This window comes from Paenibacillus sp. FSL P4-0127 (genome assembly GCF_038007325.1).
Taxonomy (GTDB): Bacteria; Bacillota; Bacilli; order Paenibacillales; family Paenibacillaceae; genus Fontibacillus; species Fontibacillus macerans.
In genome coordinates, this window is record NZ_JBBOWY010000001.1 from 5,507,731 (window position 1) to 5,564,520 (window position 56,790).

Annotated in this window: 56 protein-coding genes and 4 pseudogenes (1 of these 60 only partly in view); 12 read left to right on the forward strand and 48 right to left on the reverse strand. The window is 48.8% G+C overall.

The genetic code is table 11. The annotated features are described in order from the left end of the window. Positions 1-621 precede the first annotated feature (621 nt). From NYE74_RS24605 to NYE74_RS24635, 7 genes are all read right to left on the reverse strand, one after another. On the reverse strand, positions 622-822 hold the full coding sequence (locus NYE74_RS24605; RefSeq protein WP_036624096.1) for an S-layer homology domain-containing protein: 201 nt from the start codon (positions 820-822) through the stop codon (positions 622-624). A 235-nt stretch (positions 823-1,057) separates the two neighbouring features. Then, positions 1,058-2,026 carry a helix-turn-helix transcriptional regulator gene (locus tag NYE74_RS24610; protein WP_036624097.1) on the reverse strand — a complete coding sequence of 323 codons (969 nt, stop codon included), beginning with the start codon at positions 2,024-2,026 and terminating at the stop codon, positions 1,058-1,060. A gap of 491 nt (positions 2,027-2,517) precedes the next feature. Continuing rightward, on the reverse strand, positions 2,518-7,104 hold the full coding sequence (locus tag NYE74_RS24615) for a polysaccharide lyase family 8 super-sandwich domain-containing protein (protein WP_341005219.1): 4,587 nt from the start codon (positions 7,102-7,104) through the stop codon (positions 2,518-2,520). A gap of 234 nt (positions 7,105-7,338) precedes the next feature. Then, positions 7,339-8,385 (reverse strand): glycoside hydrolase family 130 protein, encoded by a 1,047-nt coding sequence (locus tag NYE74_RS24620; protein ID WP_124331566.1) that lies wholly within the window; start codon positions 8,383-8,385, stop codon positions 7,339-7,341. 32 nt (positions 8,386-8,417) lie between these two features. Beyond that, positions 8,418-9,950: an ABC transporter substrate-binding protein gene (locus NYE74_RS24625; protein ID WP_036624099.1), complete on the reverse strand. Its 1,533-nt coding sequence runs from the start codon at positions 9,948-9,950 to the stop codon at positions 8,418-8,420. Between the two features lie 83 nt (positions 9,951-10,033). Then, positions 10,034-10,918: a carbohydrate ABC transporter permease gene (locus NYE74_RS24630; protein WP_036624100.1), complete on the reverse strand. Its 885-nt coding sequence runs from the start codon at positions 10,916-10,918 to the stop codon at positions 10,034-10,036. A 9-nt stretch (positions 10,919-10,927) separates the two neighbouring features. Then, positions 10,928-11,866, reverse strand: a complete 939-nt coding sequence (locus tag NYE74_RS24635) for an ABC transporter permease (RefSeq protein WP_051985553.1) — start codon at positions 11,864-11,866, stop codon at positions 10,928-10,930. Between the two features lie 259 nt (positions 11,867-12,125). On the opposite strand from NYE74_RS24635, the gene NYE74_RS24640 reads away from it, so the two are divergent. Next, positions 12,126-14,444, forward strand: coding sequence for an AraC family transcriptional regulator (locus NYE74_RS24640; RefSeq protein ID WP_036624101.1), 2,319 nt, complete (start codon positions 12,126-12,128; stop codon positions 14,442-14,444). Between the two features lie 96 nt (positions 14,445-14,540). Here NYE74_RS24640 and NYE74_RS24645 read toward each other — a convergent pair whose 3' ends face one another. Continuing rightward, complete coding sequence (locus tag NYE74_RS24645) at positions 14,541-15,863, reverse strand: 6-phospho-beta-glucosidase (protein WP_341005220.1); 1,323 nt, start codon at positions 15,861-15,863, stop codon at positions 14,541-14,543. A 147-nt stretch (positions 15,864-16,010) separates the two neighbouring features. Between NYE74_RS24645 and NYE74_RS24650 the strand changes: the two genes are divergently transcribed. After that, positions 16,011-16,976, forward strand: a complete 966-nt coding sequence (locus NYE74_RS24650) for a LacI family DNA-binding transcriptional regulator (protein WP_341005221.1) — start codon at positions 16,011-16,013, stop codon at positions 16,974-16,976. A 2-nt stretch (positions 16,977-16,978) separates the two neighbouring features. On the opposite strand, the gene NYE74_RS24655 is transcribed toward NYE74_RS24650, so the two are convergent. From NYE74_RS24655 to NYE74_RS24675, 5 genes are read right to left on the reverse strand one after another with little or no spacing between them, the layout of a single operon-like run. Next, positions 16,979-17,767, reverse strand: a complete 789-nt coding sequence (locus tag NYE74_RS24655; protein WP_051985554.1) for an ABC transporter ATP-binding protein — start codon at positions 17,765-17,767, stop codon at positions 16,979-16,981. Continuing rightward, positions 17,712-18,566 (reverse strand): ABC transporter ATP-binding protein, encoded by an 855-nt coding sequence (locus NYE74_RS24660; protein ID WP_051985555.1) that lies wholly within the window; start codon positions 18,564-18,566, stop codon positions 17,712-17,714. Before NYE74_RS24660 ends, NYE74_RS24655 begins: the two co-directional genes overlap by 56 nt. Continuing rightward, positions 18,566-19,366: an ABC transporter permease gene (locus tag NYE74_RS24665; RefSeq protein ID WP_036624104.1), complete on the reverse strand. Its 801-nt coding sequence runs from the start codon at positions 19,364-19,366 to the stop codon at positions 18,566-18,568. Before NYE74_RS24665 ends, NYE74_RS24660 begins: the two co-directional genes overlap by 1 nt. After that, complete coding sequence (locus NYE74_RS24670) at positions 19,366-20,313, reverse strand: ABC transporter permease (protein ID WP_036624105.1); 948 nt, start codon at positions 20,311-20,313, stop codon at positions 19,366-19,368. The genes NYE74_RS24665 and NYE74_RS24670 overlap by 1 nt, the downstream gene beginning before the upstream one ends. Next, positions 20,313-21,914 carry an ABC transporter substrate-binding protein gene (locus NYE74_RS24675; RefSeq protein ID WP_036624106.1) on the reverse strand — a complete coding sequence of 534 codons (1,602 nt, stop codon included), beginning with the start codon at positions 21,912-21,914 and terminating at the stop codon, positions 20,313-20,315. The genes NYE74_RS24670 and NYE74_RS24675 overlap by 1 nt, the downstream gene beginning before the upstream one ends. Positions 21,915-22,063: 149 nt before the next feature. Here NYE74_RS24675 and NYE74_RS24680 point away from each other — a divergent pair, with 149 nt between their 5' ends. The 4 genes from NYE74_RS24680 (at position 22,064) to NYE74_RS24695 (ending at position 24,386) form a co-directional block, all read left to right on the forward strand. Further along, positions 22,064-22,819, forward strand: a complete 756-nt coding sequence (locus tag NYE74_RS24680) for a class I SAM-dependent methyltransferase (protein ID WP_036624107.1) — start codon at positions 22,064-22,066, stop codon at positions 22,817-22,819. Positions 22,820-23,029: 210 nt separating this feature from the next. Next, complete coding sequence (locus tag NYE74_RS24685) at positions 23,030-23,614, forward strand: TetR family transcriptional regulator (protein ID WP_036624119.1); 585 nt, start codon at positions 23,030-23,032, stop codon at positions 23,612-23,614. A gap of 108 nt (positions 23,615-23,722) precedes the next feature. Beyond that, on the forward strand, positions 23,723-24,070 hold the full coding sequence (locus NYE74_RS24690; protein WP_036624120.1) for a DMT family transporter: 348 nt from the start codon (positions 23,723-23,725) through the stop codon (positions 24,068-24,070). 1 nt (position 24,071) lies between these two features. After that, entirely contained in the window at positions 24,072-24,386 is a 315-nt protein-coding gene (locus NYE74_RS24695; protein ID WP_036624121.1) for a DMT family transporter, read from the forward strand. A 69-nt stretch (positions 24,387-24,455) separates the two neighbouring features. On the opposite strand, the gene NYE74_RS24700 is transcribed toward NYE74_RS24695, so the two are convergent. Further along, positions 24,456-25,094: a bifunctional 2-keto-4-hydroxyglutarate aldolase/2-keto-3-deoxy-6-phosphogluconate aldolase gene (locus NYE74_RS24700; RefSeq protein WP_316560976.1), complete on the reverse strand. Its 639-nt coding sequence runs from the start codon at positions 25,092-25,094 to the stop codon at positions 24,456-24,458. A 301-nt stretch (positions 25,095-25,395) separates the two neighbouring features. Between NYE74_RS24700 and NYE74_RS24705 the strand changes: the two genes are divergently transcribed. Then, positions 25,396-26,355: a sugar kinase gene (locus NYE74_RS24705; RefSeq protein ID WP_316560977.1), complete on the forward strand. Its 960-nt coding sequence runs from the start codon at positions 25,396-25,398 to the stop codon at positions 26,353-26,355. Positions 26,356-26,427: 72 nt separating this feature from the next. Here NYE74_RS24705 and NYE74_RS24710 read toward each other — a convergent pair whose 3' ends face one another. The 3 genes from NYE74_RS24710 to uxuA all read right to left on the reverse strand — a co-directional run bounded on the left by NYE74_RS24710 (position 26,428) and on the right by uxuA (position 30,359). Beyond that, positions 26,428-27,450, reverse strand: coding sequence for a LacI family DNA-binding transcriptional regulator (locus NYE74_RS24710; RefSeq protein ID WP_036624124.1), 1,023 nt, complete (start codon positions 27,448-27,450; stop codon positions 26,428-26,430). Positions 27,451-27,672: 222 nt separating this feature from the next. Further along, entirely contained in the window at positions 27,673-29,283 is a 1,611-nt protein-coding gene (locus tag NYE74_RS24715) for a mannitol dehydrogenase family protein (protein WP_316560978.1), read from the reverse strand. Continuing rightward, positions 29,283-30,359 (reverse strand): mannonate dehydratase, encoded by a 1,077-nt coding sequence (gene uxuA / locus NYE74_RS24720; RefSeq protein ID WP_316560979.1) that lies wholly within the window; start codon positions 30,357-30,359, stop codon positions 29,283-29,285. Before uxuA ends, NYE74_RS24715 begins: the two co-directional genes overlap by 1 nt. Positions 30,360-30,511: 152 nt before the next feature. Between uxuA and NYE74_RS24725 the strand changes: the two genes are divergently transcribed. Continuing rightward, entirely contained in the window at positions 30,512-31,165 is a 654-nt protein-coding gene (locus tag NYE74_RS24725; protein WP_316560980.1) for a GntR family transcriptional regulator, read from the forward strand. Between the two features lie 179 nt (positions 31,166-31,344). Here NYE74_RS24725 and NYE74_RS24730 read toward each other — a convergent pair whose 3' ends face one another. Next, positions 31,345-31,500, reverse strand: a complete 156-nt coding sequence (locus tag NYE74_RS24730) for an NAD(P)H-dependent oxidoreductase (RefSeq protein WP_213510683.1) — start codon at positions 31,498-31,500, stop codon at positions 31,345-31,347. Between the two features lie 321 nt (positions 31,501-31,821). Here NYE74_RS24730 and NYE74_RS24735 point away from each other — a divergent pair. Next, a pseudogene (locus tag NYE74_RS24735) lies at positions 31,822-32,060 on the forward strand (transposase); the annotation flags it as partial. Positions 32,061-32,472: 412 nt separating this feature from the next. On the opposite strand, the gene NYE74_RS24740 reads toward NYE74_RS24735, so the two are convergent. Genes NYE74_RS24740 through NYE74_RS24750 form a run of 3 tightly spaced genes read right to left on the reverse strand, consistent with a single transcriptional unit; the run spans position 32,473 to position 35,608 of the window. Beyond that, entirely contained in the window at positions 32,473-32,628 is a 156-nt protein-coding gene (locus tag NYE74_RS24740) for a PTS glucose transporter subunit IIA (RefSeq protein ID WP_144245273.1), read from the reverse strand. 15 nt (positions 32,629-32,643) lie between these two features. Continuing rightward, positions 32,644-34,179, reverse strand: a complete 1,536-nt coding sequence (locus NYE74_RS24745) for a sulfatase-like hydrolase/transferase (RefSeq protein WP_316560981.1) — start codon at positions 34,177-34,179, stop codon at positions 32,644-32,646. After that, a complete protein-coding gene (locus tag NYE74_RS24750; protein ID WP_316560982.1) occupies positions 34,166-35,608 on the reverse strand; it encodes a PTS transporter subunit EIIC in 1,443 nt (480 codons plus the stop codon). Before NYE74_RS24750 ends, NYE74_RS24745 begins: the two co-directional genes overlap by 14 nt. A 180-nt stretch (positions 35,609-35,788) precedes the next feature. Here NYE74_RS24750 and NYE74_RS24755 point away from each other — a divergent pair, with 180 nt between their 5' ends. Then, on the forward strand, positions 35,789-36,556 hold the full coding sequence (locus NYE74_RS24755; protein ID WP_036624130.1) for a MurR/RpiR family transcriptional regulator: 768 nt from the start codon (positions 35,789-35,791) through the stop codon (positions 36,554-36,556). An 81-nt stretch (positions 36,557-36,637) separates the two neighbouring features. On the opposite strand, the gene NYE74_RS24760 is transcribed toward NYE74_RS24755, so the two are convergent. From NYE74_RS24760 to NYE74_RS24795, 8 genes are all read right to left on the reverse strand, one after another. Further along, the gene (locus tag NYE74_RS24760; RefSeq protein ID WP_036624131.1) at positions 36,638-37,018 is read right to left on the reverse strand and encodes a hypothetical protein; all 381 of its coding nucleotides are present in this window, start codon (positions 37,016-37,018) and stop codon (positions 36,638-36,640) included. A gap of 73 nt (positions 37,019-37,091) precedes the next feature. Further along, the gene (locus NYE74_RS24765; RefSeq protein WP_124331581.1) at positions 37,092-38,171 is read right to left on the reverse strand and encodes a HAMP domain-containing sensor histidine kinase; all 1,080 of its coding nucleotides are present in this window, start codon (positions 38,169-38,171) and stop codon (positions 37,092-37,094) included. Continuing rightward, positions 38,168-38,395 (reverse strand): winged helix-turn-helix domain-containing protein, encoded by a 228-nt coding sequence (locus NYE74_RS24770; RefSeq protein WP_341005325.1) that lies wholly within the window; start codon positions 38,393-38,395, stop codon positions 38,168-38,170. The genes NYE74_RS24765 and NYE74_RS24770 overlap by 4 nt, the downstream gene beginning before the upstream one ends. Further along, entirely contained in the window at positions 38,396-38,839 is a 444-nt protein-coding gene (locus tag NYE74_RS24775; protein ID WP_341005233.1) for a response regulator transcription factor, read from the reverse strand. A gap of 240 nt (positions 38,840-39,079) precedes the next feature. Next, complete coding sequence (locus tag NYE74_RS24780; RefSeq protein WP_036624133.1) at positions 39,080-39,706, reverse strand: hypothetical protein; 627 nt, start codon at positions 39,704-39,706, stop codon at positions 39,080-39,082. A gap of 18 nt (positions 39,707-39,724) precedes the next feature. Beyond that, the gene (locus NYE74_RS24785; RefSeq protein WP_170179960.1) at positions 39,725-40,759 is read right to left on the reverse strand and encodes an amidohydrolase family protein; all 1,035 of its coding nucleotides are present in this window, start codon (positions 40,757-40,759) and stop codon (positions 39,725-39,727) included. A gap of 614 nt (positions 40,760-41,373) precedes the next feature. Continuing rightward, positions 41,374-42,048 carry a DUF554 domain-containing protein gene (locus tag NYE74_RS24790; RefSeq protein WP_124331583.1) on the reverse strand — a complete coding sequence of 225 codons (675 nt, stop codon included), beginning with the start codon at positions 42,046-42,048 and terminating at the stop codon, positions 41,374-41,376. Positions 42,049-42,098: 50 nt separating this feature from the next. Beyond that, complete coding sequence (locus tag NYE74_RS24795) at positions 42,099-42,917, reverse strand: MerR family transcriptional regulator (protein ID WP_036624136.1); 819 nt, start codon at positions 42,915-42,917, stop codon at positions 42,099-42,101. Between the two features lie 206 nt (positions 42,918-43,123). Here NYE74_RS24795 and NYE74_RS24800 point away from each other — a divergent pair, with 206 nt between their 5' ends. Next, a complete protein-coding gene (locus NYE74_RS24800) occupies positions 43,124-44,122 on the forward strand; it encodes a CobW family GTP-binding protein (RefSeq protein ID WP_124331584.1) in 999 nt (332 codons plus the stop codon). Positions 44,123-44,187: 65 nt separating this feature from the next. On the opposite strand, the gene NYE74_RS24805 is transcribed toward NYE74_RS24800, so the two are convergent. The 7 genes and pseudogenes from NYE74_RS24805 to NYE74_RS24835 all read right to left on the reverse strand — a co-directional run bounded on the left by NYE74_RS24805 (position 44,188) and on the right by NYE74_RS24835 (position 50,120). Beyond that, positions 44,188-45,255 (reverse strand): CobW family GTP-binding protein, encoded by a 1,068-nt coding sequence (locus NYE74_RS24805; protein WP_341005235.1) that lies wholly within the window; start codon positions 45,253-45,255, stop codon positions 44,188-44,190. Between the two features lie 43 nt (positions 45,256-45,298). Further along, positions 45,299-45,649 (reverse strand): annotated as a pseudogene (locus NYE74_RS24810) ((2Fe-2S) ferredoxin domain-containing protein); the annotation flags it as partial. 73 nt (positions 45,650-45,722) lie between these two features. Next, positions 45,723-46,736, reverse strand: a complete 1,014-nt coding sequence (locus tag NYE74_RS24815) for an ABC transporter substrate-binding protein (protein ID WP_341005236.1) — start codon at positions 46,734-46,736, stop codon at positions 45,723-45,725. A gap of 81 nt (positions 46,737-46,817) precedes the next feature. Next, a pseudogene (locus NYE74_RS24820) lies at positions 46,818-47,599 on the reverse strand (ABC transporter ATP-binding protein). After that, positions 47,596-48,636, reverse strand: coding sequence for a FecCD family ABC transporter permease (locus NYE74_RS24825; RefSeq protein WP_036624141.1), 1,041 nt, complete (start codon positions 48,634-48,636; stop codon positions 47,596-47,598). The pseudogene NYE74_RS24820 and the gene NYE74_RS24825 overlap by 4 nt, the downstream one beginning before the upstream one ends. Before the next feature lie 38 nt (positions 48,637-48,674). Beyond that, positions 48,675-49,436: a class I SAM-dependent methyltransferase gene (locus tag NYE74_RS24830; protein WP_036624142.1), complete on the reverse strand. Its 762-nt coding sequence runs from the start codon at positions 49,434-49,436 to the stop codon at positions 48,675-48,677. 234 nt (positions 49,437-49,670) lie between these two features. Next, positions 49,671-50,120 carry a Fur family transcriptional regulator gene (locus tag NYE74_RS24835; protein ID WP_036624143.1) on the reverse strand — a complete coding sequence of 150 codons (450 nt, stop codon included), beginning with the start codon at positions 50,118-50,120 and terminating at the stop codon, positions 49,671-49,673. A 278-nt stretch (positions 50,121-50,398) separates the two neighbouring features. On the opposite strand from NYE74_RS24835, the gene folE2 reads away from it, so the two are divergent. Next, positions 50,399-51,328, forward strand: a complete 930-nt coding sequence (folE2, locus tag NYE74_RS24840; protein WP_082207854.1) for a GTP cyclohydrolase FolE2 — start codon at positions 50,399-50,401, stop codon at positions 51,326-51,328. A 74-nt stretch (positions 51,329-51,402) separates the two neighbouring features. Here folE2 and NYE74_RS24845 read toward each other — a convergent pair whose 3' ends face one another. The 12 genes and pseudogenes from NYE74_RS24845 to NYE74_RS24900 form a co-directional block, all read right to left on the reverse strand. Continuing rightward, positions 51,403-51,894, reverse strand: coding sequence for a hypothetical protein (locus NYE74_RS24845; RefSeq protein ID WP_036624144.1), 492 nt, complete (start codon positions 51,892-51,894; stop codon positions 51,403-51,405). A gap of 17 nt (positions 51,895-51,911) precedes the next feature. Then, positions 51,912-52,079 (reverse strand): NAD(P)-binding domain-containing protein, encoded by a 168-nt coding sequence (locus tag NYE74_RS24850; protein ID WP_082207855.1) that lies wholly within the window; start codon positions 52,077-52,079, stop codon positions 51,912-51,914. Between the two features lie 52 nt (positions 52,080-52,131). Continuing rightward, a complete protein-coding gene (locus NYE74_RS24855; RefSeq protein ID WP_036624145.1) occupies positions 52,132-52,941 on the reverse strand; it encodes an AAA family ATPase in 810 nt (269 codons plus the stop codon). 43 nt (positions 52,942-52,984) lie between these two features. Next, a complete protein-coding gene (locus NYE74_RS24860) occupies positions 52,985-53,191 on the reverse strand; it encodes a DUF3024 domain-containing protein (RefSeq protein ID WP_082207856.1) in 207 nt (68 codons plus the stop codon). Positions 53,192-53,408: 217 nt separating this feature from the next. Continuing rightward, positions 53,409-53,678, reverse strand: coding sequence for a 30S ribosomal protein S14 (rpsN, locus tag NYE74_RS24865; protein WP_036624146.1), 270 nt, complete (start codon positions 53,676-53,678; stop codon positions 53,409-53,411). A 17-nt stretch (positions 53,679-53,695) separates the two neighbouring features. Continuing rightward, positions 53,696-54,118, reverse strand: a complete 423-nt coding sequence (locus tag NYE74_RS24870; protein WP_036624147.1) for a Fur family transcriptional regulator — start codon at positions 54,116-54,118, stop codon at positions 53,696-53,698. Between the two features lie 51 nt (positions 54,119-54,169). Beyond that, positions 54,170-54,565 (reverse strand): annotated as a pseudogene (locus tag NYE74_RS24875) (metal ABC transporter solute-binding protein, Zn/Mn family); the annotation flags it as partial. Beyond that, on the reverse strand, positions 54,534-54,752 hold the full coding sequence (locus tag NYE74_RS24880) for a hypothetical protein (RefSeq protein ID WP_227872655.1): 219 nt from the start codon (positions 54,750-54,752) through the stop codon (positions 54,534-54,536). The pseudogene NYE74_RS24875 and the gene NYE74_RS24880, both read right to left, overlap by 32 nt. Further along, positions 54,739-54,876, reverse strand: a complete 138-nt coding sequence (locus NYE74_RS24885) for an ATP-binding cassette domain-containing protein (protein WP_227872656.1) — start codon at positions 54,874-54,876, stop codon at positions 54,739-54,741. Before NYE74_RS24885 ends, NYE74_RS24880 begins: the two co-directional genes overlap by 14 nt. 109 nt (positions 54,877-54,985) lie before the next feature. Further along, positions 54,986-56,191: a GTP-binding protein gene (locus NYE74_RS24890; RefSeq protein ID WP_036624148.1), complete on the reverse strand. Its 1,206-nt coding sequence runs from the start codon at positions 56,189-56,191 to the stop codon at positions 54,986-54,988. Positions 56,192-56,212: 21 nt separating this feature from the next. After that, positions 56,213-56,362, reverse strand: a complete 150-nt coding sequence (gene rpmG, locus NYE74_RS24895; RefSeq protein ID WP_036624149.1) for a 50S ribosomal protein L33 — start codon at positions 56,360-56,362, stop codon at positions 56,213-56,215. A 140-nt stretch (positions 56,363-56,502) separates the two neighbouring features. Continuing rightward, positions 56,503-56,790, reverse strand: partial view of an ABC transporter ATP-binding protein gene (locus tag NYE74_RS24900; RefSeq protein WP_036624150.1) — the 3' end only. The gene runs 516 nt beyond the window's last position; 288 of the gene's 804 nt are visible here — the last part of the coding sequence; the start codon falls outside the window, past its right edge; it ends in the stop codon at positions 56,503-56,505.

Below are 56,790 nucleotides of genomic sequence, written 5' to 3' on the forward strand. Positions count from 1 at the left end.
CCGAGTACGAAAAAAAACATGCCTCTCCGACAAAGAGCGCATGCTTACGGAAAAAATCCGATATTTTGAAATGATCTGACCGCCAAAAGCATGATGATTCCCGAGGATACAAAAGAGGACACCATCTGCTTACCCGCCAGCGAGGAAGCAAAGGATTACCCGGAAATCTAACGGTTGCAACAGCGGCTATTCTCCGAAAAAAGACCTTTTCTAAATTCTAACGGTTGCGAGAGCCGTTATTTGCCTGAATCTAAGCAAAAATAGCCGGATTTCAGCGAAATAAGCGCCATGGCAACCGTTACAATTTGAACTCAACGTACTTGGAACAAATAGCGCTTGTGACAACCGTTAGAATATTTGTGGCTAGATTCACTCTTAATATGGCGCGGTCGAGAGGGCTCGATGATCCAAGGGGAGTTAGCCCACTGGATCATTTTCCATCACCTTCGCATTTTTAACCTCTCATCGTTCCGGTTCCCCATCGTCCGCGGATGGCGTGCGGTGCGTCATATACCTCGCCGATCGCCGAAATGGCACTCGTCGCTTCGTCAAGCTCGATTTCCGCAACCAGGACGTTTTTGTTTCAGCACATATTTTTTGTTCCAAGCATCCGCCATATTTTCAACTCCTCTTACCTTGTACCTCCGCCTCAATCGCGCCTTTCGCCCACTTCGGGATGTCCTTATCGTCCGCGAAGCCGGTCGTGGCGCCTGCTTCATCAGACTGTTTAAGCGCTCTAGCGATCAGCGACGCCATTTCCGCGCGGGTAATGGCGTCATTCGGCTTGAACGTTCCATCCGGATAGCCGCTGACAAGCTTCATGCATTTTATTATTTTTCTTCAGGACGACATACGAAGCAACAGCGGGCGACAAAAGATTTCTTCACCTCCACGTTTTGAGTATCCGTTAAATTTAACGGATGGACGCTACGACTTTCATCACCGGTTTTGTTCATATTTTCACTTTCTATATTTAAATCAATCTGTGAGGAGCGGTGTCAGGACTTAATCATATGTAGTAAAGCACCTATCGCATGGGACAGGTGCCGTTTATTAATTATGACTTCCGCACTGGTCTGATATACTTAAAAAACCGTTCCGGATTAAAATAAAAGTAAATTATTCTACCGGAGGAAGTATCAAAGCAGTAACCAGTGCCCACAAAATCAAAAGTTGCCATTGCCTTTTCAATCTTTTCCTCCACACTGCGATTTTCCTGCTCATAATCAAACGGTCCATGTTCAAAAACAATATACTCGGCTTCGGGAACATCGATCATAAGCATTTGTGGTGGTACTTCGCCTTTATAATCAAAAGGAAGTCGTACACCATAACACTCTGTACGTGGAATACCCCAATCGCAGAGTCTGCCGTCCGGGTCATTAATGTACGCCATAATCTGACCGCTGCCGCCGTTAGATTCGCTCCCACCTTCGTCATCTAGTTTGCCCTTGATACTATCAAGTAAGCCGCAAATTGTTTCGCAGTCCTGTCCCGGAATAAAACTTTGCTTTTGCCAAAAATCCCAATACCCATTACTCTCATAGTTTTTAATGTGCAAAAATTTGTGTGCGGGAATGGTTACAAAATAAATTTTAACATCATCTGTAGATTTCATCATACCAATCTCCCCCAATCCCAAAAAGTAGCGGTCGAAAGGGTTTATTTTTGTGCGAAGAACGACAGGCTTAGGCTTTTTTCGGTATTCACTTGGAGTTACACCATATGTTCCTTTGAAAGCTCTGGTAAAAGCTTCATGTGATGAAAAACCATACTCAAAAGCAATATCCAAAATGCTTTTTTCACAATCCCGAAGCTCTTTTAGCGCAAAGGCTAATTTTCTATGCCGCAGATAATCCCTAAATTGCATACCCGATATTTCCTTAAATTTTCTCGTAGTATAAAATTCGGAATAACCCAACTTGCGAGAAAGAAACCTTAGCGTTATAGCTTCACCGTTACGGTGTTTAATACATTCGTCAATTTCATCAACAATTACTTGAATTTGCTTATGCCACTCGTACATTCGTCAGTTCACCTCGTTTCAACCACCCTATAGTCATTATAGAGTAATGGAAATCGCACTACTTGATTTTACTTGCGGAAAAGAGAGAATCTGTTTTGTTTTGTCCTAACCAAACAACAGTCCAACTTATCGTAATAGCGCAACGGTTACGTGCATTCATCATACATTCGCCTTATCCTTTTGAGGCCACTGCATGAAGCAACCGATTTGCGTTATCCAATAATATCCAATCCAGCGCATCTGCCAATTCCGCCACAACCGCGATTTTTTTGTTGTGCGATGTTTTGCAGCAACGAAATATATGATATCTTGCATCACCAAGTGAGTCGACAAGCAAATAAGAAAACTGTCTTAAAGAAACCCTGCACCAAAACGGCAGGCCCCTTATGAAAACACAAAAAAAGCGGGTTCTGCGCAGATCACGCATACCCGCCCGCAGTTGTCCGTGGAAGACCGCTTACAAAGACAATTCCAAACGTAATTTCTAGGTTTTATTGTTCTGTACCAAGCTCCAATATTCTCACCAATAAGGTCACCGCTTCCGCTCGGGTAATACGCGCATTCGGCCGGATGCTGCCGTCCGCGTACCCGCTCACAATGCCTGCTTCAACAGCGTTCGCGATCGCTTGCTTCGCCCATCCGCCGATTTTGGCCTCGTCCGTAAACGCAGCCGCTGAACCTGCTCCTTCCAGCTTAAGCGCATTGGCCAGCATGACCGTAAATTCAGCGCGGGTAATGGCGGCATTCGGCTTGAACGTTCCATCGGGATAGCCGCTGACAAACTTCATGCCCGCCACGCTCAGGATGGCGCTCTTCGCCCAATGTTTCTCAATGTCTATGAACGATGGCGCCGGCTCGTTCGATTCGCCGCTATCGTCCTTCTTCTCGCCAACAGCCATGACCGCAAACTTGGTGAAGTGATCCACCTCGGCCGTAATTCGATCGCCTTTCACGACGCTGCCTATTTCAATCCATACTTTCTTTGCTTCGTCATAATAGAAAATAGCGACTCTTTGATTGTCTCCTATGAGAGACGGATCGAACTTCATCGAGATGACGATCGGCTTCTTGAAGTTTCCAGCCATATTTTTCGTCAATTCAAAGACGTTGCTGACCAGCGTTTCCTTATCGAATACGAGGTTTGCCGTACTGAGCAGCTTCTCGATCTCGATGCGCAGCTCTTGCTCCGCCGCTCCTGCGCCGATCGTAAGGATAACTTCGTTATCGAGACTAACCTCACCGGTCCTGCCGCTCGGAATAAGGATGGTGCCGTTGGCCGATTTGATAACGGAAGTATTATTGCCATTATCATGATCATTGTCATTGCCTGTGCCGCTGCCCGGCGTCTCCGGTTGCGGAGCCTTCGGTGTCGCCGTCACGGCATTGGAGAACTTGCTCTCGCCCCCCGCTCCCACGGCTTTCACTGAGAACGCGTATCGCGTGCCGTTCGTCAGACCGGTTACGGTGTGTGCGGTTTCTGTGACGTTCGCTTGCACTTGCTCCCAATCGGCTGGATCAACCGGAGCCGCAGACCCTGCATACTTGTAAACGACATAGCGACCCGCTCCAGCCACGGCATCCCAACTCAGCGAAACTTTCCGGTCGTCCGCCAAAGCGGCAAGAAGAACCGGCGCTGCCGGAACCTGCGACAATGTCGAATTGGGCGTCGCCGTCACGGCCATGGAGAAATCACTCTCACCACTCGCATCTACGGCTTTCACCGTGAACGCATAGCTCGTTCCGTTCGTCAATCCGGTTACCGTATACGTAGCTTCCGTTACGCTGGCTTGAGTCAACTGCCAGTTGCCCGGATCGGCCGGCGCCGCCATGCCTTCATATTGGTACACGGAATAGGTGACGTTTTCCGCTGAAGCGTCCCATCTTAAGGTTACGGCTCGGTCGCCGGGCGCCGCCGTCAAATTCGCAGGCGAAGCCGGAACAGATGCTTCATCCGGCGATGGGATCACTTCGTTCGACGGCGCGGACGAGGCCGATTCCCATGTGGCGTTCCTTGCGATCACCGTAAAGGTATACGCCGTACCGTTCGTCAGACCGGTGACGGTGATTGGGCTGTCCGAACCTTCCGCCGTCGCAACAGCTTCTCCGTTTGCCCACGCGGTGACCTTATAGCCTGTAATTTCGCTTCCGCCGTTATGGATCGGCGCGGCAAAGCTTACCTCAGCGGACCCGTCATGACCGACGGCATGCACATCGGCAGGTGCGTCCGGGGCGGTAGCAAGAGCCGAATACACTTTAAATTCCCAGAGTGAGTAGCCGTATTTGGTTCCTCTTTTCGTACCATACATCTGAACGTATCTTGCTTTCACGGGTTCGAAGGAGATTCTATCGATTCCGCCGTCTCCGGTTGTGGTGCTGTAAACGGTGGTCCAATTCGTCGCGTCGTCGGAAACCTGAATTTGGTACGCTTCGCCATACGCGTCTTCCCAATGTAGAGCTACCTCCTGGATGGACCTGCTAGAGCCAAGATCGACATAGATCCACTGCGGATCGGAATAGTTAGATCCCCAACGGGTACTAAGTGAGCCATCGACTGCATAACCGGGCCCCACGTTCGCGGCTTTGGACGAGTTTGCCACTACCGGCTTGCCTTCTGCAAGATTGGGCGGTACTGCTTCATACACGTTAAATTCATGAAGCGAGTAGCCATTTCCGGCACCCTGCTGAACTCCTTGCATACGAACGTACCTGGCACTGACCGGACTGAAAGAAATGTCTTCGATTCCGCCTTCACCCGTCGTCGTTGAGTAAACATCCGTCCAGGTGACAGCGTCGTCCGATACTTGAATTTTATAACTCTTCCCGTACGCTTTCTCCCAATTTAGCCTAACTTGATTGATCGAATATTGATTTTGCAAATCAACATAAATCCATTCATGATCCGCATCGTTTGAACTCCAATACGAAGTTCTGTAAAGATCCGTGGCATTCGAGGCATATCGATTGTCTTTGCTGGATGAAGCGGTCGCGCCTTTACTGTAAGCGAGATCGAATCCGCTGTCGTCGATGGAGGCCCCCTCATCCAAAGTCATGCTTCGGCCTGTGAACGTATCCTTGCCGAGCGTATAGCTTGTCGTGGATGTTTCTCCGTTTCGATCCAGCGTCACGTTCACGGTAATCCCCGGTGTTTCGGGATTGGCGACCGAAATACGGACAGGTGCTGCGGATTCGTCAACGATAACCATTACGGGTTGATCTACTGTGACAATCAAACCGTCTCTCACCGTCACCGTTCCGGGTTGATAAAACAGCAACTCCGCAATTCCCAGAGAATTATGCCGGACAGCCTGGACGGACGATGTATTCGAAAGAATACTTATCGGGTTGTCGCTCGCGTAGCTGCTGACCTCCTCGGAGGTTTTGTTCGGCAATACAATGTATTGATAGGAAGCGTTTGTGGGTTTCACGCCATGATCGAGCCAAATCGAAAAAATCGGCTTGGTCATCGCCTCCGTTGAGCTTCCCAAGATGACATCGCTCCATTTTCCGGTTTTCGTCTCCCGTTTTACTTGAAAATCTGTCGGATTCGGGAATATATAGCCGATATGATCGTTATAGGCCCAGCGTCCGCCCGTTTGCATCGTTCCGTCTGCTAACGGGGTGCCGTCTACGAGAACTTCGCCTATCGCCTGACTTTGGTTCAATGTCGTGTGGATCGGCGCGGTATTCGTCGAAGCGATTCCTGCACCAAGCGCCACCATCTCATCATCGAAAAAGAAGTAGCCTTTCTTTCCGCTTGTATTCAACTTGTTAAAATCAAATGCGGTGGCCCCATAACGCTCGTTTGTCACTCCGCCTACAAACGTTTTGGGATTGTTGAAATTCCCGTCTTTCGTGAGCACGTACGGGGCCGTCGTACCGGGAACATGGGCCCAGTCCATCAACGGGTAAACAGGTCTGTATTCGTCACCGGTTCTCTGAATGGCAGTGGCTCCTTGCGGTGTCCAGTACAACAGGTTATATCCGCTGGGATGAATCGTTCTCCATTCGCCGCCTTTAACCGTGCTGGAGGCCATCTTGACCGTAATTCCGTAGTCCGTTCGCATATGGGAGGAGACAAGCGTCTGCCATTGCGTCATATTGCTCACGTCCAGCCCGTTGCTCGTGTTCGTGCCGATCATGCGAATATTGTCAAGAAAACTGGCAAACTCCGCAGCCCGCTTCGGATTGGCCGTCTGCATCCATTGCATTGGATCTTCATAGAAGGTCAAAGCCGCGCTCGCATAATCCGGCCAATCAGGTCCATTCATCCCCATGCCCAGATCGGCAACATCGCCTTTCACAAGATACCTTGTGCCGTCCAGCAAGTATGACGATAACGAATCAATCGCCGCCTCGCTGTACGAGAACGCGGTGCCCGAGGTAATGTAGGCCCAGAATGACATATCTCTGGCAAAACTTCTTCCATAGCCCGTCGTATAATTCGTTTTTCCATGCATGAAAAAAGACATGTCCGACTGGATTCCCGTCACCGTCGTCGTCACATTCGACAGTACGTTAAACGCATCCACGGCGTTCCGGACGATCTGGGCATCCTCCAGCAATAAGCCGCGGTACATATAATTTTGATTGTACCAGGACGAATTCGCTCCATCGACCGTGTGCGGGCTGCTGTCTAATGTGCCGATAATATTGGAGACTTGCGTTGCCGTTAAATAGCCTTCACATAGAAGCGCAATTTTTTCCAGCCTTAATTGTTTGCCGATTCCGGTCTCCCACCAGTTGGTTGAAGTCGGCTTTACCGTGAACCAATAATCCAGCGCCTTTTGAATCCCCTCCAAAAGTGTTGCACTATGATAGTTTGGATCACTCGGGTCAGCGAATGCCTGCGCCATCGACTGCATCCGGTCTAAGGCAAGGTAGGGCGACCAACCTCTCCCATTGGCGGCGGAGGTTGTACTCGCGTAATCGACATCGCTCCAGCTTCCATCCGGGTTTTGATTGGATAAATAAGTACCAGCCTGTGATTTGAAGGTCCATTCGACCCGACCGTTCGTTCCATCATTTATAATATCTTTGGAGATGTAAAAATCGACCATACGCTTTTTCATCATTTTCATATCAGCGAGCTCTTGAGAAGCATTCGTTTCCCCGGGAGTGCTCGCCGATACGGGCGAGTATAAAAATATCGATGATATCATTAAACAAACCGTAGTAAGACATATCCACCTCTTTACAAACCTTTGCCTTGGGTTAGCCATTCTCATGCTCCTCCTTGTTAAGCTCAAAAACGTTGTTGATAACGCTTTCACATTAATGGATTGAAGAAGGCAGCAAATACTGCCTTCAACCCTTCAAAAAAACGTACTATATATATCCTCCAACGGGATGTCCACTACAGCCATCACTTCGTCCGCGGCACCGTAATACATGCGGATCGTTTGATCTAGTAAAATGGCTCCGCACGAAAACACGACCCCGCCGAAAAATCCATTCACCTCATAGGCGGTTTCCGGCTCCAATACGGGTACACGAGATCTTGCTATCACCTTGGCCGGATCTTTCAAGTCGAGCAGCACTGCGCCCATACAATAGCGATGCTTGCTGTCCGCGCCGTGGTACAGCGCAAGCCAGCCGCGATCGATTCGAATCGGAACCGCGCCGCCGCCCATTCGAGCCGAATCCCAGCCTTGTTCGCTAAGCCCCATCAAGAAGCGATGGTTCCCCCAATGTATGAGATCGGGCGATTCGGCAATCCACATCTCGGGGGAACCGAACGACTTCGGCACCGGACGGTGCAAAGCGTAGTATTTGCCGTTAATTTTCTCCGGGAATATCATGACGTCCTTATTTTCGGGAGCGAGCATAAGCCCGTGACGCTTGAATGTTCGAAAATCCCGGGTCTCCGCCAGGCCAACGCCAACGCCGCGAGCGGAGGCGGAGCTGTAAGTGATATAATACATGTCCCCGATTTGGGTCACGCGCGGATCTTCAATCCCCCACGCTTCCAGAGCGTGTTCCGGAAACAAGGCCGGCTGCGGCTCGATGTCGAAATGAACGCCATCCTTACTTCGCGCCACCCGCAGATGGGATAAGGATGTGAGCATGGCCGTTCGTCCGTCCCTTGCTACGAAGCGCGAGTCGGAGAAATCATAGCTCGGGTCAGCCTTGTCGTAGCGCTCTATAAGTACATCGGTGCCCGCTTCGTTAAGCCGGGGGACAAGCACTTCGTCCACCCGGTCCGATACCGGAGCTTCCGAAACGCGCAGCAACAGAATAATTTCATCCCGTACTTGCGCAACGCCTGCATTAAACGCTCCAAGCACTCGAAAGTCGGGGCGGGAGGGTGCAACGTCCCCGACACGTATAACAGGATTTTGCGCACAGCGTTTTACGTTCATGTAAGATACCTCTTTCCGTCTTTCAATGATTGTTATTTACCGGATGTAACGGCGTCGATTTGCGCTTGAATTTCATCGATCACTTTTTGTCCGCCGAGGCTCGCCATTTTTTCCTCCAGCGTCGCCTTGCCTTCATCCGCAGACAGCACACCTTGACTAAGCGGCAGGAAAAACGAATCGTGAAGCGGCGTAATTTTGGCATATTCCGTCTTCACCTTTTCAGCGTTAAAGCTGAAGCCTGCCGTCGGACTAAGCGTGAAATTAGCCGGGTCGGCGGAGAAGTCGAACCACTTCTTGTCATCCGGCATCATCGTATCCGGCGTGCGGTTCAGCGTTGGCCGCCAGGTCAGCACAAAGCCCGGGAACGAATAGTTGGACAGCGCCTTATAGCTCGTATCGCCGGCAGGCTCCCAATCCTTCCCTTGAATGCCGTATTCCATCAAATCGTGGTTTTCCTTAATGGACAACCAATTGACTACGTCCAGAGCCAAATCGCTGTGCTTGGATGAAGTCGGAATGCAAAGGAAATTCCATTGCTGGAAAGCGGTATACGGCCCCGCCTTATCACCGTTTGGAACGAAAACCTCAAGCTTGTCGCTGCCATCCTTCAGCATATCCGAATATTTCAATCCCTCCACACCGTCTGCAGCATAATAGGTGGCCGCATATTTTCCCTGTTTGAACAAGGTTTCCGCATTTTGCTCCTGCGCGATATTTTTGGAAATTATGCCGTCCTTGTAGTATTTGGTGACGCGTTCATAACCATCGGCAATCATCGGGCTTGCCCATTGACCGACAACTTTCTTGTCCTTGGTTGAATAGGAGAACATGCTGACGCCGATTTCCAGCACTTCATCGAGCGCCAGATTAGCGGATTCGCTCAGAATAAATGGAAGTTTATCGGCCTTTATGCCGTTAATGACGAAGGGTCTGACGTCCTTCTCGTTTTCCTTGACCGTATACAAAAATTTCTCCAGATCTTCGAGCGTTTTCAACTCGGGAAGTCCGTATTTCTCGCGCAAATCTTTGCGGATCAGCAGGCCGTATACCGGGCCTTGGGTGGTGCCGAGCGGAATGCCCATAATTTTGCCGTCGAATTTGTTATATTCCCACATTTCATCGGGAATGGACGCTTTAAGCTCCAGACGCTCGGCCACCATGGCATCCAGTTCCAGCAAAGAATTGCTGGCGATCATCTGATTCATCGACAACCATGGGGCATCCAAATACATATCGAAATCTTCCCCGGCAGACATCTTCACAGATACCGCATTCCCGTAATCGGACCACGGCAAGAAATTAATATTCAAGGCCGCTCCGACGTTATCCGCTTTCAATTTGTCGTTGACCGCCTGCAGCACATCGTCAAAGCCCGCCGGCTTATCTCCCGGGAAATAAGCTTTCAGGGTCACCGTTTCCTTCGGTGCGGATGTAGTGTTTTCCGTATTCGTTGGAGCATTCCCTTCATTGCCGCCAGTCCCCGTTTTGCCTCCGCAGCCCGCCAGCATCAATGACAAAGCCAATACTGTGGCCGTCACCGCGCCAAACCATTTTTTCAATCTCATTTCGTTAACCTCCCTTTATATAATGAAGAAAAAAAGTATCTATGATTAACCGGGCTGATCCGGTTAATGCCGGAAATTCTCGATTACCCTTTGACAGCTCCTACCGTTAGACCTTTGACAAAATACTTTTGAAGCAAGGGATACAGCAAGACAATCGGGCCGATCGTCAGCACGGTTGTCGCCATCCGCACACCATAGGTTGGTGGCGTTACGGCAATGGCTGCGGCGGCGGGAATGAGATTTCTGGCGGCCTCCATATTGGATACCATCCGGCGCAGAATCAATTGCAGCGGGAACAGCTTCTCATTATCCACGAACATCAATCCCATAAACCAGTCATTCCAGTAGTTCAGGGCATAAAAGAGACCGACGGAAGCCAGAATCGGCTTCGAGATCGGTATCATAATTTGAAAGAAAATTCTCATCTCATTCGCCCCGTCAATTCTTGCGGCTTCCTCCAATTCCTCGGGAATTGTGCGGAAGAAACTGACAAGCAAAAAGACGAGGAACGGCTGGCATAATAATGTTAAAATTAGCACCCAAACGGTATTCTGCAAATGCAGCCACTGACTGACCACAATATAAAACGGAATGATGCCTCCGGAAAAAAGCATAGGCAAATAGCAGAAAATCAGAAACGGCGTTTGCAGGACATTCCGCTTGTTGGCCAGAGAATAGCCGAGCATTGCGGAAATGCACAGCGCGCTTAATGCGCCTACGGCGGTGATAAAAATCGTGACCGCATAGCCGCTCAGCAGCACATCCGATTGCAAAACCGCTTTATAAGCGTCCAGCGATAATTTTTGCGGAAATAAAGTATACCCGTGCGCAATCAGTTCCCCCTCGTCCGTAAACGATCCGATAATCATCAGCAGAAAAGGAAACAGACAAAATAAAGTGAACAACAAAATGAACGTATAGGCAAATACCGTAAAAGTCCGATCCGCAGCACTCTGTTTCTGTCTCATCGTTACCTCCTAGAATAAAGCGGATTCTTTAGACACCCTTCGGGTTACCCAGTTGGCGGCAATGACAAAGATCAGACCCATAACCGACTGGAACAGGCCGACCGCCGAAGACATGCCGAAGTCATGCAGCTGTCTCATGGAGCGGAATACGAAGGTGTCGATGACGTCGGTAGTCGGATACAGCAAGGAATTGTCTCCAATGATGGCATAGATCATGGCAAAGTCCCCGTTGAAAATCTTGCCTACGGCCAGCAAAGTCATGATCATAACAGTAGGAACGAGCAGCGGCAGCGTAATGCGCAACACAATCTGCAGCTTAGATGCCCCGTCAATCCGGGCAGCCTCGTACAAATCCTCCGATATGCCGGTAATCGCGGCCAGAAAAATAATCGAAAGATAACCGGCTCCTTGCCACACGCGAATAACCGTCAGAATGAAAGGCCACAGCTTCGACTCAAACATCCAGTTGACCGGTTCCAAGCCGAAATTTTGCAGCCAAGTATTGATCATCGGCTCTTCCCCGCCGAATAAGGATTGGACAATCATTCCTACCACAATCCAGGACATAAAATAAGGAAGAAAAATGAGAGACTGCGAAATTCGTTTGAAATACTTATTGCGAATTTCATTGAACATTAGCGCGATTAATACAGCAGCCGCCGTAGTAAACAAAATGAACAGCATGTTCAGCATCAGCGTGTTGCGCAGGATGACCCAGAAGTCATCCGAAGTAAAAAAATAGTTGAAGTTTTTAAAACCGACCCATTCGCTTCCCGTAATTCCTTTGGCAAAATTATAGTCTTTGAAGGCAATCATAATCCCGTATATGGGAAAATAACTGAATACGAGAAAGAACAGCAGCCCCGGCACGGCCATAGCATAGAGAAAAGGATTACGAACAATATGCTTCAGCTTGGACCGTTTCCTTGCATTAAGTTGGTATTGCATACTTTTACTTCCCCCTTTCATCAAAACAGGCATTCGCATCTGCGTCCCGTTATTTATACCGTTACCTTACCGAGCCCTCACCGCAACGGCAATTCCGGCAAGCTCCAATTTTTCCTGCAAGCGCAGATTTATGAACTTCCCAAAAACAACACTACCCTCGAAAATAACCGATTCTGCAGACGGGACTACTCGTTATGCTATAATTAATAATCTAAAAATGATAAGAATCGGAAGTTATAATAACGGGGGATTCAGAGCAATGAAGTTCAGACTTCCACTTTTCACATCGCTGAAGCGGCATCCTACTTATATGAAACTTATTTTTTATTTTGTCAGTGCAAACGTTCTGGTTCTGGCTGTATCTTTTGCGCTGCTCTATTGGCAGTCTTCCCAGACGCTTCTGGAAGAGATCGGCGATCATTCCGAATCCTTGCTATTGAACGGTGCCCGGAACACTGCGCGTCTGATGGAATGGTCTTTGGAATTCAGCTTCTCCTCCAGCGATGACAGTACCCTCAAGGTGAATGCCCTTTCGGATCAATACAGCGATTTTGAAACTTATGGGGTATGGAGACGGCTTATCGAAATCAAGAACGCCAATCCGTCTATCGATTCGGTATACCTAATCAACGATTACACAAATACTGTAGTAGATTCCAGACTTGGATTGAGTGATGCGGAAGCTTTTTACGACCAGGACATTATTAAGCGTTTGCAGGATCCGGCTACAACGGATCACAGCGTTCTCATTCCGAGAACCTTGTCCATTCCGCTTGTCGGGATTAAGGCCAAAGAGGTGATTAGCATCGTAAGATTTTACGAAAAAGGCAGTTCCATCTCGGCTTTCGTTCTGAATATAGATACTGATAATTTAATGACCTTGCTTCAGAACAATTCGAATTATGCGAACAGGTCGGTCACTGTTCTGAATGATCGGGATGAGACGGTTTTTAGCAGCATTCCTTTGAATCAGGAACAAATTGCGGAGCTCAGGAGCCAAGGGAATAAGGGCGAAAGCGGATGGAAGCTGTTTCAGCCCCGCAATCAGGAAGAGCAACTGATGGTTTACGCAGGCTCCTCCATTAAAGGGATTCAGGATTGGAGTTTTATCGAAACTATCCCGAAGTCTGTCATTTTGGGAAAAATCACTGTTCTTCGCAACACAAGCCTGATCTTGTTCCTCATTCTGTTCATAGCATCATTGACCGTGATCGTTCTGATTTCCAAACGGGTGTACTCGCCTATTCAAGAACTGATTAGCAGAGTGATGCGCCAGCATCAAGCGGAAAAGCCCGGCGAAGGATATAGCGCAAATGAACTTGACTACTTATCCAATGTGTTTACAGCCCAACACAATCGGATTTATGAACTGACCGAGCACTGGCGGCATACTAAAATTCTGGGTAGGGAGCGGTTTTTACGGGATTTTCTGGGGGGTATCTATCATACGGCAGAGGAAATATGTGCTCAATTTCAAGAATGGGGAATTGCTCTGCCGGAAGATCAGCTGTCGGTGGCCATCTTCCGGATCGACCACTTCTCGGAATTTACGGAGGCCTACCCGGAAAAGGACCGGCGTCTACTCCGATTTGCAATGTCCAATATTATTCAAGAGTCGCTGCAATTTTCCAAGCACAAGCTGCAAACGGTGGACATGGGGAACGATCACGTGGCGGTTGTCTTATCGGCTCCATTGTCCGAAGAATTTGCAAAGAAGCTGCAAGTATCTAAGCAGTTAATGGAGCAGTATTTGTCAATCGGCACGACCGTCGCTTGGGGTAGGACGTTGCCCAGCCTGACCGACATGCATGAAGTATATATGGAGACGTATGAACTGACGCAGGAACGGTTCCGATTCGGGCACGGAGCGCTCGTCGTGAAAGCATGGCTGGCCGACGCGCCCGGAGAACTGTATCATCTGCCTGTGGACAAAGAGCGGCAGATCGCTCAGGCTCTTCCCAAGGGTAACGCGGATACGGTTCTGGAAATCATACGCTCAGCCGTGGTCAAGCTGCGGGGACTGCCCTATTTTGAATGTAAAATGTCGCTGATTACCTTGTTTATGAACATACGCCGGCTTATGCAGGAGCACTCCAGTCAGCCGCTGCCCAGTTCATGGGGGCTGACTTCTATCGAGAATCAGATCATACAGCAGGAGACGATGGAAAACGTAGTGCCTTGGATGGAAGCGCTTATAACCAAGACGCTTGAAGACATTGAGGCTGCCCGCAGTCTGTCCAAAAACGCGGCCCTGATCGAGCAGGCGGACCAGTTCATTGAAGCACATTTAACCGATTCGAACTTGTCCGCAAAAATGCTGGCCGACCATTTGGGTCTGTCCGTGAACTATTTCCGCAGTTTGTATAAAGCGGAGACAAACCAGTCGATTACGGAAAAGATATCGGAGAAGCGCCTAAATTACATTTGTCAGGAGTTGCTTGCCTCCGACTCGCCGATTGAGCCGATCATCCAGAAATACGGATTTTCGTCGCTTAACACGTTTTATTCCATCTTCAAAAAGGTGTATGGAATGACGCCAGCCCAATATCGGAGGATGCATAAAAACACCACATCCTAATAAGAATCCTTTTAATTACCTTTAAACAAATGGATGGTCCGTACAGGCCCATCCATTTGTTCTTCCTAATGCACTGCTATGAACGTTACCAAATCATCATTTTTTAAACTGCGGCAGATGCTCTTTATGCGCTTCCAACAATTCATCCAAAACCACTTTAGCCACGTCGCCGCTTGTCACCAGGGGATTCAATGTAAATGCCTGTAGTGCTGTTGGGTAATCTCCTGTGACGGCCGCTTCAATCGTCAGCTCTTCCATCGCCTTCATTAACTGCAATAGCCCTCTTTGAGCGGACGGGAATGCGCCAAAATGTACAGGCTCCGCACCGTGTGCCGTAATCATGCTCGTAATTTCAATGGCACTGTCATAAGGCAGATCGCTAATCGCCCCGCGGTTGCGTGTGTTGACTACCATGCGCGTTCCTTTGTTGTTATAGATGGCATTAATCACTTCACAAGCTGCGTCGCTGTAGTATGCTCCCCCGCGTTGCTCCAGTTCTTTGGGCTTGTAATCCAGGTTGGGATCTTTATAAAGCTCAAACAAACTTTCTTCCAGACGTTTCACTACCTGCCCGCGGGTCCCTTCCTTATCGGCCTCTTCCAGCTCTTCTTTCAGCATGCTATCCGTCATGTAATAATAACGATGATAAGGACAAGGCAGCATTTCCAATTGACGGATTTGTTCATACAAGAAGCGCATGTTTTTTATATTTTCCACGATTTTTTCCGGTTTGGCATCGGGACCGTACAGTTTATCGATCACTTCAGCGGTAAGTTCTTTGCCGTTTCGGTCATAGACTTTGTGCCAGTGCAGGTGATTAATGCCGGCAAATTTGAAGAACAATTCTTCTTCGTTTTTTTCCAGTACAGCAGCTTCGTTCTTAGTCGCCATAATCGGAACGTTGCATAAGCCAATCACCTTCTCCCACCGGCCGTATCGCAGCACGGCTTCCGTTACCATTCCCGCCGGGTTCGTGAAGTTGATCAACCAGGCATCCGGGCACAGTTCTTTCATATCCTTGACGATCTCCAAGATGACCGGAATGGTGCGGAACGCTTTAAACATGCCGCCTGCTCCGTTGGTTTCCTGACCGATCATCCCATGGCGAAGCGGAATCGTTTCGTCTTTAATGCGAGCATCCAAAAGGCCTACGCGGAATTGGGTTGTGACAAAATCGGCATCCGCCAGCGCTTCTCTCCGATTCAGCGTCAAGTGAATGTCACAGTCGATTCCCGCTGCCTTTACCATTCTTTTTGCCATGGCTCCGACAATTTCCAGCTTCTCTTTCCCCGCTTCAATATCGACAAGCCACAGTTCCCTAAGCGGAAGTTCATGGTGCCGTTTAATAAACCCTTCGATCAATTCAGGAGTATAGCTTGACCCGCCGCCGATCGTAACGATTTTTAATCCTTTTTTCATTGAAATACCCTCCTTCGTTCTTCGTTTCTTTTGACAATTCGATTGTAGATGATGTAATGCATTACAGGTCAAACCCTAATTTTAGGGGTTGTTCAACTTTGTAAGTACTCAAAACAATGCTATGCTTAATGTGGAGGTGGGCCACAGGTGGCAAATATCCAAGAGATCGCACGTCTTGCAGGGGTTTCTACGGCAACGGTTTCACGCGTAATTAACCGGCATCCTTATGTAAGCGATATAACGAGAGAAAGAGTCTTAAACATCATTGAACAGTTGGATTATGTACCCAATTCCAATGCGAAATCTTTAAAAAAAGGCATGACCCGGATCATTGGGGTTATCGCCGTTTCATACAGTACACTGTTAATGTCGCTCATACGCTCATTTCATACGATTGCCCAAAAATACGGATTTAACGTCATGCTTTTCATGACAAACGGAAACTGCGATAAGGAACTTGAAGCTCTTGAAATGTTGCGCAGCAAGCAGTTGGACGCCCTGCTTTGCCTGCTCCGCACGAATGAGTGGGATGTCATCGAATCCTACACGAAATACGGACCGATTGTAACTTGGCAACGTCTCGTCAGTGACACGATACCGTCCGTTTTTATGGATCAATATCAAGGCTACATGCTTGGCCTCGAGTATCTATACGCCAAAGGTTACCGGAAAATTTTAAACGTATACTCGTCCAAAGGCCTGAATACCCTGGGACGAATCAGAGCCTATGAGGATTTTATTCAAAAGTACGGATTAAAAGATAAAGGCTTCCCGCAATTTCATAATAAGATGACCATTCGCGATGGAGAAGAAGTAGCGCGATGGTGGATAAAACAAGCGGACAAGCCGGATGCGATTTCCTGCTCGACCGACGAGGTAGCGGCAGGGATTTTAACGGAGCTGCGACGCGCCGGATTTTCGGTGCCGGATGATGTGGGAATTATGGGATTTGATAATACAGACATCGCTCACCTGCTGGATCTGACAACCATCCATTATCCCGTAGATAAACAAGCAGAGAATGCATTTAATATTATAAAGGGAATGCTGGAGCAAGCCGTCCCTAAACTGCATTCTCTGGAGTTTAACGTGGTTGAGCGAAGATCGACATAGATTTAATGAAGAGGGCCCGGCTCTTTCCAGATCATCCATTTGGCTTCAAGCATTTCGGTTGATTTAAGCAACGCGATCGTATAGGCGTCCCGCACGCGCTCATTATAGAGGTCGGAAGTATGAAATTGCTCGATCATTTTTCCGTCTTTCATCACTAAAATATCTTGGCACAGTCCGGGCACAAGCGAGAGGTCATGGGTAATAAACAGAAGAGACAACCCTTGTTCCCGCTGAATGGACTTAAGCAGTTCTATGATCCGCTGTTGCAATACGATATCAAGGTTCGAGACGATTTCATCACAGATCAATAGTTTGGGATGGATGATCAGCGCTTTGGCCAGGCAGGCTCTTTGGTACTGGCCCCCGCTTAATTTACCTGGCCGGTATCTAAGAAGTTCCTCACGAAGCCCCACTTTGTCCGAATACTCTAAAATTCTCTTTTTGCGTTCCGTTCTGTTCAAGCTTGTAAAGTTCTTTAACGGTTCTTCCAGACACTGAAACAAGCTCAGCGCCGGGTTTAAGGTTGAGGCTGTATTTTGCAAAACAATCTGAATATCGCGATACCATTCTTTATACGCTTTTATTCCTTTGCGGGGCAGGTGTTGCCCGTTAAATATAATTTGCCCCGATGTCGGCTGCTTTAAGGCCATGATCAGCTGGGCCAGCGTGGATTTACCGCTGCCGCTCTCGCCTACGATAGCCAGGGACCCTCCAGCTTCTATCGTAAAATGGATGTCACTCAGAATTTGCTTTCCATTCATTTTTTTGCATAGCTGCAGCACTTGGAGCATTCGGACCGGCACCTCCTTTGTTAAGGAATCTTTGCGATCGATACCTGCATAATTGTTTGGTATATTCCTGCTCGGGTTGTCCTAATATTCGCTCGGCGCTCCCCTGCTCGATGATTTCTCCGTCACGCATCACACCGATCGTATCCGCAAGATAACTGGCCAGAAGCACATCATGCGTAATAAACAACATACTCCTGTTCAGCTCCGATATCAGATGGTGCAATAAGGAGATGACTTCAGCCTGGGTGGTGACATCAAGGGCGCTCGTCGGCTCATCGGCAATCACTACCTCAGGCTTTAACAGCAGCGCCATCGCAATCATGACACGTTGATTCATTCCGCCGCTCAGCTCATGAGGATAACTTTTCATCACGCGCGCCGTATCGTTCAAGAGCACTTGAGACAGCATCTTTTCCGCTTGTTGCTCAGCCTCATGCCTCGATATCGGTAAATGGCTAAGCATATGATCACCTAATTGTCTGCCGATCGGGAGCGCTGGATGCAAGGCTTGCTCAGGGTGCTGAAAAATGACGCCCACCTGTTTCCCCCTGATTTTGCGCCAGTCCTTTTGGGATAAACGATTCAGGTTTTGGCCGCGCAACAGGATCTCGCCCGACATTTGCAGACCGGCAGGCAGCATCCCTAAAACAGCTTTGCTTGTTAACGTCTTGCCGCTTCCGCTTTCCCCCAATAGGCAATAAGTTTTCCCCGACTCCAAACAAAAACTGCTATTGTGTACCAGCGGCTGGCCGAATGCGTTCCGAATATGCAGATTTTTTATGTCTACTACGGTATCCATTATTTCTCCCTCCTGAGCCGCTCGCCGACAATCTGGAACGAACAAGCGGTCAGAAAAATCATCAAGCCCGGGAAAAACCCCATCCATGGAGCAACCTGCAAATAATTTTTCCCATCCAATAACATAACCCCCCATTCGGGTGAAGGCGGCTGCGCGCCAATTCCCAAGAAGGATAAACCGGATAAAGTCAAAATCACCTTGCTTACATCCAGAATCAGCATGGTTCCAAGCTGCGGGGCGATATTCGGGATCATATGCCGGATTATCGTTCTCATGCCAAACGATCCGCTTACCCTGCTGGCCATAATATACGGCTCCTTTTTCACATCATGGATCAAACCGCGAATTAATCTTACGTACTTGGCCCACCAGGAAAGAATCACCGCGAAATAAACATTCTCCATGCCAAAACCGAGAAAACCAACCACCACGATGGTGAGCAGGACATTCGGCAAGGCCGTAAAAATATCCGTCACGCTCATCATCAACAGGTCAAGTTTATTCCCCCAAAAAGCGCTCAGCGCGCCGACGAACAGTCCGATCAACATGACGACGCTGAGGACTATGAAAACGGGGAACACGGAGTCGCCGATCCCGTGAATCACCCGGCTTAACAAATCTCTTCCCAGATAATCCGTTCCAAACGGATGAGCGAGGCTTGGGGGAAGGAGCTTTGCTTGATGATCGGTTTGGAACGGGTCATAAGGTGAAATCCACGATGCGCTCAGCCCGGCAATCATAAGAACCGCAATATACAACAAAGCCGCTGCAGGAAGTTTATTCGCCCAAACGAGGTTCATCATAGTTCCCACCTCTGTTTATCAAGATGAACACGCGGATCGGCCACAAAATAAAGGATATCGGCCACAAAGTTAAACCCAAATATAAAAGCGGCCACCAGCAGCGCACTCCCCTGAATGACGGGAAAATCACGGCGGTAAATCGCCTCGAGCATATATTTGCTGAACCCCGGAAAACTAAAAATCGTTTCCGTGATGATCGAGGCTCCAAAAAAGCTTGGCAAGCTGGTCGTGATTAACGTCAGGATCGGGATGAACATGGCGCGGAATAGATAAGCCGGATAAAAAATAGCGGGCCGCAAACCTCTGGCTCTTGCCGCTTCAATATAAGAGAATTTACTGTATTGCACGGTGTATGAGCGCACCATCCGAATGAAGTAAACGCTTTGGATTAGGGAGATCGCCGTTACCGGAAGCACATAATGCTGTACGGAAGAGCTGCCAACGATCGGAAGAACGGGCCAGATCACACCGAAAGCATACATCAGCAGAATCGCGAGCCAGTATAAGGGAATGGATAGCCCCAAAATGGTAACCGAATAAACTACGCGATCCGCAAACGAACCTGCATTCAAGCCTAACCAAATTCCGGCCGGTATTGAAATAGACACCGTAAGTAAAAAGGAGCCTACGATCAGGGTCAGCGTCGGTTCTAAACGGTTCATGATTTCGTGTAACACCGGTTCGCCGGACATAAAGGAATTTCCCAGTTCTCCTTGGAATATCTGAACAACCCAAGCCATGTATTGCTGAATAAACGATTGATCAAGCCCCCATTGCGCCTGCAAATGAGCCACCAATGATCGCTCCGGCACCGCCCCGATGTTCAGCAGCATCATCGACGCCGGATCTCCCGGCGCCAGACGCATTAGGGTGAAGACGAACAATGAAAACAGGACCAACGTGAGCATTAACATCAACAGACGCTGGGTAATGGAACGCAGCATTATTGTGCTTCCTTCTTCAAGTGATGCCACTTTACAGGATCATCCTCTATGGCATTGAAAGTAAAGCCGGCCAGTTCGCGCGTATGAACAAAGGTTTGCTTGGCGTAGTAAACCGGCACCGTCATCGCTTCCTCATGCATGCGAACAAACACTTGGTCAAATAACGCCTGCTGCTGCTCTGCCGAGACGGTGGAAGCAATCTGATCCAGCAGGTCGGACAATGGCCGGTCTTGATAAGCAACGCCCGGCGCTGACGGTGAGCTGTAGAATAAAGAAGACAGAAATCGGTACGGCAATTGCGCATCCGCATAAGTCCGGTACATAAGCAGGTCATATTCTTTGCTGCTCCATAACGTATCGTAGTAAGCGGCCCGTTCCTGATTTACGATGTTTATTTGGATGCCGATCTGCTTCATGTTGTCCTGGAAAATTTCCGCCATCTCTTTCCACTCCGGATATTCTTCCGTTTGAATTACCAGTCGCAGCTCCAGGACTTGTCCGTCTTTCTCATAAAGCTGCTTTTTCTCATTCCATTCGTAGCCCGCGGCTGCGATCAATTGTTTTGCCTTCTCAGGGTCGTAAGGATAAAAAGGCTGGTTATCGTCCGTGACAAAGGCGACTTCCCGTTGAAACAACCCTTTGACCGGTTCACCGCTGCCATCCGTGTATTTACTCGTATCATTTCCGTAATTGATCGCCTGGCGTATATTTTTATCCGACAGAGCCGCATGGTTTTGATTGATCACCAAAAAATAGGACATGGTGCTGGTGCCCGTTTCTACCGCATATTTGCCGTTATTTTGAAAAATACTTAGACTTTCCGCCGGAATATTGCCCACTTCCCCGCCCGCAAGATCTACCTCTCCGGATTGCAGCGCAAGCACCCTGGCCTGCGGATCCGTAATGACTCGAAAAACAAGCGAATACGCCGACGGTTGCTCCAACCAATAATGTTCGTTTGCAACCAGAACCGTCTCGACTCCTTGCCGATAGCTGCCTATTTTCCAGGGCCCCGTGCCGATTGCTTGATGAAATTCTCCATCCACATCTCCCGCAGGAGTTACCGCGTTTGGACTCATGATCCGAAAAGGCCTGGCCTGGCTAAGCTCATACAAGATTTGAGTTGCGGTTTCTTTGAACGTAAGTACGACGGTGTTGTCATCGGGGGTTTCAATTTTTGTCAGCAACCGGGAGATTTCATTCGTAGCGTTCTCTTCTCTGCCGACCGCCCGCTCCAAAGAAAACTTAACAGCCGCGGAATTCAATGGACTGCCGTCCGAGAATTTCACTTGTTTTCTTAGCTGAAAAGTATATTTCTTTCCGTCAGCGGAGATTTCCCATGATTCGGCCAAGCCGGGAACCATTTTGCCTTCCCCTTCATATCCCACCAGCGCATCATATATAGCGGCATGCACATGCCGTGCTCCATTGTAGGTCGCGGCATCGAGTTTATCCCCTTCCGTATCCTGGGTTACCGCTACAACGATTTGTTTGTCTGTTTCATGGCCGGCATCGGAAACCGGACTTTGGGCTTGCGTACACCCTATAAGCAACAACAACGTCAAAACGGCGGCAACACTGAAACCATATCTGCTAAACATCCCTACTCCTCCTACTTCTTCTCCTTCGATGTTGGCGATTAAACGGGCGCAATGATCATGGCCACTTGCAAACAGAGTAATCTTTGTATATTATTAATCGTAATTGTTACGATTTGCAACATATTTTTTTAATAAAGGAGACCGGGTTAATGACTGAGCATAAGCTTGCAGAGCAATATCGTGATTATTGGGACAAAGGAGCAGCGGTGTATGATGAAATCGTTAATACCGAATTTGCAACGGATACATACGATCAATGGAACGCGATCCTGAGTAATCTTTTATCCGGAAAACGGAATTTAAAAATCCTCGATGTTGGAACGGGGCCCGGATTTTTTGCGGTTTTGCTTAGCCGTATGGGGCACCGGGTTACCGCCATCGATTCCTCGCCTGAAATGGTGGCCAGAGCAAAGCAAAATGCGCAAAAATACAACTGCAATATCAGGATTGTGGAGACGGATATCATCGAATACAAAACTGAGGAAACTTTTGATGTCATCATTTCCAGGAATGTCACCTGGTTCCTATACAATCCTGTTGCGGCTTATCAAAATTGGCATGGGATGCTGGGCGACGATGGCCAAGTTATTATTTTCGACGCAAATTGGAATTTGTTTTTGAGCCATCCCCAGGAGGCAGAGCTCTTCAGAAAAGCCAAGGAGGAGGCGATCGAGCAAGGTTACTTGCCGTACCGCGAAGAGCAAGACATCGAGGAAGGAGATCGACTGGCGCTCACCTTGCCATTGACTTATGTAAGAAGACCTGGATGGGACAGCGAAATGTTTAAATTTATTGGCTTTACTAAAATCCAAGTCCATGAAGGGTTCGATGCTGAATTTTATAGTCCAGGAGAAAAAATCCTAAACCGCCACAGACCTATGTTCGCGATCGTTGCCGAAAAATAGACGCCTTGCGGCGTCTATTTACGGCTCTGATTTCTATAGTCCTATTCCCATACGATGGTTGTTGGCCCTTGTTTGATTTTTGCGAAAGCTTCCTGCTCGCTTCGTATTTTCGCCAATGATTTAACCAATTGCGGAACGTTTGACAGTATTTTCGCATTCACGTATTATGAATGATAATCATTCATTAATCAAAAAGGAGGGGGATGAATATTGGCAAACTTCTCTGATGGGAAATACCAGCTTATTTTAAACGCGGCCATGGAGGTCATAACGGAAAAAGGATATGATAAGACGGTTATTTCGGATATCGTAAAAAAAGCGGGCGTTGCCCAAGGAACGTTTTATTTATATTTCTCATCCAAAAAAGCGTTAATCCCCGCGATTGCAGATCATCTTCTTAGCATCACTTTTGGTAAAATCAAAGAAAAAGCACAGGATAAAGAAAGCTTTTGGGACGTTTTGGAGGTTGTAATAAGCGAAACCTTCGACATCACCGATTCATACAAAGAAATCCTTGTCCTTTGTTATTCCGGTCTTGCGATCGATCATTCCATGGAAAAATGGGAAGCCATCTATTCTCCTTATTATGATTGGCTTGAGAACATATTAGTGAAAGCCATGAACAATAATGAGATCGTCAGCGATCTTCATGCCAAATGGACGGCCAAACTTCTCATCAATCTGATTGAAAATGCTGCCGAACGATTTTATATCGGACTTGAACAAGAAGAACCCCTGGACGTTTATAAGACGCGGGTATTTCATTTCATCAAGAGATCATTATGGAGAAACTGAAGCAAAGTACCGGCAAATCTGCATTTATTTTTTTGAAATATTATGACTGACGTTCATTCATTAATCGTGCGGTGACTTTTTTTGAATTTTCGGAAAGGAAAAGGGTCTATGAATAAAGGTTGGATTTTTGTCCTTTTAACTTCTCTATTCGAATTGCTTTGGGTCTTTGGATTCAATGTTGCCGATACTTGGTGGCACTGGGTTATCATCATGGTCATAATTCTCGTCGATATGCAGTTTCTTGCAAAAGCCTGCGAGTCATTGCCGACCGGCACCGTTTACGCCGTTTTTGCAGCCGCAGGTACAGTGGGCACGGCCCTAATGGACATCCTGATTTTTGATGGGGAATTCAGCATTGCAAAAGGTCTGTTTATGGGGATTCTGGTCATTGGGGTAATTGCCTTAAAACTATTCGACAATAAGCCGGAAACCGGATCGGCAAAAGGAGTTCGTTAATATGGGTTGGCTATTCGTATTGATTGCTGCTCTATTTGAGCTGACTGGAGTCATTGGTTTAAAAAAATTCAGCCAAAAGAAATCCATGTTGAATTTGCTGATGTTTTTTGGCGGATTTGGAGGTTCTTTTGCCTTTCTTTACGCTTCTTTTAATTATCTGCAAGTCAGCATCGCCTATGCGGTCTGGATTGGAATAGGAACCTCCGCTGCCGTTCTGGTAAACATGATCTTTTTTGGTGAATCCAAAAGCATCGGGCGCATGATAAGTCTCTTGATCATTGTCGTTGGTGTTGTTGGTCTCAAAGCAGTTTCATAACTTAAAGAGATGACTCCTGATCCATACAGGAGCCATCTCTTTACAGCCTGGCGTTGTTCCCGCCCCGTTCTATTTACTTAGTGCCCGGTACTTGGATACATACGCTTCCGCCAATTCCGCGATTTGGTCGTAGCGGCCTTGCTTCGCCGGAGCCGTAAGGTTGCTGCCGATCCCGACGGCGATACAGCCGGCCTTAAGCCACTGTTCCATATTTTCCAGATCAACGCCGCCGGTTGGCATAATGCTGACATGCGGCATCGGGCCCTTAACGGCCTTGACGAAATCGGGACCGAAAGCGCTGCCCGGGAACAATTTCAGGATGTCAACCCCCAGCTTCAACGCCTCCTTGATTTCGCCCAGCGTCAGAACGCCCGGCATATAAGGAATTCCGTAGAGGTTGCAAAGCTGCGCCGTTTCCTTGTCGAACGACGGACTAACCACAAATTCCGCCCCCGCTAGAATGGCAATTCGCGCCGTAACCGGATCAAGCACGGTACCGGCGCCGACGACCGCCTGCTTTCCATACTCGGATACCAGCCGGCGGATGGCTTCTTCCGCGCCCGGCGTCGTAAACGTCACTTCTATATTGGTTAGGCCGCCTTCAATACAGGCTGCAGACATTTTACAGGCATCATCCGCATTTTCCGCCCGGATTACCGCTACTACGCCGCATTCCTGCAAATTTCCCAACACTTTTAATTTTTTCATAGAACTCTTCTCCTTTGCCTCTTTACTTTGATTATGACTAGCCAATATGCAATTAATAAAGTTTACTAAATTATTTTATTAAAATAAAATTAAAATCTACTAATTTTCTGCTTCAACTTGATACTAAACACAATTATCGGCTCCGTCAATGTTTTTTTAGAATTCCCGTAAATAACAATAAAAAACGGCTAACTTTTGATCTATTTTATTGGCATCCTCATAGTAAATGTAAAGACCGGCATTGTACAAAACCGGTTTATATGATATTTTGAGGATAATTAGTCTTTAGGGGGAATTTTACATGTCAAAAGCCTTGGCCGCCGTCACTTTCGGCGAACCGATGGTCATGTTCCGCGCCGATGAAGTCGGCGAACTTCACGAAGCTGCTGCTTTCTCCAAAGCACTGGCCGGAGCCGAGAGCAATGTAGCGATCGGTCTCTGCCGGCTCGGTCTTCCAACCGGCTATGTCACGAAACTTGGAGAGGACAGTCTGGGACGATTTATTCTGGATGCCCAGAACAGAGAGGGCATCGATACCTCCAGAGTCAAGTTAACTCATGAGAAACCGACCGGCTTGCTTCTTAAATCCAGAGTACTAAGCGGTGATCCGAAGGTGGAATATTACCGTAAAGGGTCCGCGGCCTCCACCCTTGGTATCGCCGACTTTGACCCGGCTTACTTTGCTTCAGCCGGTCATCTGCACGTCACGGGTATTTCGGCTGCGCTTTCACCATCCATGCTGGAATTCTCGCGCCATGCTATGGACTACATGAAAAGTCAAAACCGGACAATCTCGTTTGATCCCAATCTGCGGCCGGTATTATGGAGCGACCAAGAGACGATGATTCGGACGATCAACGAGCTGGCCTGCCGCTCCGACTGGTTTTTTCCCGGCATCGGCGAAGGGCGCCTGTTAACCGGGTTGGAGGAGCCTGAGGAGATTGCCGATTTCTATCTCAAGCAGGGCGTCTCGCTGGTCGTCATCAAAATGGGGCCGGGCGGGGCTTTCTACAAGAGTTTACAGGGCCACGGCTTTGTGCCGGGCTTTAAAGTGGAACGGGTTGTCGATACAGTCGGCGCGGGCGACGGATTCGCCGCCGGCGTGATTAGCGGACTATTGGAGAAGCTGGATGTCCAGTCGGCTGTGTCCAGGGGGAATGCGATCGGCGCGCTGGCGGTTATGTCGCCGGGCGACTCGGACGGCCTGCCAAGCCGCGCTGAATTGGAGGCATTTATGGCATCAGCCGTAACTGTCAGTTAAAATCGCGATATTAAAAGGACTTTGACCTCCACACGCTGAGGAAGTCAAAGTCCTTTTAGGTTCTTGCCGGCTTTACCGAATCTCCAATTTTTTCACCGACTCCCCACGCCGAAGCGCGGGCGGAAAACGGTACGTAATAGGTATCGGTCTGTCCCGATCCTCGATCCCGGAAAGAATGACTTTGGCGGCTTGAACGCCCATCTCATGGGCGGGCTGACAAATCGTGGTGATGACCGGGTTGTAGATGCGGGCAAAGTCGGCATCGTCTATGCCAATGACCGACAGTCGCTCGGGAATGGAAATCCCCAGCCGGTTGGAGGCTTTCAACAGCTCGGCCAGCACAATATCGTTGCCGGCGATCAGCGATGTCGGCGGCTCCGGAAGCGCCATGAGTTCCGAGAGCCGGGCTCCGAGCTCCTGCGCCGGAGCACTCACAAGATATTCTTCCCGCAGCGGCAAGCCCGCCTCCTCCATTGCTTTGCGGAATCCGCCAAGCCGCTCCTTGCGCGGAGTAATCCCTTGCTCCCCCAGCGGCAGCGTCATCATACCGATCCGGGTATGCCCGTTATGGACCAACTCTTCTACTCCCATTTTGGCGGCAATTTCGTTATCAAGCAGCAAGCTCTGGGTGCTGACGCCGTCAACCAGACGGTCAATGAAAACGAACGGCATCTCCAGTTCGCCAAGACGGCTGTAGGCCGAAGATTGATGCCCCGTAGGGAACACAATCAAACCGTCAACCTGTCTGGCAATCAGTGTTTCAATATAGAGCTGCTCCTTCTCCGGATTTTCGTCAGCATTGCAGATCAAAACCTGGATCCCCCGGTTCTGCAGCTCGCTTTCGATGGCGCGGACGCACTGGATGGACAAAGTATAGTCGATATCCGCCACAATGATCCCAACGAGATGAGTGCGATTCTGCTTCAGACTGCGGGCAAGGCCGTTCGGCCGATAATCCAACTCCTCAATGACTTCGGCGATCCGCTGCCGCGTCGCTTCGCTCATATACTTATACCGCTGGTTCAAGTACTGGGATATTGTGCTTTTGGAAACGCCGGCCCTACGGGCGACATCGTCGATAGTCAGCTTTTTCATCATTAAAGCTCCGCTCTTTCCAAATAAGTTTTGTGCAAAAACAGTTCATATCTTTCATAATAACACAGATTCCGGTCCGAATAGCCCAAAAGTAAAAAAGCCCTTCTTTCACAAACCCGATTCAGGACATGCCTTGTTAGTCCCTACCTCGGTTTGTTTCCGGAAAGGCTTCCGAATATACGAGATATCCGAGCTCAATAAGTTCCAAAAGCTCCCTTGCGTTTATTTCAGATATTTATCCAGCGTTCGCCGCACGGCCCCCTGAGCTTCCAGCATCTCATAAAACATGCCCTCAATTTTCTCGCCGAGCCCAATCGAGTACAAAGGAACGCCAAAAATCTGCCCATCCTCAAGAATGGCGCGGACTCCCGCAGTTTTATCACCTAGTTTCACCCCTGCCAAATGTCTTTGCAGCGTTTCCAAAAGCGGGTCCGGACTTAAAGTGAACGGCTTGCCTTCATCGTCCACGCCCAGCAAGTAACGGCACCAGACGGCGATCGCCAACGGGATGGCCGTTAAACTTTCCGGGTTAAGGTCTTCCCTTCGCATGTAGGATTTGATCGTTTCACCAAAACGGATGCCTACTTTCTGCGAAGTATCGGTCGCAATCCGCTGCGGGGTGTCGGGAATAAACGGATTCGCGAAACGTTCCTGCAGCACCTCGTCCAGAAACCCCTTGGGACTCAGGATGCCGGGGTCGACCACGACCGGAAGCCCCTCGGTGTAGCCTATCGTTTCTACGAACTTGCGCAGCGTATCATCCCTCATCTCATCCGCAATCAATGTAAATCCTAGAAGACAGCCGGAAACGGCGAGTGCGGTGTGGAGCGGATTCAAACAGGTCGTGACCTTCATCGTTTCCACCTTGTTGACGGTGTCTCTATCCGTGAATATAATCCCGGCCTCTTCAAGCGGTGGACGGCCGTTTGCAAACTTATCCTCGATCACCAGATATTCGCTGATCTCCGCATTGACGAAAGGCGCGGTATACGTGTGCTTGGAGGTGACGATCACCTCCATATCGCCGATCCCCTGCTCCAAGAGCGCCGCCTGCACCGTTTCCGACGGACGCGGCGTGATTTTATCGATCATGGACAGCGGGAACGTAATTTTGTGTTCATCTTCAAGATAGTCGATGAATCCGCCTTCAACCAAACCTCTCTTCGCCCACTCTTTGGCCATCGTCAAGACGGCTTGGTTTAACTTGTCTCCGTTATGGGAGCAATTGTCCATGCTGACAAATGTCATCGGATACCGGCCTTTCAAATAACGGCGGTACGCCAGCGAAGTGACGATGCTCATCGCATGAATCGGCTGTGCTGGACCGTTCGCGATATCCTGTTCCACGATCCCTAGATATTGGCCGTTCGGACCGGTGAGCGAATATCCTTTTTCCGTAATGGTGAAGCTGGCCATTTGCAGACTCGGCTGCTCAAAGATTTCGATCAGGCGGCTGTAATCCGCTGCCCGATTTTTGTCCGCGGCAAGGGCTTCGACAATGCTGCCGACCACTTTCTTCTGAAACTCGCCGCGCGCGTTCATCAGCACCAGCAGCGTCAGATTGTCGTAAGGCTTGTAGACCTTGTCGATCATCTCAAAATCAAACGATTCCGCGGCGATAATTCCGGTATCCGCTTGGCCGCTGTCCAGCAGCTGTTGATGGGCATTCGCCACGAATCCCCGGAAGATGTTGCCTGCGCCAAAGTGAACCCACCGCGGATTAACCCGCGTATTCGCCGCTACCGTCTCCAGTTCGAACTTCGGCAGCTCAACGCCCGCCGCTTCCCAGGCGGATCGGCCAGCCTTTAGACTTTCCCGGCTAAGACGCAGCATTACTTGGCCTCCCTAGCGTTTTCCAGGCTGTCCCAAACGCCCAGCAAATACATCACGCCCAGCGCCCGGTCATACAGGCCATAGCCCGGACGGCAGTTTTTCTCTTCTCCCCACAGATGCCGCCCGTGATCGGGACGCACATAACCGGTGTATCCGTTTTCGTGATAAGCTTTTACAACTTCCGCGACATCTACGCTGCCATCGCGCCCGCGATGGGACACCTCGATGAAATCTCCGTTATCAAACACTTTCACATTACGGATATGCGCAAAATGAATGCGGTCATGGAACTCGCGGATCATCGCCGGCAGATCGTTTTCCGGATTCGTGCCCAGCGAGCCCGTACAGAAAGTCAGGCCGTTGTACGGACTGTCCACGGCGTCCAGCATACGGCGGATTGTGTCCCGGCTGCGGATAATGCGCGGCAGGCCAAAGATCGGCCAAGCCGGATCGTCGGGGTGAATCGCCATTTTAATATCCACTTCTTCACATACCGGAATAATCCGCTCCAAAAAGTACTTCAGGTTCGCAAACAGCTTCTCTTCCGTTACATCCGCATAGGCGGCGAACAACTCATCCAGCTTCGCCAACCGTTCCGGCTCCCAGCCCGGCATCGTGAATTCTCCGGCCCCTTTCAGAATCCGGTCCACCATCTCCCGCGGATTATCCGTAATGGCAGCCTTTTCATAAAAAAGCGCGTTCGAGCCATCCGGAAGCTCCTTGTACAGTTCCGTGCGCGTCCAGTCAAAAACCGGCATGAAATTATAGCAGATCACCTTAACGCCAACCTTGGCCAACTTGCGGATGGTGTCGATATAGATGTCGATATATTTGTCGCGCGTCGGCAAGCCGATTTTGATATCATCATGAACGTTAACGCTCTCAACGACGGCGGTGCTGAAGCCTTTGCTGGTGATCTGATCCGCCACTTCCTGAATCCGTTCCATTTCCCATACTTCCCCGGCCACCTTGTCATGCAAAGACCAGACGATTCCCATCACCCCGGGAATTTGCCGAATATGGTCAAGCGTAATATTGTCGTTCCCTTCCCCATACCAGCGCCATGTCATATTCATCTCAACAATCTCCTCCTTCTTGTATACAAGATTGAGTTGATCATAAAATACAAGATCGAGAAGCGTCTGTAAGATTTATCACCCGGCCTGAATTTTGTTTATGTTAACATGATGTATACCAGATAAATTCAAAAACCAAAGCAGGAGTCAACATGTCCATTAAAGCTGAGATCATGAAATCACTGAAAACCGAAATCCTTACCCTAAAGCTAAAGCCCGGCGCCATTCTAAGCGAAACCGCCCTATCCGAACGTTTCCGGATCTCCAGGACCCCGCTTCGCGATGTGCTGAAGCAGCTCAGTCTGGAATCCTATATCGATATCTATCCCAAAAAAGGCAACCTTGTTTCCTTTATTGATTTGGAGTCGGTCGAACAAATGATTTATTTGCGAAGCGTGCTCGAAAAAGAAATCAGCAAAGATTTGTCCGCCCATCTCCCGCTCAAAGGAGTTCATGAGCTCAGGGAGATCCTGGACAAGCAGCAGGCCGTCATCGATGAGGACGAGGACAGCGAACGATTTCTGGGCCTGGACGACGCCTTTCACCAGTCCTTGTTTCAATTGGCCGGGCGAGAGTTCCTGTGGAATTTGATCCAGCAGACGAGTGTCCATTACGCCAGATACCGCAGACTGCATATGTTGAGGAAGGAAAAGCTTGTGGACATCCATAAAGAGCATCAAACCATTCTCGAAATGATGATGCATAAGGAACTGGATAAACTTGACGAACTGATCGACCATCATCTGCGGGAAGATATTAATTCACGGTACATGCAGGAGAATTTCTCGGAGTATATTAAGGCATAGACGTTTTTCATAGCAAAAGCGGGGCCGAAGCCCCGCTTATCTTGTTATTACTGGGCCAAGGCGGTCAGAGGGCTCATAATATGCTGAACATACCGCTTAACCCCATGCGGCAGCTCCTCGGGCGATGGCCTGTAAGAGACGAAGGCCGGTAAATAAGTCCCGTTGCACCGGCTCAATGTTCATTGGATCGGTCGCAAATATTCGCTGAGCGTAAACCAATTGTGTCCGCCAGCGCGGTATCCCTTCTCCTCCCCGCCTGTCGTTGTCGCCACGACAAACTCTTTGCCCCTCAAATGGTCGCCGCCGGGCCCGAATGCCCATCCGAAGGTCAGCACATCGTCTTGGAATATATAGAAAGTTTGAAAAATTGACGGATCTGGGCGGACATCTGATAAAGAGCACGATCGAGCATTCTATCGGACAAGGTTTTTCGCATGAAAGCGTTCGTGTCTTGGTGTCCCTGCACATGCTGCTTGCCTTTGCACGATTATCCCTTTCGTTCAGAGGGGAGGGGTTGAGGGCTAGGGTAAGGGATTAATAAGGAAAAAATGAGCCGGTTCAGGTAAGAATTTCGGCTTGATGAGGGAACATACGTTTGGTATAATGAAATAAATGGAACTTATGTTCGTGAATTCTTGATTCGAGGGCGAGTGAACATAGAGGTCAATACCGGAACGAAACTTCAGCCATTCAGCAGCCGTTACCAAAGCGAGCAGGACTGCATGGAGGCGCTGATCGCGATGAAGTGGCCGAGCGGCTTCGTTTGCCCACGCTGCGCTCACACCCGGTGCAGCCGTCTGGCTTCCGGCATATCCCCTTGTTCGAGTGCGGAAAATGCAAGCCTCAAACATCGCCTTTGGTCGGCACGATTTTTGAAGGAACGCATCTGCCCCTTGCGGCAGCAGCTTGATAGAAGTGGTTGAACGGTGCCGGCATTGATGCAAACGGATTCTAGTTGCAGCAAGATCACGGTCCTTTCATTTTTTCCGGTGTCTTGCCCCATCCCTCCGGTCAGGTCTGCTTCACTTCTCCGAAACCTCCTTCCCACAAACCTGTCTAATGATCTCGAACAGTCTGCTTCTTACAAACCTATCTCTTCTCATGAATTTATCTCTTTCTCTGCTTCCCTGATCAAACGGGATAATCGTGCAAAGCGTCCGGACAGCGGATGTTGATCTGCCTCAACTTTCACAATATTCCGTAAATTGGATGAGTCATCCATCCGTGCCTCTAGGTACGCTAAATAACAAAAAGGTTCCTGCTCTGCCGGAAAAGGCAGAGCGGGAACCCGTTCTATTTAGGCAATGTCATAAAACAATACGCAACAAATCGATGTCAGGCCGTGTATCATCGTTACTATTCTGTAAGATGTCAACTCGCTTAACTAACTCTTGGCCAACCGGTACAATGACCGGCGTCACGAATGGATAACCGGCCTGTTGAATAAGCTCGATATCAAACATAAGCTTTATTCCTTCCTATTTCTTGATTAGGCCAAGCCGTTCGAATTCTTCCAGCGGCGCCTCGATCTCCTTCATTTTTTTAACCAGCTTTTCAATCATGGCTTTTTCAATTTCTGGATCAGTCAACGGATTTTCTTGCTTTGGATCCTTTTTCATATCAAACAGCAAATTTCCGATTCCGTAAGAATTAATATAGTTTTCAACAGGCAGCTGCAATACGGGCATGCCGTTGGTAAAGCGATTTCCCGGGACCAGTTTCACTTGCGATAAGGAATCATCGGTAAAGAAGCCCCTCATTCTTGTCATCGCCAGCGTCTGATTAACCAAAGGTCCGTTATCCGGTTTGGCCGAGCTGCGCATATACACGTACCTGCCGTCATACACGCCAACATGTCCGCCATTGACCCCAAAAAGAATTTCAGCATGATGACCCATTTCCTCTTTGATCATGGAGATTAAAGACCTGCCGTCACGATGGTAATCATCGGAAATATTGAAATAATCCAACAGGGTTGCCGCAATGTCTACGGTTTGACACAATCCATCGTAAACTTTCCCGTCATTATAATCTTCTCCGGGGATATGCATAAAGAACGGAAGATGGATAATTTCTTCATACATGGGTGCAATATTTTTGCCCAGCCAGTCATGTTCTCCCAGCAGGAAGCCGTGATCCGTATTGACGATAACCAAGGTATCTTCCCACATGTTGTGATCATCCAAAAAGTCCAGCACCCGGCCCAAATGATAATCACACATGCTCAGCAATGCAGCATATTCTTTTCTCATCCCGTCGATTTGTTCATGATTACTGTCCGAATCGATTTTTTGATACTTTGGCCAAAAGGGGATGTCATTATCTTCCTTGCAATCATATAGCTGCCGATACTTCTCCGGAACATAAAAAGGCTCATGGGGATCGAAGCATTCCATTTGCAAAAACCAGTTATCCTTATCATGATGGTGAGCAAGAAAATCCAAGCCGGCCTGAATCGTTTGAACGCTGGACATGTCCTCTTCGTTTACTTGTCTGGTTCTGTTGGCGTAATGCTGTACTGCCGAAATTCCTGTTTTATTGAAAGGGTTTTGATTATCCATGGACATTGCTTGGCTGCGCGGAACCCAACGGTCGCCTTCCTGCCCCCTAAACCCTTCCCACGTCGAATAACGGTTATGGTACGTAGCTCCGCCATCCTCGAAATAATGAGAATGATCCGTGACCAGATGACAGTAAACCCCCGCTTCCTGCAGCCTCTCAAAAACCGAGTTATCAAAGCTTTCCAGCGGCCCCCAGCCACGATGCAGGAAATTATATCTCCCTGTATGCAGTTCTCTTCTTGCCGGCATGCACGGCATGCTTCCGCCATAAAAGTTGGCAAAAGTCACGGTTTTCTCTCTTAAACGTTCAAAGTTAGGCGCTTTTACCCAATCGTTTCCATAGTTAGGCAAAAAACTGCGGGTTAATGTATCAAACATAATCATAAGAGCTCTCATGGTTTCTCCATCCTTTTGAGTTGCTTCTTTATTTTCACGGCGGTTATTTAACGGCATTTACGCTTTTGCTGTCATTCCAGAAGACAAGGGTAAGCAAACAAGTGACGATAAAGGCCATCGTAATTCCGATAACAGCCCCGAAAAAGCCCATGTCGAAGTTCCCGTGGTTAATGTAGTTCGGCAACGCCAAAATTCCCATACCGCCGACCACATAAGCTTTGGAGCCCAGAAATCCCATGACCCCTCCACCGATGGAAGCCCCTGCAAGAGTAAAGATAAAAGGATACTTATTGGGTAACGTTATACCATAAATGGCCGGTTCCGATATGCCGAAAATCCCCGTCGCAAAACATGGAACGCATAGCGTCTTCAGCTTGGAGTTTTTGGTTTTCAAAAAGACGCCCAGCACCGCACCCAATGTGGCGAATGGCGTGCCCAGCATCAAAGCCAGAAGCGGATCGAAGCCAAATTGGGCTATCGTAATTAAGCTAATAGGTATCAATCCCCAATGCAGGCCGAACATCACAAACACCTGCCATAATCCGCCGATAAACAAACCCGCAAGCGTTGGATTCAAATCATATGCTCCCTTGGCCAAAAAGCCCAATATAGCTCCTAACCAGGTCGCCGCAGGACCAATAATTAAAAAAGTGAGCGGAACAATAATAATCAGAGTGGCAAAAGGCACCATAAACATTTGAATCACCTTGGGCAGAACCCTTTTTAACCATTTCTCGATTTTGGCGGCAAAGAAAACGGCTATGATTGAAGGAATGACCGACTGCGCATACTTCATTAACAAAATCGGTACTCCGAACACCTCAAAGTATACAGGCGCCTGAAAAATCGTTCCCTCAAAGAGGGTATAGATCGGTTTTCCTTCACTCAGTAAAGCGGTCAAACTTGGATAGACCAGGGAAGCTCCGATGATGATGCCCAAAATGGGCGACAATCCAAACTTGTTTGCGGAAGTATAGGCCAAGATAATCGGGAAGAAATAAAAGAAGGTATCCCCAATCGCCCATAATAAAATATAAGCCCCGGATTGCGCGGACAATACGTTCGTGGCCAATAAGACCGCCGCCAAGCCTTTGGCGATGCCTGAAGCTGCTAAAAGACCTAATGCCGGTGTGAATACGCCCGAGATCACATTGATAAAGCGATCAAGTACCTTTGCCTTCTTGTCGGGTTTTTGAGCGGCTGACGCACCTTCGCCTTCGGATAAAGCATCACCGCCGCCTTGTTGTCTTGCCTTCACCACTTCCTTATATACATCGGCTACATGCGGCCCAATGACAACTTGATATTGTCCTCCGCTTTTTACAACCGTTACTACTCCATCTAATTTCTTTAAATCTTCTGTCTGTGCCTGTCCGTCGTCATGTAATTTAAACCTTAAGCGTGTCGCGCAGTGTTCCAAACTTGAAATGTTGCCGGACCCGCCTACGTTTTTAATGATTTCCTTAGCCAGTGCTTCATAGCTCATCCTGTTTGCTCCTTCCGCAGCTGCAAGTAGTTCTAATCCGGATTAGTCGAACCATTGCCTTTAAGCAAGCGCTTACGATAAACTTAGTATAAAGTCGCTGCAAACGAAAAAAAACACTTTCAAAGAACCTTGGGAAATTGTCCAACATTCAGAAAATGATTGGGAAAGAAAGGATTTACGATGAAGTTTGAAAAAATCTTAGAGAAACATTATGCCAAACTAAATGAATTGGATCACCAAATCGCTGCTTTTATTCTGAGCCACAAAGCGGAGATTTCTAACCTCAGTATTGTGGAATTGGCTGAAAAAAGCTTTACCTCCAAGTCCTCCATCTTCAGATTTGTACAAAAGCTGGGCTTTTCAGGCTACTCGGAATTTAAATATCTGATTCAATGGGACAATCACAATAATCAGACTTCTCCGGTCATTCCGATTGAGCATGTTGGGCAGCAATTGATTCATATCTTGAATAAAACAAAGCAAATGGATTTACCAAAGCTGTATGACAAAATCTATAATAGTAAGCGGATTTATTTGCTGTCTACAGGATTGAGCCAGCAGCTTCAGGCCCAGGTGCTGCAACGCAATTTCTTAAAAATGGGCATCAGCATGAGCCTGATCCCTTTAGACATCGGAACTCATTTAACAAGCGCGGTCATCGAAAAATTGGAACCCGAGGATCTGTTGATCGTATTTTCATTTTCCGGCGAAAATCATGCCATGAAAGAAGCCTTGGCCATACCTTTACTTAAAAAAATTCCGGTTATATCCTTTACAAACACCAGTCAAAACTGGCTTAGTCATCATTCTGTCTTTAATATTTCAACTTATTCTGAAGACTCTGATGAGACTCATTTTACCTCCAGTTTCATACACAATATTATTGATTTAATTACATTTGAGTTTGAGCAATATCTTAAGGAGAAAATGAGTGCGCGTTTAAAATAAAATACTGTGTTCTTTTTTATGTGTTTCCTTCGCATACTTCCTCCTTTCAGTGCTGCCGCTACGCATTAAGCTATTTACCGCTCACTTCTCATCCATCAGCTCTTGGCTAAGTCTCATAATCTGCGGAGCCAACTTCTCGCGCTGCTTTTTCGTGATGAAGTTGAACAGCGGATAGGCTAGAGCTACGCCCGCGATACCGATGACACCGACGACGATCCCCGGAATCAGCATGGCGTTTATCCAAAGCAACGTGCAGCATAGTCCAACGCCAATGAGCAGCACGCCGATCGCCCCGACTATGATCGAAATGATGGTTCCGGGTGTTTCAGTGCTTTTATCCAGCTTGCGCAACTGTTCCATCTTGTTTTCTTCTTTGGGGATATACTTTTGACGGATGCTGTTCACTTCCTCCTGTTGCTTTGCGGAATACATATAGGTAAAAGTTTTGTTTTCGTTTTCCATGTCCAATGCCTCCCTTTAGGTAAATGATGAAGCTATATTTCAGAATGAGCGAGCGATATTTAGATGGATATTTTTAAATCGCATCCTCGGTTCCTCTCCTCAGCCTAACAAGGAAGGTGCTTCCCTTTCCCGGTTCGCTTTCCACCAAAATTTCGCCGCCGACAATATCAATGACACGTTTAACAAGGGCAAGTCCAAGGCCGTTGCCCTGCATTGCATGGGATTTGTCGCCCTGATAGAACTTCTCAAAAATGTGCTTTCCTACCTCCGGGCTGATCCCGCAGCCTGTATCCGATACCTTGACCACGGCCCAATTTTCTTCCGCTGTCAGACTGACGCTCACTTTACCGCCCGGCTCGGTAAACTTCACGGCATTGGAAAAAAGGTTGTTCCACACCAGCGTCAAAAGTTCTGCATCCGCTTCAACCGCGATGTCTTCCTCAATGTCTATGCCGATCTCCAACGTTTTCTTTTCCCATGTGTTTTCAAACCCCAACAGGCATTCGCGAAGCTGCTCGCCCAGGTTGTATTTTTGGGTTTCTGGAAAAATCCGTTGATTTTCCAGCTTATTCAGTTTCAAAATGTTGGTGATCAAGTCCGACAGCCGCCGGGAAGCTAATGTGAGCGTTTTGGCATATTCCATCCGCTTCTCTTCCGGCAGAGCAGGGGTTTGCAGCATGGTCGAATAATTTTGGATCACAGCCAGCGGTGTCTTCAGTTCGTGGGAGACATTGGCGATAAAGTCCGTACGCAATGTTTCGATACCGGAGAGTTCTTTCGCCATTTGATTCAAATTTTCGATAATGATATCGAATTCATTTCTGCTATTCGGTCCATGAATGGGCTGGATACGTGTCTTGAAATCGCCCTTAGTGATGCGGCGCGCGGCTTTCAGAATTCGTTTTACGGGACGCTCTACGGTAAATTTCCGGCGGATACCGTCAACCAGGCAAAAGAGTGCACTCAGGAAAACCACATTCGCAAAGGTCATTGGTGCGCTGCGCGAGATTACCGCCTCCGGAAGATCCAATCCCGCAAAAAACAGCAGGAAACAGCAGCTGACCACAAAGGAGATCACCAGGAAAAAGAACAGATAATGCCAAGGAGAAAACAGGCTGCGGGTCACCCGTATGTCTGAATCGTACCCTTTCATTTCACCACCGCCTTGTATCCCAGCCCATGCACGGTAACGATTTCAAAGTCCCTGCATTCAGAAAATTTGTCCCGCAGTTTTGTCATGTACACATCCACGGTTCTGGGGCCGGAGGAGGTGTCGGAATCCCAGAACTCGTCCATCAACTGCGAACGGGTAAATGTTTTCTTCGGATAGGACAACAGCTTGTACAGCAGGTTGAACTCGCGGACGGTTAATGGGATTTACTCGTCCTTCAAATAGGCCGTATATTCCTCGCTATCCAGGGTCAGGCTCCCGATTTCCAGCCGTTTGCTGGACGCGATCTTTGCTCTGCGCAGCAGGGCGCCAAGTCGCAAGACCAGTTCGTCCAGGTCGATGGGTTTTACCATGTAATCATCGATCCCCGCACGAAATCCCCGCTGTTTGGAAGCAAAATCATCCCGCGCCGTCATGAAGAGAATCGGGATCTCTTGATTCAGGCTCCTGATGCTTTCGGCAAATTCAAAGCCGTCCGTCCCTGGCATCATGATGTCGGAGACGATCAGATCGAACAGATTTCCGTACATGGCGTCATATGCTTCATTGGCGTTCAGGCACCCCAGAGCCTGATACCCATTCTGATTCAAATAAGAGCAGACAGCGTGATTTAACTCCCTGTCATCTTCCACAACCAATATTTTAAACATAGGCCACGCCCCCATGAATTTTCTCCTATTATAACAGAGAGATATTAAAGTTATGTTTGCGGTTTCCCCCTTGCATTAAGCAACTTCAAAAAAAATAAAGCCGATGCGCGTGATCAATACACGCACCGGCTTACTTCCGTTACTGGCTGTTGGAAATCAGCTTAAGTTTTGCCATCATCGGCTAGTCTGTTTTATTGTCTTATCTAATTTCAGAGTTGGTTTTAAAACGAATCAATAAAATTAATGAATACCGCCGCCATCGGTATAGAGATGCAGGTCGGTTACCATTAATTTACCATCTACCTCTCCAAAGGTATTATATTCTGTCACAATCATACTAATTGTTGTATCAGGTGAAGCCTTTGGTGTTAGGTACATATAATAAATCAGTGTCGCTGTATTTCCATCCACAGTAATATTCATAATTGGTCCCATTTCCATATCGAATTGGTCACGTTGAGATTTCATCGCAACTCTGTAATCGCTGTACTTCTGCTTTTCGCCACCAATAGCTGTAATATCAGCGTTCTCAGCATATAAGCCATCCGCAATCTTTAACCAAGACTCATAGTCTGGTTGCCAATTTCCCCACCAATTAAATAAAGTTAATTTGATTTGATCAGAAAGTTCCTTTGAATCTCCGTATAATTTTTCTGCTTCTTTTTGGGAAGTCAAGCGCAACTCCTTGCTATTGTCCTTGGTTACTTCATTCATTTCGTAAATTACCTCGTGGGATTGTGAAAGAACTTCACTTCTTGTTGACTCATTTGCACTCTGGCTTGATACATTTGAACTACATGCTACTAAGCCAAAAACAAGAGTAGTTGCCGCAAATAATAAACCGATTTTTTTGAATGTTTTAGTCATTTTTTTCTCCTTAGAAGGTTATTGAACAGGCCAATTCAACCACTTGCGTGCAGTTCCGCCAAGTATAGCCGCACGCTCCTGGTCGGACAGTTTAAAATTCCCCTTAACTCCGTACAGGATCTCTGACCAGTTTTCTCCCCGCTGATTGACCGAAAAGTCGCTGGCCCACATGATCCGATCCGCGCCAAAGCTTGAAATTGCCTTGCGCAGAAGGGGCTGCAGGTCCTCACCGGGGTAGACCGGGGTGTCGAACATTTCTGAAGCGTGGGACCATTTCAGCGCAATATTAGGAAATGTAGAAAGCGCCAGCACTTTATCAAACAAGGCCTGCTGTTCCTCCGGGGAACGCGCCGGGACGGCACCGCCGAACATCGTACGCATAGCATTGCTGTAAAGTCCGATATGATCAACAATGATGCGCAGGTTGGGGAATTTCTTTGCAGCATCAGCGATGAGTTCAGGATGATCGGGCAGGTAAAGAAACAGCGGAAGACCGGCTTTTTCGGTAGCCGCCAGGATATGATCATACTCGCCGTCGGCAAAGGCTTGCGTATCTTTGAGCGTCATGCCGGGAATAATTCTTATCCCGCGTCCGGATGGCGCATCACGGACCATCCGAATGATAGCTGCGTATTCCGGGTCCATTCTATCTACCCTGAGAACCCACGAGAAGCGTTCGGGGTAGAGTTGGGCAGCCAGCTCGGCCGTTGGGTTGATAGGCCGGATCGCCCCCTCCGATAGATCATGATGGGGTTTATAATCCGTACCCGGCAGCCAAAATTCATCAATCAGCACAGATTGAATCCCCATCGCATCCATCGCAGCCAGCGTTTCCTCGATCCCGCCTGGCCCAATATGGATTTGCGTGTCAACCACATCCAACGCCGGCGCGCTCTGCCGCTCATCCGACTTTTTTTCGGACCCCTTAGTTTCAGCTTTAGTATCCATAGTTTTGGCAGCGGAAATGGAAGCACTGCTCCAAGCGTTGAACGAAAAGACCACCGTTAACAACAGAAGGAGTGGCATCATCCGTCTCTTTTTTGTATCCTCCATAAAAACCTCCATTTTAGAGTTTTGAGCTTTCGCCATGCGATGATAACCGGCATTGCTTCGTTACAGGCTGTTTTCAAATCAGCTCAAGTCTTGTAAAGCCCATCTGGGCACTTAAGCCAGTCTTCGTAACCGGGCTTCCATTCCTCCCAGGCGCGATGCAGACGATTTTTGATTTTTTCTTCGAAGTTTGTTTTCCAAATGAATCATCCTTTCGTTCTGATGCCTGTATTGTATTGTGCAGTTGTTTTTAAGTTGATTACGAAATGTTTAAGATATATTAAAGTTAGTAATATCCTTGATGGCAGGTTCCAAAATTCAAAAAGCTCCTGAATCTCCACAAAGGGAAACTCAAGAGCTCTTTCATTTGTTAAAGGCTGACGAGAGGAATCGAACCTCCAGGGGGGGTAATATAGCTGGAAGGTGTAGTAAAAGTGAGATCAACAGGTCAAGAAATCGTAAAAATAATCACAAAGCCTATGAACTTACATTAAACATTCTATTTTCAGAATCAACCCAACCTGTCTGCACCTTGCAATTGAAATATCGGACATCATTCAGAACTTGAAAAACCCCCGGTTGAACAATAAATTTCACGGCAATTTCCCCTTTATGTGTTAGATTACAGTTTTTATCAAAAACCACAGAATTGGCACAAATAAGGATGGCAACATGTTCAGAGCCTTACAATCCTTAATTTTCAAGATGGAAAGACCTGAGCTAAAGATTAGGAAACCACCTACAAGCGAGATTTCAGTTAATAATTCTGCAGAAAAACTCGATAAATATCCTGAAAAGAGATATATCCCCCCTTGCCATAAAAATAACAGTACTGCAGATAAAGCAATCCCAATTCCATAGGTTGATGCCAAAACCAGCGAAGTGACAAAGTCCAGTGTAGCATTTGTATACAAATAGGTGTTGTCGCCATGAAGAGCACTTTCCATCGGGCCCAAAATGGATAATGTTCCAACACAAAACAACAATATTGCCGTGGAAAGTCCTGGCCCAATATTTCCTATTGTAAAACTCGCAGTAAGTTTTTCAAACTTTTCATGCAAACTCAACATGGAGCCTATCAGACTTCCTGCTGCCAGACTGATAATAAACATCACTGGGAAATGGCTGTTGGGCATATTTTGAACAATAGCGTGAATGCCTAGACCACAGGCTGCAAGTCCCATAGCGTTATATAATGCATTTTGATGTTTTTCCCCTATTCCTTTCTTCAAACATGCTCCAACTGCACTGCCGATCAAAATAGCAGCAGTGTTTACAATGGTACCTAACATTAATCCTCCTCCTTTTTTGAAACACAATAAACCCTCCAATAGTTGGAGGGTCAAGTTGTTTTATATGGAATTTGTATTTCGGTAGTAAATTTTGAAGGATCGTTGGTGAGTCCGTAATCTATTAAAGCAAATTCAAATGAATCTCCTGCGAGAACATATCCCTTTTGTTCCATGTACTGAAACATTTTGACGTAGGCCGGCTCCGCATCCTTGTGTGTACCATGAAAGCGCAGGGTAAGATAACATCCGCCCGGCAGACAACATGTGTCTTTCACATCATCATCCCCTGGCTCAAGAACAACAAAAATGGCAGAAAATTTATCAAAATTCCGTTTCAATAGATTTTCGGATGAAATCGAGACACCGACCTTTCCGAGAAACATAACGGAGTTGAGAGAATTCTTTTGCTCCAATTCTCGGATAGGATGTTCCAAATCCTCTGCAACGGAGATTTCTTTCTTCAGCATGACAAGCGTCCTGTCGTCCAATGTGCGCTCTTCTATTCTGCCGTATTCAGTTTGTGAGGCATCTTCAATTTGCTGAATCCGACTGTAAATCTTCTTTTCTATCCGATCCAGTCGTTTCCGTTCCTCATCTACCTGTCTTTTTTGTTCCATAAGAATTTCAAGCATTTTTTTATCGTCGCGATTATCAAAAAACTCGCGGATAATAGGAAGCGGCACATTTAAAGAGCGAAGATAACGGATCGTATTCAGGCACTCAAATTGACGTGTAGAATAATACCGGTAACCATTCTCTTCATTGATAAACTCCGGCTTCAGCAAGGATATTTTGTCATAATGCCGAAGCAGGCGGACATCTATATTAAACAGTTTGGAAACTTCTCCTATTGAAAATAGTTCATTCATAATGTACCTCTTTTTTATATATGGATAAAGTTACAATACCATGCTAGAGTGCAAAATAAAAACCCTTCTCGAAAGAAAAGTTTGGTTTAACGAAGCGGCTGCTGAAGCCGATGAAAAAGCAGTTTGACAATCCATTCACCAAATCCTATAATTTAATAGTAATATTTACGATTAAGCAACTTACCCTATTTGAAGGAGTGAATTAGATGGCAACCTTACAAGATCCTCGCATCCCTGTTACGGTCTTGACGGGGTTTCTCGGCGCCGGAAAAACGACCCTGTTGAATCATGTGTTAACCGCAGAACACGGCCAGAAAATCGCGGTCATCGTCAACGAATTCGGAGAAGTCGGCATCGACAACCAACTTGTCGTTGGCGCAGATGAAGAAATATTTGAAATGAACAACGGCTGTATTTGCTGTACGGTCCGGGGCGATCTTATCCGCATTCTCGCTGATTTGAAAAATGCGAAGCTCGGAAAGGGCGGTCGCCGTCAAGCCGATTTCGACCGCGTCCTGATCGAAACCACCGGTTTGGCCGATCCCGCCCCGGTGGCGCAAACCTTTTTCGTTGACGACGAAGTTGCCGATTTCTACAAGCTGGACGCGATCGTCACGGTGGTGGACGCCAAGCATGCCGGACAACATCTGGATGAGGGCCATGAAGCGCAAGAACAAGTCGCCTTTGCCGATGTACTGCTGCTCAACAAAACGGACCTCGTTTCCGAAGAAGAGCTTGAGCAGTTGGAAGGGCGCCTGCACGCGATGAACCATGCGGCCAAGATCTACCGTACGCAGCAATCGCAAATTGAAATCGACCGCATCCTGGGCATAGGCGCTTTCGATTTGGAGAAGAAACTGGAGGTTGAACCCGGATTTCTGGAAGAAGAACACCACGATCACGATGACGAGGTTTTCTCCGTGTTTTTCCGCGAATCCCGCCCGCTCGATTTGAAAAAGGTGGAACGTTTCATTAACGAATGGCTGATCGAACATGGCGTGGACACGTTCCGCTACAAAGGGGTCCTCAATATCAAAGGCAGCAAAAAAAGAGTGGTTTTCCAAGGCATTCACATGCTGTTCGGCGCGTATCCGGACCGGGACTGGAAACCCGATGAGGTGCCGGCCAGCGAATTCGTTGTGATCGGGCGAAATTTGGACGAGGAATGGTTCCGCAAGCAGTTTGCCGCCTGCGTAGCCGACTAAATCGGATTGGTGTAAAAAAGAAGCGAACACGCTAACGTGCCGCTTCTTTTTGTTTTCTGATTAGCTTATGCAGACCTAACGGCTTCCTCCAATTTCCTAAGCAGAACCTGCTTTGAAAAATGCTCCCCGATAAAAACGGCCACGTCTTGAACTTGACCTTGCGGCCGGATCGAAATCAGTTCCAATTGCCCATAGGCAAATTGAAACATCACCCGTTCCCCGGTTTCCTTGGATGTAAAAATGCCTTTTGCCCGGTAAACCCCCTTGGGCAGTTCCCTCATCACCCGCTCCAACTGGCCGCCATCGATCGGTTCCGGAAAATAGTGTGAACACACCATGACATGATCGTAGGAATGATGGTGTCCGGAATGGCCGTGACTGTGTCCATGCTCATGCTCATGTTCATGCTCTTGTTCACGTTCATGATCGTGCTCATGTTCGTGCCTATGGTCGTCAGGATTGCCGCCGCCGGGCCGCTCCTCCCGTACTGCAAGCAAGCGATCGATCGCGCCATCTTCGGCTTTCTCCGCAAGCAGCCGCAACCAAACGGCTTCGTCCATGTCGCAATAAGCTGCCGTTACGATCGGAGCGAACGGGTTCAACTCGGTCATGATCTTCCGAATTTCCTCCAATTCTTCCGTACCTGCCAGGTCGCTTTTGTTCAGGACAAGCATCGACGCGCACCGGATTTGATCCGTCATCAACCGGTAGGTTTTGCCCTTTCCTCCGCGGGAGCGATGCAGAACATGCGCCGCGTCTACGACGGTAATCATCGCCCGGATCTCGATAGGGGTAAGCAAAGCCGCTTCCGTGATCGCGTCCAAGATTTCAATCGGGTTGGCAACCCCCGTTGCTTCAATGAGAATCAGATCGGGGGACGCTTCATGAATCAGCCGCCTGGTTTCCATGGCCAAGTCGCCGCGAATCGTGCAGCAGATGCAGCCGCTAAGCATTTCGCTCATCGGTACCGCCCCATCCACCAGTTGGCCGTCCAAATTGACATCGCCCACTTCATTCATGATCACGGCAGGCTTGATCCCCTTCTTTAAACAGTCATCCAGCATTCGGGTCAGCAAGGTCGTTTTCCCGCTTCCCAGGAACCCCGACAATATCAGAATCGGAACGATTTTCATCTTGTATGCTCCCCCTTTCGCCGCGAATCACAGTTTCGGATGACTTTTTTTGGCCTGCCACAGAAAGCCCGGTAGCCACAAATCGTTGCTCAAACCTATAGACGATTCGTTCCTCTAAACGACTTTCGGCGGCATGTCGGCGTACCAATTCCCTGCCCAACTCAGGAGTCATATCTTTGTACCATACCCCTTCCGGATAAGCGATCACGACGCAAGCGTCGGCGCATCGTCCGTTGCAGCGCGTACGCGTCGTGTGCATTTGCCGATCCGCTCCGAGCAAACTGATTTCGTCCCTGATCGCTTGTGTTACTTCCTCGGCCTGCCGCTGCATGCAGCTGCCGCCGTTACAAATAAGAAAATGGCAGAACGTCTCTTGCAAATCCCAAGTTGCCATGAACAGCCTCCCTGTCGATAGATCTCCCCGGCAAAAAGCTGAAAATCGGCCTTTCGCGGGGGCTCGTGTCAAGTTACGGTTTAACTTTATCCGGATACAAACCGGCGGCAAGCGTTTTTAGCGCGATCGGCGCCCGGACGCCCTCGGCCGCCGCCGATAGCGGCAACACGATAAACCGCTCGTCGCGGATCGCCTTCACATCGGCCAACGAGGACAGGCTCATTAAGCGTTCCTTCTTTTGCTCTACAGTCGTGTCCCCGTAGTCGATGATAATGATCAAATCCGGGTCGCGATGGACCACTTCTTCCCAGCTTACTTCTGCCCATCCCTTATCGATATCGTCGAAAATATTTTTTCCGCCCACTTGATTGATCAGGTTGGTCAAATACGTATTGGCCGCCGTAAGCGCCTTGTCCTCCCCGCTGTCATAGACAAAAACCTTAAGCGGCTGTTCTACGGAGCCGATTTGCGCCTGAATCTCTTCCAGCTCGCCGCGAATCCCGTCCACCAGCGCTTCGGCCCGGTCCTCCACGCGGAAAATTTTCCCGATATTCAAAATGTCCCGATACACATCCTCAAGCGTCGGCTTTGGTGTATTGGAGGATTCCTGCACATAGGTCATCACGCCTTGAGCAGCCAAATCCGCCCGGGAACCGAGCGTCTCCTCCGTAAACGCGCTTTGCCAGCCCGCGTAAGCGAAATCAGGCGAAGCGTCCAGAAAAACTTCTTTGGAAGGATATTTATCCGATAATACCGGGATATCGTCATACTTTTCCTTGAATTCGGGCAGGATGCTGTCATCCAGATAGGCCGTCCCCACCATCGACGATTCGAGGCCCAGCGCCAGCATTACCTCAGTCGCGTGCTGATTGAGCGTTATAGCCCGTTTCGGCGCTTCCGGGAAGCTCAGCTTTTCCCCCATATTCTCCAATTCGACAGCCCCTTCCCCGGCGGTTGTTGAAGATATGGACGGGCTTGACGGTGAGATGTGGGATGCCGACGGACCTTTGCCGCCGCCGCATGCGATCAGCACCGCCAGCAGAATAAGGATGGCCGGCAGAAGCGCCGGGGTGATGTTCTTTTTCATGATCTTTCTCCTCCGTATGATCGTTGTTTGTTTTGAACAACCTCATAAAGCTTGCGGGCCCCAAATATTAGGACTCCTTCTTCATCGGTTTGCGATCATCTCCGGCAAGTAGGTAATCGACGGTTTTCCCGTATACGGATGCCGTGAAATTTGCGTCTCCACTCCGAAAACGCGGCGCAGCAAATCCGGCCGCAGCACCTCATCGGGGCTCCCCGACGCCACGATCCTGCCTGCCTCCAGCACATAGATGCGATCGCAGTAATAGGCGGCGATATTCAAATCGTGAAGTGCGGCGAACGAGGTCAGCTGGAGCGTCTTGACCAAATCCATCATCTGCAGCTGGTAGCGGATATCCAAATGGTTGGTCGGTTCATCCAGGATCAAAAAGCCGGCTTCCTGAGCCAGCGCTCTTGCGATCAGCACGCGCTGCTTTTCGCCCCCCGACAAGGTGGAAAAGCTGCTGAATGCGGCGTGCCCCATACCTACCCCCGCGCCAAAGCCTGTTCCGCGATCTCGTGATCCCGCGCGGAGTCCGCCTCCAGCATGCGCTTATGGGGAGCGCGCCCCATCATAATGATATCCTTGACCGCAAAATCGAAGGCGACGTTTGCTTCCTGGCTGACGACTGCCATCTGCCGCGCCGTTTCCTTTTGCGTCATACGAAACAGATCCTGTCCGTTCAGGTAGACACCGCCCCTGTCGGGCTTCAGCACGCGGTACATATTTTTGAGTAGCGTCGATTTTCCGCTGCCGTTCGGACCGATCAGCCCGACGAACTCCCCTTCGCGGATTTCCAGGGATATGGCTTCGATCAAGCGTTTGTCCCGAATGCCGAAAGACAGCTCCTCCACTTTGATGTTCATTCCTGTCCACCCCCGAACGTATACGAGCTGCGCCGCAGCAGCCAGATAAAAAACGGGCCGCCGCATAACGCGGTGACGATGCCGATCGGCAATTCCTCTGGCGCCAGGACGAGTCTGGCCAGGACATCCGCCCATACGATAAAGAGAGCTCCCAGCAGCAAGCTGATCGGGAGTACCCGGCGATGGTCGGAACCAAAAAGCAGCCTGACGATATGCGGGATCATGAGCCCGACAAACCCGATGGAGCCGCTGATCGCTACAAGCGTGCCCGTAAGCATAGCCAGGGTCAATATCAAGCCGATGCGGAGACTTTGGATGTTCACGCCCAAGGTAACGGCCGCATCATCGCCCATCAACAGCGAGTTTAACGCCCGATACTGGAACAACAGCAGCGCAGCGCCGGCGAGTACAACGAAAGCGGGCAGGCCCAAATCCCCCCATTTCGCCCCCGTCAAGCTGCCCATCATCCAGTACAGCGCCGTGCGGATGCCCTCCTCCCGCGGCGCCATCGTAACGATAAAGTTCGTGGCCGCCGACATCATCATGGAAATGGCGATTCCCGACAGCAACAACCTCGTGGTGGAAAGGGTTCCCCTTACCCGCGCCAGCAGATACACCATCCCCATCGCGGCCAGCGAACCGAGAAAAGCCGAGAGAGACAAGGCATATTGTCCGAAAAATTGAAACGCTCCGAACAGGATGACGAGTGTCGCCCCGACCGAAGCTCCCGACGATACGCCAAGAATATACGGATCGGCCAGCGAATTGCGCATGAGCGCTTGAGCGGCGACGCCGGCAACGGATAATCCGGCACCGACGATTACGCCAAGGAGGACCCTGGGGAAGCGGATATCCCAAATGATATGCCCTTGACCGGCACTCCAGGTTTCCTCCACCCATCCGGAGAAGCCCGGCACATGGGAAAATGCGATCTTCCAGACGGTCGCCGGGCCGATCGCCACCGGGCCAAGCATCACCGCGATCGTAACCGACACCAGCAGCAAGGCTGCCAGCATGATCACGATCCCGGAGAACATGAAGCGGCTCCCGGCAGCTTGGGGTTGCCTCTTGTTGTTCATGGCTCCCGATACCCCAGCAGGATCATTCGCGGAGAATGCCGCTCATCGTAGGCCTCTCCGTCGTAACTTCCACGCATCGCTTCCAACTGAAGGCCCGCGCCATCCAACATGCTTTTCATCACCTCCGGCGAATAAAGCTTCACGCGTTCCGTATAGCTGCGGGACCGGCTCCCCGGTTCTTCGATCACGATTTCCTTGGTCACGAAGCCGTTTTGAATCGATCGGCTCTCTGAAATGACCACGCCGTTCTCTTTCCGCTTGGAAAAAGGAACGAGATGATCTTGGATATACCCGGCGTTCAAAACATCGATGACAAAACGTCCGCCCGGCATGAGCGCCATCCGGATTTGCTTCAGGACGTTAAGCTGTTCGCCGTCCGTCTCGAAATAGCCTATCGAAGTGAACAGGTTGACGACCGCATCAAAGTATTCCGTGAAAGTGCCGTCTTCCGGCAAAGCGCGCATGTCGGCTTCAACCCACCTAACGCATCCGCCGGAATCGGCTTCCTTTGCCTTTCGCAGCAGTACGGGGGAAAGATCTACGCCTGTGACGCGATAGCCGGCATCGGCCAGTGCCAAGGCGTGCCTGCCCGCTCCGCAGCAAAGGTCGAGGATTCGGCTTCCCGGGGGCAGCTTCAACCAGTCCATAACCTTTTGAACCAAACGATCGGCTTCCTGTTGATTGCGATGCTTATAGACAAGCAAATAGTCTTCGCCAAAGCTTTTTTCATACCATTTTATCGTTTCGCCTATGCTCATCGATTTCTCCACCCGCCATTTTAATAGTAATAATTACGATTAATATACAACCTGATATTCCCGTCTTTTTTCTCCATCTCCACGTCCTCCTTAGGAATAAGTGCTACTCTACTATATTATTCGTAATTTTTACGATTATCAATAGATTTTATCCATCCCGTAAAAAAAGCATGCTCTCTCCCGAAGAGATTGCATGCTTACTGATCAATGGATACAGGCAGCCTGTTATCTACCCTATGGTTGTTCTTCATTCTGCTGTGCCTGGCAGGACTCGCAAATTCCGTAAACCTCAAAACGATGCCGCAGCACTTTGTAATTCCCCGGCAACTCAAGGCCATGGTCCATCGGACAATAATCAAAAGGAAGCGTTTTTTCGCAATTGACGCAAATCAAGTGATGATGATGGTGCGCCGTACAATTCTCCTTGAATTTCAAGCCGCCATCCATAAAGTAGAAATGCTCCAATACCCCCATCTCGCTTAACATCCGGAGATTGCGGTAAACCGTATCCAGACTCATGCTCGGATAACGGACGGACATTTGATCGTAGACATCTTTGGGCGACAGGTAACCTTCATGGTCGGCAAAAATTTGCGCCAACGTTCTTCGTTGCTCGGTCACCCTCCATCCGTTCCGCGCCATTGTATCCAGCATCTCTCTTACTTTGGATTGGCTTTCTTTCATAACATCGCACGTTCCCTTCTTCGGTATACGAAGCATCCCGCTTGCGTACGGACGTTTCGTCAGAAAGAATTCTGTCTTTTTATTTTAGCAAAGAAAGGGGGGGATTGTCATTTTCACCAAGCGATATGTTTACCCGATCCGAATTTTATAGTAAACTTTATTAGTAATAATTACGAATAAACATATGTGCATGATCGGTTCCCCGGGCAAATCGTTAATTACGGCAAAAAAATCAACGATCCGCTTGAACCGCACCGCACGATCATGAGGTGTATACAATGCAACCAATCAAAAACCAAAAGATTCTCCCCGCCAAACCGGAGCGGCATCGACGCTTCGGTTCCACTGCCCCCATTCCCGGAAATAAACCGACAGTCAAAGAACAAATGGCCGATTTACAAAATCGTCGGGAAGACTACCTGTTTCCCATTGACCGTGTCGGTATTTGCAGGGTTCAACACCCGATCCTGGTTTGTTCCGAAATGGAGCCGGGCACCCAAACCAGTGTTGCGACGATTACGCTGACTACTAGCTTGCCTCGGGAGTCCAAAGGCATTAATATGAGCAGGCTGACGGAACAATTGGAACGATATCGTCAAAAAGGCTGGACAAGCGAACTTCCGGATCTGTGCGATTTTGTCCGTGACCTTGCGGAACGGATGGGACAGGACAAGGCCGAAATAACGATGACTTTTCCTTGGTTTTACGAACGAACGGCCCCGGTTACGGAGAATGCGGGGCTAAATCATGCGGAGGCCTCGATCAAAACCGCGTATGAGAAGGGGAAGCCCTTTACTGCTGAAGTAAGTCTCCGAGCAGCCGTAACCACGTTATGCCCATGCTCCAAGGAAATTAGCGAATACAGTGCTCATAATCAGCGCGGGATGGTGACGATGACCGTCGAGATCGATCCGGCTTCGCCCCCGGTGCGTGATTGGAAAGCGATGTTGCTGGAAGCAGCGGAATCCAATGCCAGCAGTGCGCTTCACCCGGTTCTGAAACGCCCGGACGAGAAGAGGGTCACGGAACAGGCTTATGAAAACCCTCGTTTCGTGGAAGATATGGTGAGGCTTGTCGCTGCGGATTTGTATGAAATGGAGGCGGTGCAAGCTTTCACGGTGGAATGTCGAAATGAGGAATCGATTCATATGCATGATGCTTATGCAGTGATTACGTACGATAAAAGAAATGAAGCGCTGACGCATTAACAGCGACTTTTCTTCTCCTGCACTCCACAATTTGAAAATAAAGAGGGGGGTTCCCAGGAACGCCCCCGATACGATTATCGACTGTCCGCTGTCCGATCTTGTTCAAGCCGGGCAAACGTCTCGGCGCAACGCTGCAAGAGCAAACAAAAGGAACGGTTATGTCCGATAAAAAAAGAGGAAAGGTCGTACCGCTTCCGCGACGGCTCAAACGTTACAAGCAGACGATGCCTCATCCGCTCCATGGCAAATTGCACGAACCTATCGGTTTTCTCGGAGGCGAGCATAGTTATATAAGCATAAAGCGAATGATCCTCCGGTTCATCCAGCGGGCTGACGCCCGCACAGGAAAATTCGGTTTGGATCTGTATTCGCTTAAGGCAAACAAGCGCCGGGAACATCTCCGCATCAACCTCTATATTGCCGAGCCATACCGTTTGCTTGGCTCGCTTTCTTTGTTTGACGCTTCGCAACCAGTTTGTAAGCTCCAGGTCCCTCCGTTGCCACCTTTCTGCGGAATGTACGCTGATCACCTTCTCTTTCTCGTTCTTGCTGCTAATGTATGCCAACAGGCTCCCTCCTCTGGTTAGCCAGAATTGATCATTCGCATTTCCTTGGGCCACATTCTAAAGGAAGCGCCTACGCTCGCTCTTTCAAAAATACCGAAGCGTTTTACGTTAAGCTCTTGCAGCAAGCTGCCCAAGCCAATACCCGCAGCTCCCCCGCCAACAACAACGCAATCGAAAAGCTCCATGGCCAACACCTCCCAGTTATTTATCCTTCTATGCCGTCGATTTATGGCTTGATCAAAGTATTTTAGGCTTGTATTCCGAATAAGCGTCTTCGATATGCGTGCGGCCAAGCGGGGTACCTCCAATGATCGCCTTCCGCTTGGCTTTGAGCAGGATTTGTTCCATATCGGCAAAGCTGCACCCCGTCAGCAAATCCGGCGCCGCCTTATGAAGCGTCTCCTCATGCTCGAAATCTTCCAGGTGCAGGCGAATAAATTGTTCTCTGTCCGTATCTTCCGGCATGCCGTAAGTCATTTTCGTATCAAACCGGCGCCATACCGCTTGATCCAATTCCGCCTCCAGGTTGGTGGCGGCGATGAAGACGCTGTTCCCTTCGAATTCATCCAGGCATTGCAGCAGGGTATTCACCACTCTGGCCATTTCCTTGACCTCATCGTTGTTATCGCGCGTTCGGCCGACAGCGTCGAACTCATCCAGGAACAAGACGCACGGCGTCGTTTTGGCATAGTCAAAAATTTTGCGAATATTGCTCCCCGTCTCTCCCAAATGGCTGTGAATCAGCGCATCCAGCCTGACTAAAATTAACGGGAGTTCCAGACAAGCGGCGATATAAAAGGCGGTTAGCGTTTTTCCGGTACCCGGCGGTCCGAACAGGACGATTTTATTGGGAATCGGAACATCGTACTGTTCGAACTTCTCTTTCATCCCGAGAATCGTAATAAACTCTTCAACGATTTGCCGATTGATAGGCGCAAGAACGATGCGTTCTACTTTTTTTTTGCACTCTTTCGGCGCATAATATGTTGCCATATCCGTACCTTTGGAGCGGGGAAGGCGAAAATTTGCGTTGTTGTTTTTGCTCATGTATGCAATACTCCTTTATTCGATTCGCGACTTTTTGTCCTGCCTATAAAACCCAAAAGATCCCCTCACGATCCAGTTCGACCTGTTCCAACTGCCGCTCGAAATCCGGATGGGGCGCAATGGATTTAACCGGTTCCCAGTCTTGGTTCGCATTTTTGACATACACGCTCCAATTATTTTGCTCCAAACGGAACTGTACGATAGCGGAACCGATCCATTTTCGTCCGTGAGAATAGGGCCGTAAACGAATCCACCACGATCACCTCATAGTCAGCTGTGATGTAACCAGTATAACAATCTGCCTTTTTTCTTAGGTCCTTATTATTTGGTCAATATTGGATACGAATTGGATGAACCCGCGCTATTGACGGAATGGCGGGCCGGCGGGTTCGGCTGACCGCAAACGCCAATAGCGCACGCCCGCGAACTACGGTGTGCGCTATTGACATCGGCCCCTCTCGTCGGTATTACCAGCTGGCTTTTTTCACGCCGGGAATTTTCCCTTGGTGGGCCAGCTCGCGAAAGACGATCCGGGACACCTTGAATTTGCTGATATATCCTCGCGGCCGCCCCGTTACCGCACAACGGTTATGCAGACGAGTGGGCGATGAATCGCGGGGCAGCTTTTGCAAAGCCGCAATATCCCCTTTTTCTTTCAGCTCTCTGCGCTTTTCGGCATATTTTTGCACCAGCGCTTGTCTTTTCAGTTCTTTAACCACTTTTGATTTCTTGGCCATGGCTGATCTTCCCTCCTTTAACTTGCGGCACACGCGCCGCATAGGCCGTAAATTTCGAATTTGTGCGAAACGATCTGGAACGATGCCGGCAGATCGATATCGTTGTCCAGCGGACAAAAATCGAGCGGAAAGGTTTGCTGGCATTTGATGCAGATGAGATGATGGTGGTGACGGTCCGGACCGCATCTCAGCTTAAAGCGGACCCCCTCCGGAAAATCGAATTGTTCAATCAGATTGATCTTCGTCAGCAATCGCAGATTGCGGTATACCGTGTCGTAGCTGACCCCCGGAAGGCGCTCCGCGATATAAGCGTGAACTTGGCGCGGCAACACGAAACCGGTGGAGACGGAGAACAGCTCCGCGATCCATCTGCGCTGCGAGGTCATGCGTAAGCCTTTGGACTTCATGGCTTGAATCAACTGATTCGGCTTGTTCCCCATTTTTTCATCTCCCCCGGTTTGCACATCCCCATCGCAACTGTGGTTATAGCGTTATTCGTTCAACGCCGCCTTCAACGCATCCAGATTTTGCCGCATAACCGCAATATAATCGAGGCCGCCGGCCAACTCTTCTTCCGTCAAACCTTCTATCGGATTCAGCACCGCCGTTTTTGCCTCGATTTCGGAAGCGATCGTGTCGGCCACCTTGGAAGAGACCAGAGTTTCAAAGAAGATCGTTTTCACGTTGTGCTCTTTGGCAAACTCGATAATCTCCGTCATTTGAGCAGCCGACGGTTCTTGATCGGGGGATAACCCGGCAATCGAAAGCTGAGTCAATCCATATTGTTTGGCAAGGTATCCAAATGCGGCATACTGTGTAATGAAGTCTTTACGCTTGGCATCTTTCAGACTTTCGCTAAATTCCTTGTCGAGCGCCTCCAGCTCGGCTTCCTTGAACCGGCCGAAGTCCTACGCGGGAATAACAGCCCGAACGGACCAGCTCGATCACTTTGCTGGGAAAGCCGGCATTGAAGGAAGCCACTTGCTGCGGCACATACCCCACCGTCATCTTTGAACCGTCTTCCTGAACCCCGCCCAACCGGACCGAACCGCTCCAGGGCTTAAGCAGTCCCATTCAGCAAAGTCGTTTTGGCCGCGCCGTTCGACCCCGCGATGCCGATGAATTGCCCGGCATGGATGTCCAGAGACAAGTTTTCAATGACCGGCTCATGCCCATATCCAAATACAACCTCATGCATGGATGATAAAATCGCATCGATCTCTTCTTTTAATCGTAATTATTACGTATTACCAAAAAACATAATATAGTAATTATTACGATTTGTAAATCCCGACCGCCAAACCGGCTTAGACTTCAACCGGCCAAGGCAGCGGGTTATGGAATTTGTTCCAATCCTGCTTCATTTCTTCTTCATTCAACAAGCAACGGGACAACCTTGCCTCAATATCTTTTTGATCCATATTCATACCGATGAAGACCAGTTCGGTCATTCGATCTCCCCATGTATCATCCCAGCGTTCCAGAACTTCAGGTTCGCTGTCCAGCACTTCGCGCTGCTGATCTTCCGGCAAAGCCGCGAGCCAATATCCGGCGGGACCAAACTGAATGGAAGGACCCGCCTGACTTAACGATGCCGCCAGATCGCCGCGCGCCGCGATCCATACCAGTCCTTTGGCGCGAACGACTTCTACGGGCCAATTGCTAAAAAAATAGCTGAGACGCTGGGGGTGGAATGGAATTCTGCTGCGGTACACAAAAGACCCTATTCCGTATTCCTCGGTTTCCGGAGTGTGCTCTTCTTTCATAAGCTCCGAAATCCACCCGGAGGACATGCTCGTCTTTTCAAAATCAAACAAACCTGTGTTTAAAATTTCTTTGGGATCCACAACCCCATTCACAGTGCGAATGATTTTGGCCGTCGGTTGAAGCTTCCTCAAGACGGCTTCCAGCTTATCCAGTTCCTGCTCCTCTACCAAATCGCATTTGTTGAGCAGCAAAACATCGCAGGTCTCAATCTGATCAATCAAAAGATCTACAATATCCCTATAGTCGTTTTCTCCCACTGCCTGATTCCGGTCAAGCAAGCTTTCCCCGGACGCAAAATCGTGCCAGAAGCGGTTGGCATCGACGACAGTAACCATCGTATCCAATCGGGCCAGGACAGTTAAATCGATGTCCAAATCCGGATCGGCATAAGTAAAGGTTTGCGCCACCGGAATAGGCTCGCTGATTCCCGACGATTCAATCAGGATATAATCAAAGCGCCCCTCACCGGCCAGCTTCTGCACCTCGCGCAGCAAATCGTCCCGAAGCGTGCAGCAGATGCAGCCATTGGACATCTCCACCAGTTTTTCTTCCGTTCTGGATAATGCATTCCCCGATTTTACGAGATTGGCGTCCACATTCACTTCGCTCATGTCATTGACAATGACGGCTACCTTCAATCCGTCCCTGTTATGCAAAACATGATTCAACAAGGTCGTTTTCCCGGACCCCAGATAACCGCTCAAAACCGTTATCGGTATTTTCTTCGTTGCCTGCTGCGCTAACATAACCCGATCTCCTCTCATCCATTAACGCGTTTCGCGGTGCAGCGTGTATTTTTTGAGCCGAGGGCAGTATTTGCGCAATTCCATGCGTTCGGGATGCGTCTTCTTATTTTTGGTGGTCGTGTAATTGCGATCTCCCGTCTCGGTGCACGCCAAGGTAATCACAACCCTCATTTTAAAACATCTCCTTTTATTCGTAATCATTACGATTTAATTATTTTACTCTCCCTTCCCCTTCCTGTCAATCACTCCGATGGTGTCCGTCATTTCATATGTATGCGAGCCAAAAATAAAGAAAGGAGCTGCCCTAAAGGTCAAGGGCGCGCTCTTTGACTCGGATGCGTTATGAGCATTGAATCGAGCAATTTCAGCGCGGCGGGATGCGAGAGGTTCTTGACGAAGTCGACGGAAGACTCGTCCACAATCCGGCCTTCGTGCATAACCAGCAGCCGGTCGGCAAAAGCACAAGCTGCCTTCATATCATGGGTAATAAACAAGTAGGACATATTCAATTTCCGCTGCAGCTCTTTCAGCAATGCGAGGACTTCGTACTGCGTGATAGCATCTAAACTGCTTGTCGCTTCGTCCAAAACAATCAGCTT

What these genes read in the sequence shown, in the direction of transcription:
- NYE74_RS24605 (WP_036624096.1), bottom strand. Translation starts at nt 822, where the DNA reads ATGAAGCTTGTCAGCGGCTATCCGGATGGAACGTTCAAGCCGAATGAC.
- NYE74_RS24610 (WP_036624097.1), bottom strand. Translation starts at nt 2,026, where the DNA reads ATGTACGAGTGGCATAAGCAAATTCAAGTAATTGTTGATGAAATTGAC.
- NYE74_RS24615 (WP_341005219.1), bottom strand. Translation starts at nt 7,104, where the DNA reads ATGAAAATGATGAAAAAGCGTATGGTCGATTTTTACATCTCCAAAGAT.
- NYE74_RS24620 (WP_124331566.1), bottom strand. Translation starts at nt 8,385, where the DNA reads ATGAACGTAAAACGCTGTGCGCAAAATCCTGTTATACGTGTCGGGGAC.
- NYE74_RS24625 (WP_036624099.1), bottom strand. Translation starts at nt 9,950, where the DNA reads ATGAGATTGAAAAAATGGTTTGGCGCGGTGACGGCCACAGTATTGGCT.
- NYE74_RS24630 (WP_036624100.1), bottom strand. Translation starts at nt 10,918, where the DNA reads ATGAGACAGAAACAGAGTGCTGCGGATCGGACTTTTACGGTATTTGCC.
- NYE74_RS24635 (WP_051985553.1), bottom strand. Translation starts at nt 11,866, where the DNA reads ATGCAATACCAACTTAATGCAAGGAAACGGTCCAAGCTGAAGCATATT.
- NYE74_RS24640 (WP_036624101.1), top strand. Translation starts at nt 12,126, where the DNA reads ATGAAGTTCAGACTTCCACTTTTCACATCGCTGAAGCGGCATCCTACT.
- NYE74_RS24645 (WP_341005220.1), bottom strand. Translation starts at nt 15,863, where the DNA reads ATGAAAAAAGGATTAAAAATCGTTACGATCGGCGGCGGGTCAAGCTAT.
- NYE74_RS24655 (WP_051985554.1), bottom strand. Translation starts at nt 17,767, where the DNA reads ATGCTCCAAGTGCTGCAGCTATGCAAAAAAATGAATGGAAAGCAAATT.
- NYE74_RS24660 (WP_051985555.1), bottom strand. Translation starts at nt 18,566, where the DNA reads ATGGATACCGTAGTAGACATAAAAAATCTGCATATTCGGAACGCATTC.
- NYE74_RS24665 (WP_036624104.1), bottom strand. Translation starts at nt 19,366, where the DNA reads ATGAACCTCGTTTGGGCGAATAAACTTCCTGCAGCGGCTTTGTTGTAT.
- NYE74_RS24670 (WP_036624105.1), bottom strand. Translation starts at nt 20,313, where the DNA reads ATGCTGCGTTCCATTACCCAGCGTCTGTTGATGTTAATGCTCACGTTG.
- NYE74_RS24675 (WP_036624106.1), bottom strand. Translation starts at nt 21,914, where the DNA reads ATGTTTAGCAGATATGGTTTCAGTGTTGCCGCCGTTTTGACGTTGTTG.
- NYE74_RS24680 (WP_036624107.1), top strand. Translation starts at nt 22,064, where the DNA reads ATGACTGAGCATAAGCTTGCAGAGCAATATCGTGATTATTGGGACAAA.
- NYE74_RS24690 (WP_036624120.1), top strand. Translation starts at nt 23,723, where the DNA reads ATGAATAAAGGTTGGATTTTTGTCCTTTTAACTTCTCTATTCGAATTG.
- NYE74_RS24695 (WP_036624121.1), top strand. Translation starts at nt 24,072, where the DNA reads ATGGGTTGGCTATTCGTATTGATTGCTGCTCTATTTGAGCTGACTGGA.
- NYE74_RS24700 (WP_316560976.1), bottom strand. Translation starts at nt 25,094, where the DNA reads ATGAAAAAATTAAAAGTGTTGGGAAATTTGCAGGAATGCGGCGTAGTA.
- NYE74_RS24705 (WP_316560977.1), top strand. Translation starts at nt 25,396, where the DNA reads ATGTCAAAAGCCTTGGCCGCCGTCACTTTCGGCGAACCGATGGTCATG.
- NYE74_RS24710 (WP_036624124.1), bottom strand. Translation starts at nt 27,450, where the DNA reads ATGAAAAAGCTGACTATCGACGATGTCGCCCGTAGGGCCGGCGTTTCC.
- NYE74_RS24715 (WP_316560978.1), bottom strand. Translation starts at nt 29,283, where the DNA reads ATGCTGCGTCTTAGCCGGGAAAGTCTAAAGGCTGGCCGATCCGCCTGG.
- uxuA (WP_316560979.1), bottom strand. Translation starts at nt 30,359, where the DNA reads ATGAATATGACATGGCGCTGGTATGGGGAAGGGAACGACAATATTACG.
- NYE74_RS24725 (WP_316560980.1), top strand. Translation starts at nt 30,512, where the DNA reads ATGTCCATTAAAGCTGAGATCATGAAATCACTGAAAACCGAAATCCTT.
- NYE74_RS24740 (WP_144245273.1), bottom strand. Translation starts at nt 32,628, where the DNA reads ATGTTTGATATCGAGCTTATTCAACAGGCCGGTTATCCATTCGTGACG.
- NYE74_RS24745 (WP_316560981.1), bottom strand. Translation starts at nt 34,179, where the DNA reads ATGCCGTTAAATAACCGCCGTGAAAATAAAGAAGCAACTCAAAAGGAT.
- NYE74_RS24750 (WP_316560982.1), bottom strand. Translation starts at nt 35,608, where the DNA reads ATGAGCTATGAAGCACTGGCTAAGGAAATCATTAAAAACGTAGGCGGG.
- NYE74_RS24755 (WP_036624130.1), top strand. Translation starts at nt 35,789, where the DNA reads ATGAAGTTTGAAAAAATCTTAGAGAAACATTATGCCAAACTAAATGAA.
- NYE74_RS24760 (WP_036624131.1), bottom strand. Translation starts at nt 37,018, where the DNA reads ATGGAAAACGAAAACAAAACTTTTACCTATATGTATTCCGCAAAGCAA.
- NYE74_RS24765 (WP_124331581.1), bottom strand. Translation starts at nt 38,171, where the DNA reads ATGAAAGGGTACGATTCAGACATACGGGTGACCCGCAGCCTGTTTTCT.
- NYE74_RS24775 (WP_341005233.1), bottom strand. Translation starts at nt 38,839, where the DNA reads ATGTTTAAAATATTGGTTGTGGAAGATGACAGGGAGTTAAATCACGCT.
- NYE74_RS24780 (WP_036624133.1), bottom strand. Translation starts at nt 39,706, where the DNA reads ATGACTAAAACATTCAAAAAAATCGGTTTATTATTTGCGGCAACTACT.
- NYE74_RS24785 (WP_170179960.1), bottom strand. Translation starts at nt 40,759, where the DNA reads ATGGAGGATACAAAAAAGAGACGGATGATGCCACTCCTTCTGTTGTTA.
- NYE74_RS24790 (WP_124331583.1), bottom strand. Translation starts at nt 42,048, where the DNA reads ATGTTAGGTACCATTGTAAACACTGCTGCTATTTTGATCGGCAGTGCA.
- NYE74_RS24795 (WP_036624136.1), bottom strand. Translation starts at nt 42,917, where the DNA reads ATGAATGAACTATTTTCAATAGGAGAAGTTTCCAAACTGTTTAATATA.
- NYE74_RS24800 (WP_124331584.1), top strand. Translation starts at nt 43,124, where the DNA reads ATGGCAACCTTACAAGATCCTCGCATCCCTGTTACGGTCTTGACGGGG.
- NYE74_RS24805 (WP_341005235.1), bottom strand. Translation starts at nt 45,255, where the DNA reads ATGAAAATCGTTCCGATTCTGATATTGTCGGGGTTCCTGGGAAGCGGG.
- NYE74_RS24815 (WP_341005236.1), bottom strand. Translation starts at nt 46,736, where the DNA reads ATGAAAAAGAACATCACCCCGGCGCTTCTGCCGGCCATCCTTATTCTG.
- NYE74_RS24825 (WP_036624141.1), bottom strand. Translation starts at nt 48,636, where the DNA reads ATGTTCTCCGGGATCGTGATCATGCTGGCAGCCTTGCTGCTGGTGTCG.
- NYE74_RS24830 (WP_036624142.1), bottom strand. Translation starts at nt 49,436, where the DNA reads ATGAGCATAGGCGAAACGATAAAATGGTATGAAAAAAGCTTTGGCGAA.
- NYE74_RS24835 (WP_036624143.1), bottom strand. Translation starts at nt 50,120, where the DNA reads ATGAAAGAAAGCCAATCCAAAGTAAGAGAGATGCTGGATACAATGGCG.
- folE2 (WP_082207854.1), top strand. Translation starts at nt 50,399, where the DNA reads ATGCAACCAATCAAAAACCAAAAGATTCTCCCCGCCAAACCGGAGCGG.
- NYE74_RS24850 (WP_082207855.1), bottom strand. Translation starts at nt 52,079, where the DNA reads ATGGAGCTTTTCGATTGCGTTGTTGTTGGCGGGGGAGCTGCGGGTATT.
- NYE74_RS24855 (WP_036624145.1), bottom strand. Translation starts at nt 52,941, where the DNA reads ATGAGCAAAAACAACAACGCAAATTTTCGCCTTCCCCGCTCCAAAGGT.
- rpsN (WP_036624146.1), bottom strand. Translation starts at nt 53,678, where the DNA reads ATGGCCAAGAAATCAAAAGTGGTTAAAGAACTGAAAAGACAAGCGCTG.
- NYE74_RS24870 (WP_036624147.1), bottom strand. Translation starts at nt 54,118, where the DNA reads ATGGGGAACAAGCCGAATCAGTTGATTCAAGCCATGAAGTCCAAAGGC.
- NYE74_RS24880 (WP_227872655.1), bottom strand. Translation starts at nt 54,752, where the DNA reads ATGGGACTGCTTAAGCCCTGGAGCGGTTCGGTCCGGTTGGGCGGGGTT.
- NYE74_RS24885 (WP_227872656.1), bottom strand. Translation starts at nt 54,876, where the DNA reads ATGCATGAGGTTGTATTTGGATATGGGCATGAGCCGGTCATTGAAAAC.
- NYE74_RS24890 (WP_036624148.1), bottom strand. Translation starts at nt 56,191, where the DNA reads ATGTTAGCGCAGCAGGCAACGAAGAAAATACCGATAACGGTTTTGAGC.
- rpmG (WP_036624149.1), bottom strand. Translation starts at nt 56,362, where the DNA reads ATGAGGGTTGTGATTACCTTGGCGTGCACCGAGACGGGAGATCGCAAT.